Source organism: Duganella margarita (assembly GCF_009857535.1).
Taxonomy (GTDB): Bacteria; Pseudomonadota; Gammaproteobacteria; order Burkholderiales; family Burkholderiaceae_D; genus Rugamonas; species Rugamonas margarita.
Genome location: NZ_WWCS01000003.1, coordinates 227,344 through 285,014 on the forward strand (window position 1 = coordinate 227,344; position 57,671 = coordinate 285,014).

Consider the following 57,671-nt stretch of genomic DNA (forward strand, 5'->3'; position numbering starts at 1 on the left):
AAACTCTGGGTGTTCTGAGTCCTCAGCGGAGTGCATAGCCCTCGTCTATAATGCCTTTTTGGTTCTGGCAAAATTCAAGATGACGAAGGCTACACTCTGGATGGTCGACGCGGATGCGGTGGCGGAGGCCGATTTGCAGCGCTGGCGCGGCTGGCTGTCGGCGGACGAGATGGCGCGTCATCAGCGTTTCGTGCGCGCGCAGCGGCAGCGCCAGTTCATCGTCGGCCGTGTGCTGTTGCGGATGATGCTGGCGCGCCTGCTGGGCGTGACGCCGCAGGAGATCCGGCTCGACGAGCAGGTGGGCAAGGCCCCGCGCCTGGCAGCGCCGGTAGTCAAGGGTGTGGCGCCGGGCTTCAGCATTTCGCACAGCGGCCGCTGGGTGGCGTGTGCGGTCAGTGCTCAAACCGCGCTGGGACTGGATATCGAGGTGAAGGATGCAGCGCGCGACCTGAACGCGCTGGCGGCGCAGGCGTTCGATAGCGGCGAGATGCTGCAGTGGGAGCGTCTGCAAGGCTTGCCAGACGATGAGCCTGTCGAAGGCTTTTACCGTTTGTGGAGCGAGAAGGAAGCCCGCTTCAAGCTGGGCGTAGCAGCCGGCGGACACTGTGTCGTGCTGCCGCATGCCGAATTGTCGGTGGTGCTGTGCAGCGAGCAGCCGCTGGACAAGCCGCCGCCGATAGAACTCGTTACGCTTGAATAAAAAAAGCCGGCGCATTGCCGGCTTTTTGTTTCAGCGTTAGAGCTTAGAAAGCGTAACGCACACCAACCGATACCAGGTTGGCTTTGATGCTGGCGTCGCCGTCTTTGGCGACTTTGCCGAAGTACTCGTACTCCGCGACGAAGCTGACGTTCTTGTTCAGTACATACGCTGCGCCAGCGCTGATGTATGGCGAGGTTTGGTTGTCGGACGCGCTGTCCGAGTAGCCTGGCGCCGATGCCGACACTTTGACGTGGTTGTAGGCGACGCCCAGTTTGCCGATCAGCGCGAACTGTTCGTTCAGTGGCAGGGTGCCCACGGCAGCCACGTACAGCGATTGCGGTTTCGATGCGATGCGCGCGCCGTAGCCGGTTTTTTCTACTTCACGCAGGTCGGCGAAGCCGATTTCGGCGCCGATGTTCTGGGTGTAGTTGTAGCCGCCGTACACCTTGTACGCGGTTTTGTGTTCTTTGATCGACAGGCCGTCGAGGTCTACTTTCTGCTCGGCGCGACCGACGTTGCCGCCGACGTAGTAGTTGCCTTCAGCGTGAGCGGCCAGTGGAGCAGCCAGTGCTGCGATCAGTGCGAACAAGATATTCTTTTTCATTTGCTATTCCCTAAAGTGTGGCTAGAAAAGCAAAACGGAACAACCTGCGTGCTGCGGTTGTTCCGTTTCGCTGGGGCAACATTATATAGAAGAATACTCAATCATGCAAATGTCATTCAAGTAGCGTTAGTCCAGGCTCCAGACGTATTGCATTTTAGTCCACAGTTGCTGGGGCACGCCGTCCACGGTGCCGGGCTTGAATTTGCACAGGCTCAGGCCGGCCTGGGCGGCACGGTCGAGGTCGCGGAAGCCGCTGGTTTTCTCGATACGCGAGTCGGCTACTTTGCCGTCGACACCGATCAGGAAGGCTAGCAGGACGGTGCCGGTGTCGCCGTTGCGCAGCGCGTTTTTCGGGTAATCCGGCTTGGTGCAGGCTTGCGCGTCCACCACGGCGGCCGTCACCACCGGCGCCGCTTTGGCCGCCGTCGGCTTGACGCCGGTGTCGGCGGTTCCGCCCATCGGCGGCTGGGCCGGTGGCTGATCCGGCATGGAGCGGGCCGTGACGTTGGGCGGTGACTGTACCGGGATGTCGAACGGGATCTCCGGCACGAAGATATCGGGGCGCGTCATTTTAGGCAGTTCCACCTGCGGATCAAGCGGCTTTGGCTTGGGCGGATCAAGGGTGGGCACCAGATCGACCACCGACGCTGACGGCTTGAATATCGTCAGCTTGGAACCGTGCAGGAACACAGCCAACAGCGCGACGTGCAGCAGAACGACGGTGCTCATGCCGGTCAGGTTCTTCTTTTGGTCCATGGTTACTCCTTGGTGGTGGGTGGAATTGCTATGTGTTGGAAGTATACTATTCCATGATATAGCAAAATAAAAGAGATTTTTGCGCAATGACGTTGTGATATGCTTCGCACAAGGCATGCTTTGGAGTAGAAAATGAAAAAAATACGCGTGATGCTGGCGGACGATCATCCCATCGTGATGACTGGTTTCGCCATGTCGCTGCAAGGGCAGGGGTTGGACGTGGTGGCGCAGGCGCGCACGCCGGCCGAGGCGCTGGCGCAGTACCAGGAATTGAAGCCGGACGTGATCGTGCTGGACATCCGTTTCGGCGAACAGTTGACCGGGCTCGATGTGGCCAGGCAGATTCTGGCGCAGACGCCGTCCGCCGCCATCGTCTTCCTCAGCCAGTTCGACCAGGATAGCCTGATCAAGGAAACCTACCGCCTCGGCGGCCGCGCCTTCATGACCAAGGATTGCGATCCGGCCGATCTGGCGGCGGCGGTGAAACGCGCGCATGACGGCGAGTTGTACTTCCTGCCGCATATCGCCGAGCGGCTGGCCAACCTGTCGGTGCGCGGCGACGCGTCGCCGCAGTCGCAGCTGGACGAGCGCGCGCTGGAGATTTTCACGCTGATGGCGGAAGGTCTGACCAACGCGGAGATCGCCGAGAAGCTGGACGTCTCCACCAAGACCATCAGCAATATCAGCCAGGCGGTGAAGGAGAAGCTGGGCGTGCATCGTCCGGCCTATATCACGCGGCTGGCGGTCAAGCATGGGCTGATTGAGCCTTGAGGCGCTGGCATTGGCGCCACTGGAGCGTGCGCACGCGCCTGATGGCGATGACCGCCCTGCCGCTGGCCTATCTGTTCTGTACCTTTGTCTGGTACGCGTATCAATCGCGCTTGTCGGAGGTGCGCGAGGAGCTGGCGGAGCGCGGGCCGCTGGTGGCCAAGGTGCTGGCCGACAGCAGTGAATTTAGTCTGGTGTCGCGCCGCTATGATGACCTGAAGCTGACCATTAACGGCCTGCTGCGCGCGGACCCCAGCATCCAGCGCATCGAGGTGCTGGATGCGCAGCGGCGAGGGTTGGTGCAGGCGGTTGCGCGCGCGGGCAGCGCTTCGCCGCACGAGCTGCGCTACGACGAGGCGCCGATTCTCAAGCGCCTGATGTGGGTGTCCATGCTGGCTCCCGACGGCACGCCGTATCAGAAGGACCGTCCCGCCGCCAGCGGCATGACGGTGGAGACCATGGGCTATGTGCGGGTGACGATGTCGCCGTCGGCGTTGCTGCTCAAGCAGACGCGCAGGTTCTATGTGGAGCTGATGGTCGGCTGTCTCGGCCTGCTGGCCTGCGTGCTGCTGGCGTGGCAGCTGGCCAAGGGACTGGATGCGTCGCTGCAGGCGTCGATGCGCGCGCTGCGCGAGGCGGATGACGAGAAGCGGCGCTTGATCCGCAAGGTTAATACTGCGGTGGAAGATGAACGTCAGAGCATCGCGCTGGAAATCCATGATGAACTCAACGCCACGCTGATCGCGGTGCGGCTGGAGGCGCAGCGGATTGCCGCCATCAGTCCGGAGGGCGAGGCGCGCGAGAAGGCGCAGTCCATCATCAAGCTGGCGCTGGGTTTGTACAACAGCGGCCGCGCGCTGGTGCGCCGTTTGCGGCCGGAAGTGCTGGACATGCTCGGGCTGGACGGCGCGGTGGAGGAGATGATGCGCCACTACGACAGCGCGCGCAGCGGTTGTCGTTTCGATTTACAGGCGCAGGGTGACTTCTCGAAGATGGAAGCCGGAGTTGCTATCTCCGCGTACCGGATCGTGCAGGAGGCGCTGTCCAACATCGTCAAGCATGCGCGGGCTACGCAGGCGTCGGTGCAGCTGGCGCTGGAAGACGGCGAGTTGCACATGCAAATCAGCGACAACGGCGCCGGCTTCGATCCGGCCGAGGCCTCATCCGGCATCGGCATGGTGGGAATGCGCGAGCGCGTGTACGCCCTCAATGGCCGCATTGCCATCGATACCTGCCTCGGCGCCGGTACGCGTATCACCATTGCAATGCCAATTCGATAAATTTTTCTCTTTGAATGTAAACGATTCTCATTTAATATTCTTATTTGGGAATGGTTCTCATTCAATAAAAAAGGGGAAATAGGGAAATGCGCATCAAGGTGATGGTGGTGGCGCTGGCCGGAGTCATGGCTGGCTGGGCAGTGCAGGCGGAAGAGGTGGAGACGATGGAACCGGTCGAGCAGGTGGTGATCACCGGCGACAAGCTGAAACGCACGGAAATCGACAGCAGCGCCAGCGTCGGCGCGCGCAACCGCCGCCAGATCGCTGAATCCGGCATGTCGTCGCTGGACGAGGTGGCCGCGCAGATGGCCAACGTCGGCACCGCCGAAAACCTGTCGATCCGCGGCGTGCAGGCTTATGGTCCGACCGGCGGTGGCGGCAAAACCATCACGCTGGTGGTGGACGGCGTGCCGCAGGACGGCTTTGGCCAGGACATCGCCAATCTGAGCGTATGGGACGCCGACCGCGTGGAAGTGCTGCGCGGGCCGCAGTCCACCAACCAGGGCCGCAACTCGCTGGCCGGCGCGGTGGTGCTGAAAACGCGCGACCCGCAGGATGCGCGTGATTTCAGCTACCGCGTCAGCGCCGGCAACCAGCATGCGCACCGTGAGGCGATCGCCGGCGGCGGCGCCATCGTGGAAGATGTGCTGGCCGGACGCGTCTCGGTGGAGCAGCACAAGCGCGACGGTGACGTCTACAACCCCACCCGCGACGACCGCCGCTCCAATCACGACGATGGCTACACGCTGCGCGGCAAGCTGCGCATCACGCCGTGGGGCGACAACTACCAGGCGCTGGTGACGCTGGTGGACGACAAGCAGGAGCGCGGCTACGGCAATGTGGAAGCGGTCAAGGTGCCGGCGTCGGCGCGCGAGAATTTCTCCAATGAGCCGCGCGACACGGTCAACCGCACGCGCTCGGCCGCGCTGGAGCAGACCTTCCGCGCGCTGGGCGCCGACATCACATTGCTGACGACGTATTCGCACAACCGCTACAGCCGCATCCAGGATTACGATGGCACCGAGCTGCGGCAAGGCTATCGCGATGGCGTCAACATCGACCGCCAGTGGGTGCAGGAGGCGCGCGCCAATTTCGACACGCTGGTGGCCGGCAACAAGCTGAAAGGCGTGGTCGGCCTGTACTATTCGCAGCAGTACTACGACGGCGACGACCTGTTCACGGTGCCGGTGTCGTATGTGCTGGGACTGACCGGCCAGTGCCGCGTGCAGGCCGCCTGTGAGGCCCAGTACGGCGCCGATTTCATCAACCGGCGCCAGATGCAGAACAACGCCAGCAAAACGCGCGCGGCGTACGGCGAGGCGGACTACGTGGTCGGCAAGCTGACGCTGACGGCGGGCATGCGCTTCGACGGCGAGCGCCAGAAGCGCATCCTGCAGTCCGAGACCAACGGCACCTCGGCGCTGGCCAAGCAGGTGTTCACGCAACTGATCCGCGGCGGCGTGTTCGCGCCGGACAATGTGCAGGACCTTGGCACCGATAACTCGGTGTGGCTGCCAAAGCTGGGGCTGCGTTATGCGCTGGCGCCGGAGTGGGTGGCGGGCCTGACGGCGCAGCGCGGCTACCGTACCGGTGGTGTCGACTACAGTTACCAGCGCGGTTCGCACGCCTACGGGCCGGAATACACCAAGAACTATGAAGCGTCGCTCAAGGGAGTGCTGGAAAGCGGCCTGATGGTGTCGCTCAACGCCTACCGGGTCAACTGGACCGACCAGCAGGTTGACGTCGGCCGCAATTCGCTCGACACCTATCTGGTCAACGCCGGCAGCTCGCGCCTGCAAGGGGTGGAAGCGGAAGTGCGGGGCAAGGTCGCGCCAACCCTGGAGTTGTTCGGCGCGCTGGGCCTGGCCCGCACCAAATTCCTCGACTTCGTGTCACCGACCGGCGATTACACCGGACATCAGTTTGGGCGTTCGCCGCGCCAGACGCAGTCGGTCGGCTTCAGCTGGACGCCGGGGCGCTGGATGCTCAACATGAACCTGCAGCACGCCGACGGCACCTACATGGATGCCGCCAACATCGACCGCAACGACGGCCACACCACGCTGGGTGGCAAGGCCACCTATGAGCTCAGCAAGGGCGTCACGCTGTTCGCCTACGGCAGCAATCTGACCAACCAGACCTACATCACCGCCAACAAGCTGGTGTCCGTGACCGGCCGCTACAACGTGGCGCTGGGCGCTGCACGCCAGTTCGGCTTCGGTGTGCAGGGCACGCTGTAACGCGGAGGGATGGCATGAACTGGATCTGTATCGGCGTGGCGGCATTGGCTGCGTTGTCTCTTTACCTGGCGTCGCCGCACCAGGCCTTGTGGCTGGCGGCGTTGCGGCGGCAGGCTTTCCTGCGCTGGCTGTCGGTGCCGCTGCTGGTGGCTTCCATCGCCACGGCGACTGAAACCTACGGCGCCTGGTGCGGCGTGTGCATGGCGCTGGCGGGCTTTATGACCACGCTGGTGGTGCTGCCTTACTTGGACGCGTGGCGTCGGAAGGGAGCGCGCCATGTGGGGTAAATCGACTGCCGCCGTTTTTCTTGGCCTGCCGCTGTCAGTGCTGGCGGTTGGCTTTGCGGCGCTGCTCAGCAGCGACCAGGCCACCACCACGCTGCCTTGGCTGTTGTTGTTCTTTGTCGTGTGGATCGCCGTGATGACGTGCACCTTCCTGTTCAAGACCGGGCTGCGCGCCTGGCTGTGGATGAGCGGGCTGACCGTGGCCGGCTACGCCGCACTGCATTTTCTCAAGGCCAGTGGCCTGATCAGGATCGCCGCATGAAGGCCGCGACTTTACGCACCTATATTTCGGTGCACACCTGGGTGGGGATTGTGGCGGGCTTCTTCCTGTTCATCGCCTTTTATGCGGGATCGGTGACGCTGTTCCATGAAGAGCTGCATGCGTGGGAGACGCCGCTAGCGCAAGCCGCCGCGCCCCAGCGCGATCCGCAGGCGCTGATCGACGCGGTGCTGCAAGCGCACCCGAAAGCAAAGGATATGTTCTTCCTGCGCCTGCCGTCGAAGACCGCGCCAGAGATGGTGCTGGAATTCGACCAGCGCCACTTCCGCTTCGATGCCAGCGGCAAGCTGGAAGAGTTCCACGAACGTTCGCAACTGGTGGACTTCATCTACCGCCTGCATTACACGGCGGGCTTGCCGAACAGCTGGGGCATCTATGTGCTGGGCGTGGTGTGCATCCTGTACGGGCTGGCGCTGGCCAGTGGGGTGATCATCTACGCACCCAGCTTCGTCAAGGACTTGTTCGCGCTGCGGATCGGAAAGAACATCAAGCGTATGTGGCAGGACGCGCACAACGCGATTGGCATTCTGTCGCTGCCGTTCCACCTGATGTATGCGTGGAGCAGTGCGGTGCTGGCGCTGGGGATCATCCTGCTGGCGCCATTCCAGTACATGGTCTTCGACGGCAAGCTGCTGCAGCTGGTCGGGCAGGACATCAATGCCGCCGCGCCGCCGAAAGCATCCGGCACGGCGGCGCCGCTGATGCCGGCCGCGCAGCTGTTGGCCGAAGTGCAGCGCGCCGCGCCGGGCATCGAGATCGAAACCATGGTCTATCGCCAGGCCGGCGACGCCAATGCGCAGTTGCAGGCGTATGGGCCGATGCATCAGAGAACCGTGGCCAGCATCGGCGCGGTGGTGCTGAACGCCAGCAGCGGTAAGGTGCAGCGCGCGATGATGCCGGAGAATTTCAGCCCCGGCACGCGCTTCCTGCGCAGTTTGCAATCGCTGCACTTCGCCAGCTTTGGCGATATGGCGGTGCGGTGGATGTATTTCATACTCGGCCTGGCAGGAGCGTTCCTGTTCTACAGCGGCAACTTGCTGTGGATCGAAGCGCGCCGCAAGCGGCAGAAACTGGTGCAGCCGCGCAGCGGCAAGCTGATGGCGCAAGCCACGCTCGGAGTATGCCTGGGCTGCGTGGCCGGCGTGTCGGCCGTATTCCTGGCGAATAAACTGGGACCGGCAGGGCAGTTGCCGCTGTGGGAGGCCCGCAGCTATTACGCGGTGTTCTTCGGCTGCGTGTTGTGGGCCTTCGCCCGTCCGCCGGCGCGCGCCGCGCATGAACTGTTAATGCTGTGCGCCGCGCTGACGCTGGCGGTGCCGCTGGCGCACTGGTGGAACACCGGCCTTGATCCGCTGCTGGCGCTGTTGCAGGGCGACGGCATCGTGACCGGCGTCGCCGTCATTGCGCTGCTGCTGGCGACGCTCTACTGGAAAATGGCCCGCGCCGCCTTGCAGCGCGGCCGCCACGGCGATCCGCACAGCGTCTGGTCGCTGCGTGCACCGGAGCAGGTGGAGCCACGGGTGCAGCAGGCAGCGTAAATTGGCGTATAGTGAATCCATGGCTTTACCGATGTGAGGTTCGTCATGGAAACACTTGATCAGATGCTTATAGCGTACTCATCCGGAAAGCGCAGCCGCCGTGAGCTTGAGCAGGCCACTGGATTGTGGTTTGGCGACATATTGTCCGAACTCGCCCGGCTGGGCTTGCCGCTGCCTCGGGTTGACACACGTGCGCATTTTAACGAGGCGCAGCGGCAGCTATTCACGAAGGTGTTCGCATGAACATCGCGCTCATCGTGACGGATGCTGGGCCGTTGATCACGCTCGCCGTGGCGGATGCGCTGGACACGCTGAAATTGCTTCAAGCGCGTATCGTGATTCCCGATATGGTGCATTTTGAAGTGACGCGCTACGCCCACAAGCCTGGCGCGCAGACAGTTATCGCGTGGCTGCAGGCCAATCGGCAGGTAGTGGAGATAGCCACGACCGAGGAGTTTGCCGAATTCTCCGAACTGCTGTCCATCAACCCAGCCGCACGCACCCGCAATCGTGGGGAACATGCTGCTGCCGAGGTATTGGCCAACGCGCTGGAAGAGGGCATTGACGTCGGCTTGTTGCTGTTTGAAGATTCCGATATCCGTAAAGCCAATTTTCTGGTGCGGTTGCCGGACAATGTGCTCATACTTTCGACCTCCACTTTTCTGCATGGTTTGCAACGACGCAATCTGATCCAGGATGCTGACGCTATTCTCAACCGGGCCACCACGGTGCGGGGTGCAACAGCGCTCGCTGAGGCAGCATTTGCTACCAAGGGCGCAGAAGCGGCGTTGAACGCGTGGACCAATTGATCCGTCGCACTATAGTTGCTTTTCCGCATGCCGAGCGGCGGCGGCATGCGGTTATAATCCGTTCAATCTTTCCGGAAACTTCATATTGAACGGACCCGCCCTCGTATGAGCCAGCCCAATCAGTTTTCCCTGCTCAAGCAACGCCGTTTCGCGCCGTTTTTCTGGACCCAGTTCCTTGGCGCGTTCAACGACAATTTGTTCAAGACCGCGCTGGTGGTCATCATCACCTTCGATGCGCTCAGTTGGACCACGATGGAACCGTCGCTGATCACCAACCTGATCCCAGGCCTGTTCATCCTGCCGTATGTGCTGTTCTCGGCCACCGCTGGACAGTTGGCCGACAAGTTCGAGAAGGCCGGCCTGACGCGCTTCGTCAAGTGGCTGGAAGTCGGCATCATGTGCGTGGCCGCTCTCGGCTGGGTGACGCATCATCTGTGGCTGCTGATCGCGGCGGTGGTGGGCATGGGCGTGCATTCGACGCTGTTCGGCCCCGTCAAATATGCCTACCTGCCGCAGCAGCTCAAGCCGGAGGAACTGATCGGCGGTAACGGCGTCACCGAGATGGGCACCTTCGTCGGCATCCTGATGGGCGAGGTGCTGGGTGCGGTGCTGGTGGTCCAGCAGCCGCATGGCCTGCTGTATGAAGCGGCCGCCACGATACTGGTGGCGGCACTTGGCCTGGCTGCGGCCTACCGCATCCCGCATTCGCCAGCGCCGGCGCCGGACCTCAAGGTCAGCTGGAACTTCGTTAGCGAGTCGGTCCGCAATATCAATTTCTCGCGCAAGAACCGCACGGTGTTCCTGTCCATGCTGGGCAACTCGTGGTTCTGGTTTTATGGCGCGCTGATCCTGGCGCAGTTCCCGGTGTACGCCAAGGATTACCTGCACGGCGACCACGGCGCCTTCGTGCTGCTGCTGACGATTTTCTCGCTGGGCGTCGGCAGCGGCTCGCTGCTGTGCGAACGGCTGTCCGGCCGCAAGGTGGAGATCGGGCTGGTGCCGTTCGGCTCCATCGGCCTGACGGTTTTCGGCGTCGACCTGTATTTCGCCAGCCTGGCCTTCAGCGGCGCGGCGGCGGCAATCCCGGCCGGTGCGCATCTGGACGCGTTGGCGCTGCTGGCGCAGCACGGCATGTGGCGCATCCTGTTCGACGTGCTGATGATCGGCATGTTCGGCGGCTTCTTCATCGTGCCGCTGTTTGCGCTGATCCAGCTGCGCTGCGATCCGCAGCACATCTCGCGCACCATCGCCGGCATGAACATCCTCAACGCGCTGTTCATGGTGGCGGCGGCTGGCCTGGCGATTGTGCTGCTGGGCCAGGGCCTGACCATCCCGCAGCTGTTCCTCGTGACGGCGCTGCTGAACGCCGTGGTGGCGATCTATATCTTCTCGCTGGTGCCGGAATTCCTGATGCGCTTCCTGGCCTGGCTGCTGATTCACACCGTGCACCGCGTGCGCACCGTGGACGTCGAGCGGATTCCGGCTGAAGGCGCGGCGGTGCTGGTGTGTAATCACGTCAGCTATGTCGATGCTATTGTCATCGGCGCTACCGCGCCACGGCCGATCCGCTTCGTCATGGACCACCGCATCTTCAAGCTGCCTCTGCTGGGCTGGATCTTCCGCACGGCGCGCGCGATTCCGATTGCGCCGGCCAAGGAAGATCCGTGGCTGATGGAGAAGGCCTATATCGATATCGCGCAGGCGCTGCATGAAGGGGAGCTGGTGTGCATCTTCCCCGAAGGGCAACTGACCCGCACCGGTGACATCAACGACTTCAAGGGCGGCATTGCCAAGATCATCGACCGCACCAAGGTGCCGGTGATCCCAATGGCGCTGCGCGGCCTGTGGACCCATCTGCTGACCCGCAACCGCGAGAATGTATTCGGCCGCGCCTTCCGCATCGGCCTGCGTTCACGCCTGGAGCTGGTGGTGGGCGAGCCGGTAGCGCCGCAGGATGTCACGCCGGAAGACCTCAAACAGCGCGTGGCTGCCTTGCGCGGCGACTGGAAATAAGTATGGAAAGCACCTTCACCGCCTCCGTCCCGCGCCTTCAGACCGAGCGACTGATGCTGCGCGAATATCGGCGCGAGGATTTTGAATTATTCGCCGACCATCTGGCGAATGCGGAAAGCTCGGCGTTCCTGGGCTCGGCCGACCGTGCAACGGCGTGGCGCATCTTCGCTTCCCATGCCGGACTGTGGCTGCTGCACGGCGCCGGCTGGTGGTCGGTGGAGGACCGGCGCTCTGGCCAACTGGTTGGCTGCGTCGGCGCTTTTTTCCGTGAGCAGGCAACGGTGATGGAACTGGGCTGGAATACCTACCGCCCGTTCTGGGGCAAGGGCATGGCGAACGAGGCCGCTGCGGCGGTTTTGCAGTACGCATTCGAGGTGCGCGGCGAACCGAAAGTGCGGGCGCTCATCACCACGGGCAATGAATCATCGCGCCGCGTAGCCGAGCGCCTTGGCATGGTCTACGAAATGGAGACCGAACTGCAGGGCAGGGCGATCAACAGCTACGTGCTTGAGCGCCGCTGAGCCGGAACGATGCTAATCGCTTTCTGCCATGAGGTGAAAGATCACATATGCGGCAGCCACATGCCCAGCGTGGCGACCACGACTCCCACGCCGGTAACAGCAGTGGATAGCAGCAGCATCCCCGCCGTACCGATGCGCGCGGCCGTGCGCGCATGATGACGCCCGCGCAGATAGACTTCAAGCACCGCCAAGGGTAGAAGATATTGGGCGAAAGCCAAGAAGCTCAGAACAGGACCGGTGAACGAGTCGGGGTCAAAGCCGGCAGGGCCGCCGTTGACGGCGATCCAGCACATCAGGCCGACCCGGAAGTACCACACCCCGCTCACGCACAGATACAGCCGCAACGCCCAGCGCCGATGCGCGGCGAAATCCCCGGCAACTGCATTACGTAAGGTCTGGGCGGCGCATAGCAATATCAGCAAGCCATTGATACTGGTGCCCAGGTGCTGCGCGAGGTCGCCCACGGCGCCGCGAAACCATAACATGTAGATGCCGCTGAAGCTGGCCAACACGGCGCCCGCCAAATACACACGCCCATTCCAGCGATGAAACGCCGGTGCCCGCGCGCGTAGCGCCGGCACCAGCTGCAAGGCGCCGCCCAGCATGATGATGGTCGCCACCAGCAGATGGGCAGCGACGATGTGGTTGCCGATCGGTTCACCTGCGACGTAGCCGTGCGTCATGACGGTATTCCAGTCTGCTGGTTTGCCATGCAATGCGGCGCCGCCGTATAACACCGCGACATATGCGCCGAACATCAACTGACCAGCGCAGGTGACGACAAACCACAGCCGCGCGCCCCAGTTAACAAAGGAAAAGGACAGCTCCGCTTTATTCATGTTTTGCTCCAGATTGGTGGTGGACGCGCCACGATAGCCAGCAGCGCCGACGGTCGGCAAGGCAGTGTTCTTGACGGTGCGACGAACGACGGTTTGCAGGGGTTGAACGGCGGTGCAAATACGGTTATTGTTGGGCGATGTCCTTTGCTCAACCTTCTATCCGGGCTCTCCGCCCCCTGCTGCCGACACGGCGGCAGACATTAATCGTCGGCGCGACAGTGCTGCTGTTGTCTTGGCTGTTGCATAAGGCTTCGGGCACGCCGTTCTACGCAGTTTTCGGCCGCATCGGCTTTATCGGCGCCTGCCTGCTGATGGCTTATTCGGCGGCGGCGCCGCTGCGGCCGTCCTGGATGTCGCAGCAGTCGGCCCGCCTTCTGGCGATCATCATTGTGGCGCCACTGGCTTCGATGGCCACAGCGGTGATCACGCAAGGTCCGCATGTGTTCAGCTACCTGCAAAGTGTGGAGATGTTGACCGGCCACATTCTGATGGTGGTGCTGGCCCTGGTTTTCGGCCTGGTGATGGCGATGCTGGCGATGCGAGGCGAACGCAAGGAACGTGAACGTGCAGACCAGTTGCAAGTGGCGTTAGAAAAGAACCGCTTGGAACGCGAACTGCTGGACGCTCGCCTGCGTCTGCTGCAGGCGCAGATCGAACCGCACTTTTTGTTTAACACGCTGGCCAATGTGGAGGCGCTGGTGGCGTCCGGTTCGCCGAATGCCGGTCTGGTACTGCGCCAGCTGATCGCCTATCTTAGGGCCGCCATGCCGCAATTGAACGACGCCGACGCCACCTTGGGCACCGAGTTGCAACGCGTTCGCGCTTACCTGGAATTGATGCATATGCGGATGCCGGACCGGCTGCAGTTCACGGTGCCCGAACTGCCTGCGTTGGCGGATCTGCGCTTTCCTGCTATGGCGCTGCTGACGCTGGTGGAGAATGCTGTGCGCCACGGTATCGACCCGAGCATGGCGGGCGGGCGCATTGAGGTCGGCGGCCAGTCCGTTGCTGGCAAGGTCATGCTTTGGGTGGCCGATACCGGCGTCGGCATCGCCGAAACTGCGCAACCTGGAACCGGCCTCTCCAATTTACGTGTACGGCTACAGGCATTCTACGGATCCGGCACCCGCCTGGACCTGCATGAACAAGCGCCACACGGCGTGCGGGTTGAACTCCACTTTACTCCCATGGATACCAAATGACAGTCACCACTGCCATGATCGTCGACGACGAACCGTTGTTGCGCGAGCGACTGCGCAGCCACCTGGCACACATCTGGCCGGAGCTGCAACTGATCAGCGACGCGCGCAACGGTCTGGAAGCGCTGGAGCTGTTTGCGCAGCATAGCCCTGACATCGTCTTCCTCGACATCCATATGCCGGGCCTGAATGGCATCGAGACAGCGCGGGCGATGGGGCGTCGCGCCCACGTGGTGTTCGTTACCGCCTACGAGCAGTACGCGGTGCAGGCCTTCGAGCAGGGGGCGCTCGATTATCTGGTGAAACCGGTCGACAGCGCGCGTCTGGCCGATACGGTAGAGCGGCTGCGCACGCGCAAAACCGCCGCAGATGCATTGGACACGGTGCTGGACCAACTGGCGGCGCGCTTTGCGCAGACTACGCAGCCTCGCCCTTGGATGCAGTGGATTAAGGCCTCGGTGGGGACCAGCGTCCGGCTGATTTCGGTGGAGCAGGTGCATTTCCTGCGAGCGGAAGAAAAATACACCTTGGTCGTCTGGGAGGAGGGGGAGGCGCTGATCCGCAAGAGCATCCGTGAATTGAGCAGCGAACTGGACCCGGCGTGGTTTGTACAGATCCATCGCTCGGTCATCGTCAACCTGCGCAGTGTGCGCGAGGTAGTGCGTGGCGTGAACGAAACGGCCGAACTGCACTTGCGCGGACACGCCGAAGTACTGCCGGTCAGCCGCAACTATCTGCACCATTTCCGCCAGATGTAGAACTGCAATCCTGGCTTTGAGCACGCGGCTTGTATCTCATTGCGGTGTCGATAATGCCATCTGGATAAAATGTCCATGTCATAGTGGTTAGAAAATGTAACTTACCACAGGTTACAAATTCCACTTTTGCCTTTACAAGTTTTCTTTAGACTGCCATGCGGCGCCTTACAAGGGCGTCACATACCAATCAGGGGAAAACTAAAAATGCAAAAACATACCTACAGCGCATTGGCGCTGGCGGCTGCGCTGGCGCTGAGTGCCTGCGGCGGCGGCTTCGACAATACTTACACGCCGCCACCACCGGCGCCGCCGCCAACGCCGGTGGCGTCGGTCATCAACGTTGATTTCACCCAGGGCATCGATGGCTGGACGCCGGGCGTGGCCGATTACGTCGATGGCGACGAGCCGAGCGAAACCGGCTATGGCTGGTCCAAGCTCCCCGCGCCGCTGGAAGGCAAGGGCTACTTCCTGACTTCCCACAACAACAGCGACGATGTGCTGACCTATGCCAAGCACCAGGTCGGCGGCTTTGTACCGGGCGCGAAATACAATCTGACCTTTTCGATGACCTATGCCACCGATGCGTCCACCCAGTGCTTCGGCGTGGGCGGCTCGCGCGGACTGGGCATCTTCATGGTGGCGGCGGCCAGCGGCGACGAGCCGAAAACGGTCAAGCAGGCCAATGGCGCCTACCGTCTGAACCTGGACCGCGGCAATAACGGCGAATCCGGCACCCAGGGCAAGACGCTGGGCGTGCTAGGCTCCGAGGATCTGGAGTGCGGCGCCGGCGTGTGGGTGAAGCAGACCCGGTCGTCGACCGACGCCATCCCGGTCACCGCCGACAAGGACGGCAAGCTGTGGATCGTACTGGGCACCGACTCGGGCTTTGAGGCCACCAACGCCTGGTTCCTGCTGGGCGCCACCGTCAACGTCAAGCCGCAGTAATCAAGCCAAGATCATCAGCGCAAGCTAAGATCATCAGCGCGCCGCCTGCACCTGTTCGCGGTTGTGGCGGGCGCCGGCCAGGCGCACGATCTGCTCCAGTTCCACCGGCTTGACCAGATGATGGTCGAAGCCGGCTTCGGCGGTGCGGCGGCGGGCGTCGCTCTGGCCCCAGCCGGTCAGGGCCAGCAGCAGGATGCGCTCGGCGCCGGGCCGCTGGCGAATGGCGCGCGCGGTTTCGTAGCCGTCCATGCCGGGCATGCCGAGGTCCATGATGATCATGTCCGGCGCCAGCGTCTCTACAGCGGCGATGGCGGCCGGGCCGTCGTACACGGCGCGCACGTCGAAGCCGTCGATTTCCAGCAGCGCGGCCAGCGAGTCAGCGGCGTCCTGGTTGTCGTCCACCACCAGTACCTGCATCTTGCGGCCGTCGTGGCCGGCGTGCTGCGCCAGCGGCACCGGGTGGCGCGCGCCGTCGCTGTCGAGCACCGGCAGGCGGATCACGAATTCGCTGCCCTGGCCGAGGCCGGCGCTATGGGCGTCCACCGTGCCGCCATGCATTTCGGCGAATTCGCGCGCCAGGCTCAGGCCGATCCCCAGCCCGCTGGAAAACTGGCCGCTGACGGTATTGCTTTGCTCGAACATGCGGAAGATGCGCGGGATGGTGTCGGCGTCGAGGCCAATGCCATTGTCGCGGATGGTGACCTGCAACGCGCCATCGTCGGCGCTGGCGACCGCCTTTACCAGCACATGGCCGCCCTGCGGCGTGAACTTGACGGCGTTGGACAGGATGTTGGCGTAGATTTGCACCACGCGCGCGTAGTCGACATTGAGCATGATTTCGCTGGGCGGCAGCTGCCAGGCGATGTGGATGCGCTTGGCGTCGGCGGCCTGCTGGCACAGCTCGGCCACGTGGCTCATTACCGACGACAGCGATACCAGCTGCGGTTGCAGCTTGATCTTGCCGCTGGTGATGCGCGACACGTCCAGCAGGTCGTCGACCAGGCGCGTCAGCAGGCGCACCTGGCGTTCCACCATGTCGCGGATGCGCGCCACCGGCGCGGCCTCCGGATACAGATGCGTCAGCAGCGACACCGAGGTGCGGATCGGCGCCAGCGGATTGCGCAGCTCGTGCCCGAGGCTGGCGAGGAATTCGTCCTTGCGGCGCGCCGCTTCGCGCACCTGGTACTGCTTGTTGCGCGCGCGCAGCGTCGAATGCAGCGCGGTGATCAGCGTCAGCGTGCGCACCGGCCGCTCCATCAGGCTCAGGTTGCCCAAGCCGGTGATGGCGCGCCGCACCACCGCCGAATCGGCGCCGTTGTGCGTCAGCAGGATGATCGGCAGGTCGGACCAGTCGGGCTGGCGCGCGACGCAGCTCTGCAGCAGCTGCAGCGCGCCGGGCGCCAGTGCTTCTTCCACCGTCAGCACGGCGCCGGCGCCGCGTTCCAGCTCCTCTTCCAGCTGCGCCAGGTTGGCGCACACCTGGCTGTCGATGGCGGCCAGCGCCAGCACCTTGGCCGCCAGCGGCGCGTCCTGACCGGTGGGGGCGTAAATCAGGATGCGCGTTTCCATGGTGTTCAGAGCGCCGGCGGCTGGATGGCGGCCGGGCCGTGATAGGTCGGTACCCCGGTCAGCACGCCGTGGAAGTCCTTCAGCACCGGCCCCACATGCAGGCCGGTGGGACCGATCTCAAAGCGGCGCAGTGTGCGCTCGTGCGTGCTGCCGCGTTTCTTGAAGACCGAGATGGCCTGGCGCACTTCGCCTTCGGCCTCGAAATAGCGCAGCATGATGATGTTGTCGGCCAGGTAGCTGGCGTCAACGGCGGATGTCATGCCGGGGCCCATCACGCCCGACTGTACGCCGACCAGCAGGCTGACCACGCCGCGCTGGCCGAGGTAGGTCAGCAGTTCGTGCAGATGGATGATCAGGAAGCGTTCGTCCGGCACCGCGTTGAGGTAGCCGTTCAGGCTGTCGATGACGACGATGCGCGCGCCGCGTTCCACCTCTTGCATGACGGCGCTGGCAAATTCGCCCGGCGACAGTTCGGCCGGATCGATCTGCTGCACCGACAGCAAGCCGGTGTCGATGGCGCCGCTCAGGTTGAAGCCGAGGTTGGCGCAGCGGTTCAACATATTGTTGCGCGCTTCCTCGAACAGGAACATGGCGCACTTCTCGCCGCGCTGGGTGGCGGCATGCACGAATTGCGCCGCCAGCGACGACTTGCCGGTGCCGGATGGGCCGGACAGCAGGGTGCTCATGCCTTCCTCCAGCCCGCCGCCGAGCAGCGCGTCCAGCGACGGCAGGCCGCTGGACAGCTGCTTGCGGCTGCTGGATTCGCGCGTGGCGGCCGCCACCAGGCGCGGATAGACATACAGCCCGCCCTTGATGATCTTGTAGTCATGCGAACCGCCACGAAAGGCCACGCCGCGGTATTTGACCACCCGCAGCCGGCGCCGTTCGGCGCCGTAGGTCTGGTCGGCCAGTTCCAGCGTCATGACGCCGTGCGCCACGCTGCGCACCTGGAGGTCGGTGGACAGGGCGGTGCGGTCGTCGAGGAAGATGGTGGTGCAGTTGCGACTGCTGAGGTACTGCTTGAGCGCCAGCACCTGCCGCCGGTAGCGCAGCGGGCTTTCCGCCAGCAGCTGCAGTTCTGATAGCGAGTCGAGCACCACGCGGCGCGGCTGGTAGCGGTCGATGGCGCCCAGGATGCGCTGGGTGGTGTTGCCCAGTTCAATTTCGGACGGGTGGAAGATGGTGTACTGCTGGTCCGGGTCGAGCGCTTTTTCGTCGGGGATGATTTCTTCGATGTGGATGCCGTCCATGGTCCAGCCGTGCGACTGCGCCACGCTGCGCAGTTCCACCTTGGTTTCGGCCAGCGTGATGTACAGCGTGGCCTCGCCGTTGCGCACGCCTTCATTGAGGAATTGCAGCGCCAGCGTGGTCTTGCCGGTGCCGGGTTCACCTTCGACCAGATACAGCCGGTCCTTGGTCAGGCCGCCGGTGAGGACAGCGTCCAGTCCCGGCACGCCGGTAGGGAGAAAATCGGTGCTCAGGCTGTTTTGTTTTTCCATCGGTCGCGGTCCAGGCAATATATGTTGTCCGGCCGATGCTACAGGAAAGCACTAACGACGGGCGCGCTGCTGAATTCCCTGCTGCTTGTGGCGGTACATGGCGCGGTCGGCGCGGCCCAGCAGCATTTCGATGTCCTGCGGATCGTCCGGGTGATGCACCGCGATGCCCAGGCTGGCGCTGAGGGTGACACTGGTGGTCTTCAGCGTGAACGGCTGGCGCAGCGCCGGCAGCAGCTTGTCGGCCGCTTCCTGGGCGGCGGCGTCGCTGCCCAGCATCTCCAGGATGACGATGAACTCGTCGCCGGCCAGGCGGCCGACGGTGTCGGTCTTGCGCACCGCGCCGCGCACGCGCTGGGCGAACTGGCGCAGCAGCTCGTCGCCTTCCTCGTGGCCGTAGCGGTCGTTGACCTGCTTGAAGCGGTCGAGGTCGAGGAAGAACACGGCGCAGGCCTGGCCCGAGCGGTTGGCCCGTTGCAGCGCTTCCGGCAGCGTCTTCATCAGTGCGCGCCGGTTCGGCAGGCCGGTCAGGGTGTCGCGCAGCGCCAGTTCCTCCATCGACGCAAACAGCTGCTTGCGCTCGCTGATATCGTGCAGGAAGGCGATGAACAGGTGGCCGCTGCTGCGCGGCACGTAGGCCAGCGACACTTCCACCGGCAGTTCCTGGCCGGCGCGGTTGTGCAGGGTCAGTTCGACCCGGCGGCTCAGCACCGTGGTGGCGCCGTCGGCGCTGTCGGCCAGCTGGCGCATGTCGCGCTCGTAGGCGCGGCGCAGCGGCAGCGGCAGCATCATGGCCGCCAGCGGCTGGCCGATCACTTCCGAGCGCTTCCAGCCCAGCAGCTTTTCCGCCTGCAGGTTCCAGTCGCGCACCACGCCGCCCGGATCGAGCGCGATGAAGGCGTCGTGGGCGTTGTCGAGAATGGCGCGCAGTTCGGCGGCGCGCTCCTGCAGCAACTGCTGCGTGCTTTGCTCCTGCCCCAGCGCGCGCTCCAGCTGCAAGGCCTTGCGGGCGATTTCGCGGGTGCGCTCGGCCACTGTCGATTCCAGCCTTTCATTCAGGCCGCGCAGGGCGTCGAGGTGGTGTTGTTCGTTGCGCAGCATTTCAGCCAGCGCGCGCGACAACACCTGCGCCTCGTGGAAGGTGTCGACCGGCTGGATCGCCGGCAGCGTCGGCACGGCGTCGGGCGTCGCCAGCCGCGCCTCGATGGTGTGACTCAGTTCGTTCAGCGGCCGGGTCAGGCGGCGCGTGACGATGGCGGCGGCCAGCGCCATGGCGGCGCCGAGGATGGCGCCCAGCAGCAGGATCTGGCGTTCCAGCGCGCGGGCGCCGGACAGCGCCTGTTCCTCCGGCTGGCGCGCCAGGATCGCCCAGCTGAGCGTGGCCGCATCGTCGGCACTGCCGCTGCGGGCGTAGCCGGTCAGGTAGCTGCGGCCGTCGGCCCAGCTTTCCTTGAGCGCCCCGGACGCGCCGCTGCGCGCCATGGTCAGGCTGTCGCTATAAATTTGCTGGCCCTCGCTGCCCGGCGGGCCGAGCATGACGGTGCCGTCGCCGCGCACCACGAACAGCTCGGCTGCGTACTGCTGATCGGCGGCCGGCGCCAGCATGGTCTGCGCCAGGCGCCGCATCCAGCCCCAGCTCAGGCGCACGCACAGCACGCCGCTGTAGTTGCCGTCGGCGTCCATCAGCGGGCCGGCGGCGTCGATGAAGCGCCACGGTTCGGCGCCGGCCGGCAGCTTCTGGCCGGCTGGCGCGGCGGAGGCGGCCTCGCCGGCATACAGCGCGCGCCGGCCCTGCCTGAACCACGGGCGGCCGCTGACGTCGGCGCCTTCCAGTTCGCCCTGGGTGCCGGCCACGACCTTGCCTTGCGGGTTGACCAGGCCGATCCACGCATAGTCGGGGAAGGTCTTTTGCAGGCTTTCCAGCGCCTGGCGCACCTCGGCCGGCGTACGTGCGGCGCGCACGCTTGGCAGCGAACCGAGCAATTGGACATCGCCGGTGGCGCGCCGCACTGCGCCATTCAGCGCGTCGCGCATTTGCCACGACAATTGTTGCAAACGCTGCTGCGCCTCGCGGCGGGCGTAATTCAGCGCGAAATGGTCGACCAGAATCAGCAGCGACAGCACCGTCAGCAGCACCGTGGCGCTGACGCCCACCGTCACCAGCGTGGTGAGCCGGGGGCGGGTGGTAGGGGACGGTTTTGAAATATGCACGAGCGTACTAAATGATGACTTAAAGAAATTAACTGATTGTAGCATTGCAACGTGATGGCACCGGGAGCGTGCGCCGAATTTCATCGGCTTAAGCCACGCTTAAATCTTTCGGTATCGCCCCGCACTGCACAATATAGTTGCTTGACTTAATTAGAATGATCGTTCATTCTATAGGCTGTGCTTAATTTTTATACAGAAAGCTCATCACATGGAAGCCCTTTTCTGCAAAAAAACAATGCTGCGCACCGCCGGTGCCGCAGCCATCGTCTCCGCACTGGCCGTCTTGGCCGGTTGCTCCAAGTCCACCTCCGAAGCACCTCACCAGCAGCAGGTGGCGGAAGTGGGCGTTTTCAAAGTGGCGCAAGCGCCGCTGCAAATCACGACCGAACTGCCGGGCCGCACCAGCGCTTATCAAGTTGCTGAAGTGCGCCCGCAGGTCAGCGGTCTGATTCAGAAACGCCTGTTTGTCGAAGGCGCCGACGTCAAAGCCGGTGTCCCGCTATACCAGATCGATCCGGCCACTTACCAGGCCGCGTACAACTCCGCCAAGGCCACGCTGGCCAAGGCCAAGGCCAACCTGCTGACGGCGCAGCCGAAAGTGGGTCGCTATAAAGAGCTGGTGGCGATCGAAGGCGTCAGCAAGCAGGAATACGACGACGCCGTCGCCGCTTTCGAGCAGGCCAAGGCCGACGTGGAGTCGGCCAACGCCGCCGTGGAACAAGCCAAGATCAATGTGAACTACACCCACGTCGATGCACCGATCAGCGGCCGCATCGGCCGTTCGACCGTGACGCCGGGCGCGCTGGTGACCGCCGGCCAGACCACCGCGCTGACCACGGTGCAGCAGCTGGACCCGATCTACGTCGACGTCACCCAGTCGAGCGAAGACATGCTGCGCCTGAAGCGTGACGTTGCCAACGGCAGCCTGCGCAAGGACGGCCAGGCCAAAGTCACGCTGGTGCTGTCGGACGGCACCAAGTACGCCGAAGAGGGCAAGTTGCAGTTCTCCGATGTCACGGTCGATACCGGCACCGGCAACGTCACGCTGCGCGCGCTGTTCCCGAATCCCAAGCATGATCTGCTGCCTGGCATGTTTGTGCGCGCCATCGTCGATTCCGGCGTCAACGAGCACGCCATCGCCGTGCCGCAGCAGGGCGTGACCCGCAACGCCAAGGGCGAAGCGACCGCGCTGGTGCTGAACAAGGAAGGCAAGGTCGAACAACGCGTGCTGACCACCGGCGGCACCGTGGGCGACAAGTGGCTGGTCAAATCGGGCCTGAACGAAGGCGACCTGCTGATCGTTGAAGGCGTGCAGAAAGTCAAACCAGGTGCGCCGGCCAACGCCGCCAAGCCTGCCGCCGCCGCCCCTGCTGCGGCAGTCGCCGCCGGCGGCGCCGTCCCTGCCAACGCCAAGAGCGCGCAATAAGGAGTTAGTCTATGTCTCGTTTCTTTATTGATCGCCCGATTTTTGCATGGGTGGTCGCGATCGTGATTATGCTGGGTGGCATAATCTCGATTCTCGGCCTGCCGATCGCACAGTATCCAAGCATTGCGCCGCCATCGATTTCGATCAGCGGCACCTACCCAGGCGCCTCGGCCAAGACCGTGGAAAACGCCGTCACCCAGATCATCGAGCAAAAGATGAAGGGTATCGACGGCCTGCGTTATATGTCGTCGTCGTCCGATTCGGCCGGTGGCGTGACGCTGACGCTGACCTTCAAGAGCGGCACCAATCCTGACATCGCGCAGGTGCAGGTGCAGAACAAGCTGCAGCTGGCCACGCCGCTGCTGCCTGCCGCCGTGCAGCAGCAAGGCCTGGTGGTAGCGAAAGCCACCAAGAACTTCCTGATGGTGCTCGGCTTCGTGTCCGAAGACGGCTCGATGAAGCAGGCCGACATCGGCGACTACGTCACCGCCAGCGTGATCGACCCGGTCTCGCGGGTGGAAGGCGTGGGCGATGTGACCAACTTTGGTTCGCAGTACGCCATGCGCATCTGGCTGGACGCCGCCAAGCTGCAAAGCTATCAGCTGACGCCGGCCGATGTCAGCGCCGCGATCAGCGCGCAGAACACCGAAGTCTCGGCCGGCCAGCTGGGCGGCCTGCCGGCCGTCGCCGGCCAGCAGCTGAACGCCACCGTGACCGCGCAAAGCCGTTTGCAAACGGCCGAGCAGTTCGGCGAGATCCTGCTGAAGACCAGCACCAGCGGCGCCACCGTGCACCTGCGCGACGTGGCCCGCATGGAGCTGGGCAGCGAGACCTACAACATCCTGGCGCGCTACAACGGCAAGCCGGCATCCGGCATGGCGATCAAGTTGGCCACCGGCGCCAACGCGCTGGACACCGCCAATGCGGTCAAGGCCAAGATCAAGTCGATGGAAGGCCAGTTCCCGAAAGGCCTGAAAGCCGTCGTGGCATTCGACACCACGCCATTCGTCAAGCTGTCGATTGAAGAAGTGGTGAAAACCCTGCTCGAAGCGATCGTGCTGGTGTTCCTGGTGATGTACCTGTTCCTGCAAAACTTCCGCGCCACGCTGATTCCGACCATGGCGGTGCCGGTGGTGCTGCTGGGTACCTTCGCGATCCTGTCGGCGCTGGGCTATTCGATCAACACGCTGACCATGTTTGCGGTGGTGCTGGCGATCGGCCTGCTGGTCGATGATGCGATCGTGGTGGTGGAAAACGTCGAGCGCGTGATGACGGACGAGGGCTTGTCGCCGCTGGAAGCGACGCGCAAGTCGATGACCCAGATCAGCGGGGCGCTGGTGGGTATTGCCATGGTGCTGTCGGCGGTGTTTGTGCCGATGGCCTTCTTCAGCGGTTCGACCGGTGTGATTTACCGCCAGTTCTCGGTGACCATCGTGTCGGCGATGGTGCTGTCGGTGCTGGTGGCGATGATCTTCACGCCAGCGCTGTGCGCCACCATCCTGAAACCGGTGGAAAAAGGCCATGCCATGACCAACAAGGGTTTCTTCGGTTGGTTCAACCGGACCTTTGAGCGTGGCACCAATAAGTACCAGGGCATCGTCGGTTCGATCCTGAATCGCGGCGGCCGGTCGCTGGTGCTGTATGCAGTGCTGCTGGTGGTGCTGGCCTTCGTGTTCATGCGCCTGCCGACTTCCTTCCTGCCGGAAGAAGATCAGGGCGTGCTGTTCTCGCAGATCCAGCTGCCTACCGGCGCCACCCAGCAACGCACGCTGAAAGTGATCGAAAAAGTCGAGAACCACTTCCTGACCAACGAGAAGGACAACGTCGCTTCCGTGTTCGCGGTGGCTGGCTTCAGCTTCAGCGGCAATGGCCAGAACACCGGTATCGCCTTCGTACGGATGAAGGACTGGGCGGATCGTCCAGGCGTCGCCAACCGCGTCAGTTCGATTGTCGGCCGCGCCATGGGTTCGTTCGCGCAGATCAAGGACGCGATGGTGTTCGCCTTCGCCCCGCCAGCGGTGCTGGAACTGGGTAATGCCAGCGGCTTCGACTTGCAGCTGCAGGATATCGGCGGCGTCGGTCACGATGCGCTGATGGCGGCGCGTAACCAGATGCTGGGCATGGCCTCGCAGAGCAAGCTGCTGGTGGGCGTGCGTCCCAACGGCCAGGAAGATACACCGCAGTACAAGATCACTGTCGACCAGCAGAAAGCCATTGCGCTGGGCCTGACCGTGTCCGATGTGAACTCGGTGCTGAGCACTGCCTGGGGTAGCGCCTACGTCAACGACTTCGTCGACCGCGGCCGCGTGAAGAAGGTCTACCTGCAAGGCGCCGCCGAGGCGCGCATGACGCCGGAAGATCTGAACAAGTGGTTCGTGCGCAATGCCAGCGGCCAGATGGTGCCTTTCTCGTCGTTCTCGTCGGGCGAATGGATTTACGCGTCGCCGCGCCTGGAGCGCTACAACGGCCTGCCGTCGACCGAGATCCTGGGGGCGCCAGCGCCGGGTCAGAGCTCGGGTACCGCCATGGCGGAAATCGAAAAGCTGGCGGCGCAACTGCCGCCGGGTATCGGCTTCGAGTGGACCGGCCTGTCGACCGAAGAACGCGATTCCGGCTCGCAGACCACGCAGCTGTACGCCATCTCGGTGCTGATCGTGTTCCTGTGCCTGGCCGCGCTGTATGAAAGCTGGTCGATCCCGTTCTCGGTGCTGCTGGTGGTGCCGCTGGGTGTGATCGGCGCGGTGGTGGCGACCTATGTGTTCAAGCTGTCCAACGACGTCTACTTCCAGGTCGGCCTGCTGACCGTGGTCGGTCTGGCGGCGAAGAATGCGATTCTGATCGTGGAGTTTGCGAAGGAACTGCAGGACGCCGGCGAGGATCTGAAGAAGGCCACGCTGCATGCGGTCAAAATGCGTCTGCGTCCGATCCTGATGACCTCCATTGCATTCGGCCTGGGCGTGTTCCCGCTGGCGATCAGCAGCGGCGCCGGTTCCGGCAGCCAGAATGCGATCGGCATCGGCGTGCTGGGCGGGATGCTGACGGCGACCTTCCTGGGGATCTTCTTCGTGCCGCTGTTCTTTGTGCTGGTGCGTGGCTACTTCGCTCCGAAGAAGCCGGCCGCTCCCGCTCCTGCTGTTGAGGTGCACTAATATGATGAAAAAATCTTTATTCACGATGGCGGCGCTGGCTGCATTGGCCACCACCATGGCCGGCTGCAGCCTGGCGCCGGTGTATGAACGCCCGGCGCAACCGGTGGCGCCAGCCTTCCCGCACGGCGACGCCTACCAAGGCGTGCCGCAGGCGGCGGCCGATGCCAAGCCGGTGTCGCAAATCCTGTGGCGCGAATACTTCGCCGATCCCAAGCTGCGCAAGGTGATCGAGCTGGCGCTGGCCAACAACCGCGACCTGCGCGTGTCGGTGCTCAACATCGAGAAGGCCAAGGCGCAGTACAACATCGACACCGCGGCGCTGCTGCCGAAACTGTCGGCCAATGTCAGCCAGAGCGCCACGCGCACGCCGTCCAACATGACCGGCACCGGCCAGTCGATCGTCAACCGCCAGTACAACGGCGGCCTGGTGATGTCCTCGTATGAGCTGGACTTCTTCGGCAAGGTGCGCAACCAGTCCGAGGCTGGCCTGCAAAGCTACCTGGGCACCGAGGAAGCGCGCCGCACGCAGCAGATCACGCTGGTGTCGGAAGTGGCGAATGCCTATCTGACACTGATCGCCGATCAGCAGCGTTTGAAGCTGGCGCAGGAAACCCTGAAAAGCCAGCAGACCAGCTATGACCTGAGCCGCAAGCGCTTCGCCTCGGGCGTGGTGGCCGGCACCGATATGTACGACGCCCAGACCAGCGTGGAAACCGCGCGCAACGACGCCGCGGTCTACACGGCGCAGGTGGCGCTGGACCAGAACGCGCTGGCGCTGCTGGTCGGCAGCACCGTGCCGGACGACCTGCTGCCCACCGGCGAGCTGGAAGAGGTGACGCAGCTGGCGGCGATTCCGGCCGGCCTGCCGTCGGACCTGCTGCAGTCGCGTCCGGACGTGCAGGAAGCGGAGCGCTCGCTGCGCGCCGCCAATGCCAATATCGGCGTGGCGCGCGCCGCCTTCTTCCCGAGCATTTCGCTGACGGCGTCGGGCGGCAGTGCCAGCAGCACCTTGTCCGGTCTGTTCAAGGCCGGCTCGTCGACGTGGAGCTTCGCGCCGCAGATCAACCTGCCGATCTTCGATGGTGGCGTCAACCGCGCCAACCTGAATATCGCCAAGGCTGACCGCGACATCTCGGTGGCGCAGTACGAGAAGTCGATCCAGACCGCGTTCCGCGAAGTGGCCGACGCCCTGGCCACGCGCGGCACGCTGGATCAGCGCCTGGCGTCGTCGCAGGCGCTGGTTGAGGCCTCGCAGAAGAGCTACACCATCAACGAGGCGCGCTATCGCCAGGGGGCGGATACCTACCTGAACGCGCTGGTGTCGCAACGCGCGCTGTACACGGCGCAGCAAGGATTGATCACCACGCGCCTTGCAAAAAACAGCAACGCCGTCACCTTGTATAAGGTGCTGGGCGGCGGCTGGCAGCCCGAGTTGCCACCGCAGCGCTGATGCTGCACGGTGGACGCCGCACTGGCGTCCACCGGTTTGATCTTTTCATATTACCCAAGGACCGCTTCATGAAATCCCACGTCAAGCGACGCACTGACCCGGAACGGGCGCAGAGTCGCCGTAACCAGGTTTTGCAGGCCGCTGCCGTGTGCTTCGCGCGCAGCGGCTTCCATGGCGCCAGCATGTCCGAGATTTCGAAAGAAGCCGGCATGAGCGCGGGCCACATCTACAACTACTTCGACAACAAGGAAGCCATCATCATGGCCTTTGTCGACCTGGAGTCGGAGCATGTGGCGGCGCAGTTGCGCGAATTGAGCGGCAAGGACGATCCGCTGCAATCGATGATCGACGAGGCGCCGCGCCACATCGACGAGAACCTCGACCCGCAGTACTTCCAGCTGCCGCTGGAGATGTTTGCCGAAGCGGCGCGCAATCCCAAGATCGCCGACGCCATGCGCGCCTCCGACGTGGTGGCGATGGCCGAGTTCCGGCCCATCATCAAGCGCGAGCGCGAACGGCGCGGTCTGCCGGTGGACGATGCGCTGCTCGACGGCCGCATCAACACCATGGTGTCGCTGTTCCACGGCCTGCCGATCCGCGCCTTGCACCGTCCGGACATGGACCGCAACTCCCTTGTGGAAGGGTACCGGGTCGCCATGAAGGCGCTGCTGCTGAGCTGATTTGTCTCTTAATGTATCCTTCCGCTGCACGCGGTGGGCCGCTGTTGTACCATGCGTGATGTCCCTCTACAGCCTACAGGAGCATCATGACTGCCTACGTAATTCCCGCCCATGACATCGTCGGCCTGCCGGTCGCCGGCACTTCCGATCTGTTCCCGGTGCGCCGCGTCTACTGCGTCGGCCGCAACTACGCCGGCCACGCGCGCGAAATGGGTTCCGACCCGACCCGCGAACCGCCATTCTTCTTCTCCAAGCCGGGCGACGCCCAGGCCGTAGTGCCGGCCGCGCCGAACCGCGTGCTGGAACTGCCGTATCCGCCGCTGACCAACAACCTGCACTACGAGTGCGAACTGGTGGTCGCGCTGGGCAAGGGCGGCGCCAATATCTCGGTGGAAGACGCGGCTTCGCACATCTTCGGCTACGCGGTCGGCTTCGACATGACGCGGCGCGACCTGCAATTCAAGATGCGCGATGTCGGCCGTCCGTGGGAAATCGGCAAGGCGTTCGACTACTCGGCGCCGATCGGCCTGATCACCCGCGCCGAAGATGCGGGCGACATCAACCACGCCGCGATCCAGCTGGATGTGGATGGCGTGACCAAGCAGTCGTCGCATATTTCGGAGCTGATCTGGTCGATCAGCGAAACCATCGCCAACCTGTCGACCTATTTCACGCTCGCGCCGGGCGACCTGATCTTCAGCGGCACGCCGGAAGGTGTGGGCGCGGTGGTACGCGGTAACGTCCTGGAAGGCAAGGTTGCCGGCCTGTCGCCGATTACCGTCAAATTGGTATAAACCGTTTATAGCAGCGCGTCGATGGCACTCAGCGCCGTCAACGCGTTGGCCGCCAGCCCCACATCCTGCGGGCTGGCGACCTCTGGTTCGCGCGGGTTTATCCGTATCATGCGGCCGTTGTGATGGCGGATGACGGACTGGCCGAAGTGACGTACCGATGGAATCGCCACCCCGGCGCCCACTTCAATCACCAGCGGCTTGCTGGCTTTGTGCAGCAGTGCGTGCAGACGCGCTTCCTGAGCGCTGGCACGCGACTCTATCCAGCCGCCGTCACCAAACATCAGAATATTCGGCCGCGCCAATGCACCGCAGTGCGGGCAGGTTGGCGCCAGGTTCAATAGCTGGCAGTTGACCGTATCCACCTGCGGCGTGTAGCCGTCCGCCGGCCAGATACGGCCGCCGCAGGGCGTCAGGCATTGCAGATGTTGGATGGAGCCGTGGCATTCAAGGATGCGCTGCGGATCGAAGCCGGCCTTCTGGAAATGGCCGTCGACATTGCTGGTGAAAACGGCGGCGCCATGCTGCATGCGTTCGCCCCAGCGTTTCAGCAGACCGAAGCCGGAGTGTGGCTGCGTGTCGCGGTAGAGATTGAGCCGGTGGCCGTAAAAACCCCAGGCCAGCGCCGGATCTTCATGAAACGTGGCGGGCGAGGCGATGCTGGCAAAAGCCATGCGTGCGCGGCCGAGGGCAGGGTAGGCCTGCCAGAAACCGTCATTGCCGCGAAAATCCGGCAAGCCCGAATCGACGCCCATGCCGGCGCCGGCCGCTACGATCAGCAGGTCGGCTTGTTGGATGAGGGCGGCGGCGTGTTCGAGATCGGCGATATCCATGATGCCATCTTAGCTGCGCTCGGCAAACATGACAAATACTTAAACCCGCTGCTATAATAAGCTGTTCGTCGGGGCGTAGCGCAGCCTGGTAGCGTACGTGCATGGGGTGCACGGGGTCGGAGGTTCGAATCCTCTCGCCCCGACCAACAAAATCAATGACTTAGGCCAGCCTCGATGCTGGCCTTTTTCTTGCCCCTAAAATTAGGTTCTTCACGGATTTGTGTGAGATAGGCCGTTAAAACGCAGAAAGCGGTAAAGACGAGATAGACTTGTTGTGCGACCAACAGTTCAACCCTCGACTTACCACTTTCATGCACGATAATAATCTCCACCTCCCGTTCTGGGAAGGCTTCTCCATTTGGAATTTTGATTGCCGGGCCGATGGTGTCTGGATATCGCTGATCCCGTCATCTGAAAAGCCGCTGCGTTGTTCCGGTTGTGCCGCCGTTTGCCAGCAGATACATGGCAGGTATTGGCGAACCGTGCGCGACATGACGATGTTGGGCGAACCTGTTTGGCTACAAGTGCAATTGAGGCGTCTGCGTTGCGCGCGTTGTGGCAGTTGTTCCGAGCACGTGAGCTGGCTGGCACGGCATGCTCGCGTCACACGGCGCTTGGCCCAATTTGTCGCTTTATGGTGCGAGCGCCTGCCGGTGAGCCATGTGTGCAAGCTCACCGGTCTGCACTGGGAAACAGTGCGGCGGATTGAGCGTGAGCGGCTAGAGGGGCAATTGGCGGCTTTACCGGAGGCGCAGCCGACCCGATTGGCGATGGATGAATTTGCCCTGTTTAAAGGGCATCGCTATGCGACAGTGATTCTTGACGCCGATACGCGCCAAGTGCTTTGGGTTGGGGAAGGTCGCAGCCGTGAGGCTATTCGCCCCTTCTTCGCCTGGCTCGGTCCGCAGCGCTGCCGCCAGATAGAAGCGGTGGCTATGGACATGAATACGGCCTTCGATCTGGAAGTGCGCCAGCATTGCCCGCAGGCGCGGGTAGTGTATGACCTGTTCCACGTTGTCGCCAAGTACGGTCGGGAAGTCATTGATCGGGTAAGGGTAGACGAGGCGAATCGTCTACGGCACGACCGGCCCCAGCGGCAGGTCGTGAAACGATCACGCTGGCTGCTGCTGCGGAATAAGGAAAATGTCCCCGCCGACAAGCTGCCAAAACTGGAGGAGCTGCTGGCCGCCAACCAGGCACTGATGACAACCTACGTCATGAAAGACAGTTTGAAGGAATTATGGCGGCCAACTGAGCCTTGGCAATGGCGCCGGGCCTGGAACAACTGGCTCAACATGGCTCGGGATAGCGCAATTGAGCCGCTGTGCCGATTCGGCAAGCGCCTGCAACCTTACTGGCGCGGCATCCTTGCAAGGATGCGCTGGCCGATGCACACCGGCCAACTTGAGGGCATTAATAACCGAATCAAGGTGATGAAACGGATGGCTTACGGCTACCGTGACAGTGCATTTTTCTTCCTCAAGATCAAAGCGGCATTTCCCGGTAATCCGTGAAGAACCTAAAATTACCCCAACATTTACTCAGCAAATTCGGGCGTGGCAGCCCGTTAATTGCATTAACAAGTAGGTGCTTTCAGGGCCGGTTGCCCAGTCGTGGGCTCTGGCCTTGAGTGCTGGCAAGGCTGACTTGAGGTCGCGTATAGGCGTATCGAACTCCTCGAAAGTGCGTTGTACCTGATGCACCCCTCACGCATGAAGCCAGGCGCCGCGCCGCCACACCGCTTATCGGCGCAATGCATCAATCAGTTGTTTGGCCTCACCTAGCAGGATACCGATGCACTCGTCCCCGGTCGGGAAGCTGCGCCCTCCAGTGGTCAGCACTTGTATTCGCGGATCTACCCAGTGATCCGGATTTTCGCCCGGCAGCAACTCTGCCTCGGCGATGGCTGTGTACCGCGAGGGATGGTTGACCTTGCTGGCGATGTGGCTGCACCGAATGGTGATCTCCCAGCCTCGGTACGGCTCTTGGATGATAAGGGGCATGGCCGGCCTCTGCATTGTGTTGTGAATATTATTACGTATTTTGTCGGTTTGCATGATAGCCATTTGCTATCAAATCGAAAGGGCTTGCTATGAAGCGTTCACCGATGAAGCGCGTACGGGCACGGCGTGCGGGTGGACGGAGGCACAAGGGCTTGACACGCTGCCTCCGCATCAGTTGCTTCACCGATAAGCCAGGCTCGCAGGAAGTTTCACCACGATGGTCGTACCTTCGCCGCGCTTGCTGTGGATCGCCAGCTTGCCGCCGATGCGGGCGGCGCGCTCGTGCATGCCGGTCAGGCCCCAGTGGCGGTCGCGGTGTCCGGCCTGGCGCACCGCGTCATCGAGACCCTTGCCATGGTCGCGCACTTCCATGGTGAAGCTGGTGGCGCTGTAGGTCAGCTGCACCAGCACCTGCGCGCTGCCGGAATGGCGCAGCGCGTTGGTGACGGCTTCTCTGCCGATGGCAAACAGTTCGTCCCCGACCTCGACCTGCAATGCGCGTTGGGTACCCGACTCATGGAGCGAGAACTCCACGCCGTACTGGGTCGCTGCTGCGGCGCCGGCTTCTTTTAGCACCGGCGCCAGGGCGCTGCCACCGCCGTAATGCACGCGCAGGCCCATCAACTGGTCGCGGCCCTCGTCGGCCACGGTGTCGGCGGCGTCGAGTGCGGCATCGATCTGCTGCTGTACCGCAGCGTTCTTCGGCAGCACCGCCTTGATGCTGTGGAAGCGCAGGATCAAGCTCTGCACGCTTTGCAGGAAGGTGTCGTGCAGCGTGCGGGCGATGCGTTCGCGTTCCTCCAGGCGGGTGCGCATGCGCTCGACGGCGCGCGCGGTCAGATAGGCTAGCCGTCGCAGGTACAGCAGGTAGACGCCGCCCGCCAGCAGGGCCGCGCACAGCAGTTTGAACCAGAGCGTCTGGTAAAACGCCGGCGCGATATGAAAGCTCAGGCTGGCAGGCGCAACGCTCCACAAGCCGTCTTCGTTGGCCGCCATCACCTCGAAACGGTAGTCGCCCGGGCCGAGGTTGGTGTAGAACGCCTGGCGCAGGGCGCCGGCGTCCTGCCAGTCATGGTCCTGTCCGATCAGCCGGGTACGGAAGCGTGCCCGCTCAGGGATCGACAGCACGGCGGCGGTGAAGTCGATGCGCAGATTGTGGGTGCCCTGCGGCAGGCCGAGGCCGTTGACGGCGGGGTAATGCCGGTTGTTGACGCTGAACGCGGTGATCAGCGGCGTCGGCCTGACCGGATTGCGGGAAATGTGGCGCGGATCGATCCAGCCAACGCTGCTGGAGGTGGCGTACCACAGGCGGCCGTCACCGGCTTCAATCAGGCTGTCGGAAGCCACCGACGCGGTCGCGCCTTCATGGCCGTCCAGGTATCCGAAGCGCTCGGTAGTGACCCGGTCCAGGTCGCCGGCTAACGCACTGGCCACGTCGGCGGCGCCGATCCGGACCAGGCCGTCGGGTCCATGCAGCCACAGTTCACCCTGTGCCGTCTGCACGATGCCGGACACGCCGCTGAACGGCGCTCCATTGCTGTCATACAGCGGGATGAAGCGGCCATTGCGCCAGTGCGCCAGCCCCAGCTCGCCACCGATCCACAGCGTGCCCTGGCCGCTGAACATGGTCGTCACGCTGCCGAGCGTCAGGCCGTCGGCAGGGCCGAATTGCCGCAGTTTGCCGTGGTCCAGCATGGTGATGGCGTTGTTGGTGTAGCCGAACCAGATCCTGCCCTGAGCATCGCGGTGCACCGAGAGGGCGGTGCGTTCGGTCAGCGCGGCATGGCCGCCGCCGGCCCGCCAGACGCCGTCCTTGAAGGTGTGGACGCCGCGCCGCAGGATGGATAACCATAGCTGGCCATCGTCCCCCATCGCCATCGCCTGCACCGGCTGTTGTATCAGGTGCGGCGCCAGCGGCCATCGGCGCAGCTTGCCATCACGGCGGCTCCACACCTCATGCGGGTTGCCAAACCACAGTGTGCCGTCAGTGGCGCGCGTGCTGGCGGTGGCGGACGGCATGGGGCTGGCGATGCGCCGGCCATCCCCCGCGATGGCGAAGGTCGGCGGCGATAGCGCCTGCCGCGACGAGTGGCTGTTGATCCAGACTTCGCCGTCGGGGCCGGCCGTGAGGACGAAGTCGGTGCTGCCTTCGGGCATTGCCTGCACCGACAGATGGTTTTCCCGTATCCGGTCGATGCCGTTTTCCGTCATGAACCAGAGATTGCCCTCGCGGTCGTCGAACGGCGGCGTGAAGATGCGCGCGGCGCTGAACTGGTAGGGCGCCAGGAATTGCTGCTTCAGTACCAAGTCGGGGGTGTACAGCCGCATGCCGTCGCCGGGGCCGATCCACCAGCCATTGCGGCGATCCCGGTGGATGCTGTAGGGCAGGCCGCCGCTGGCCGGCAGCCGCAGTGGCGACGAGGTTTCGGTGACGGGGTTGAACATCCTCGGCGTTTCGCCGAATTTCATCACGATCACCCTGCCATCGACATGGACCTGGCTGGCCAGCATGCTGCCCGCCGCGTCGACTTTGCGGAAGCGATGCGTGCCAGGCACGCCGCGAAACAAGCCAGCGGGGTGGGTGATCAACAGACCGCCGTCGTGCAGGAGGTTGATGGAGGGGCGCTCGCCGGCCGGCAGGCCATCATCCGGCAGCACCTGGCGCCAGCGCGCGCCGTCCAGCCAGTAAATCCCGGCATGGCTCGACATCCACAGCGTGCCGTCGGCGGTCTGGATGAATTCCAGGATGCGGCTGGCCGGCACGCCTTGCGCCACGCCGTAGTGCCGCACCGTGCCGTGCTCGAACACGCTGATGCCGCCGGCGTTATAGCCGACCCACAGCGCATCGCCGAACAGGGCCAGCGCCTGCACATTGGGCGACAGCAGCTTGTTGCCGCTGATCTCGTCGATACGCTCGAAGCGCACACCGTCGAAGCGGAACAGGCCGTTGGATGCACCAAACCACAGCATGCCGTTGCGGTCCTGCAGCATGGTGCCGGCGTCGGACGGCGCGCCGTCCCGCGCTGTCCAGGCGGTATGCGACAAGTTGGATTGCCAGAACGGTAGCCCTTCAATGGCTGACGCGCAGGACTCGAAGGCGGCCGTCGCCAGCAGCGCACAGACACAGACCCGCAGCCGGGCCCACCGATGTGAAGCAACAAGCATCCTGTAATCGCATTAAATGTCGGAAACGCAACAGCCTACAGCATCAAGTTTTTTTGTTCAATGCCAGATAATGCAAGTCAGATTTGGTCGGTGACTTCTGGTTTGTCCGGCGATGTCGAGCTCGCGCTCCGCCGCATGCCCTGGCGTCATGGACATAATGCGCTGCCCGGTTGAAAACCCAGTGCTTCCGCCTTGGCGATGGTAATCGCCTGCGGCAGCGGGAAGCTGAGGCCCGTCAAAGGAAACAGCGGCTGGTAGTTCACCTTGCCGCAGTCGGCACCGTCCGGCGCGCACACACGCACCCGCACGAAGCGGATGCAACTGGCGCCGTAGGGGTTGGCCGCGCACTGGATGCGGGCCCGCGCCGGACAGGCCGGCAGGCTGGCGGCCGGCATCTCCGTCATGCTCATGCTGCCGCTGGCGGCGCGCGTCAGCGACAGATAATCGATGCGGATATGCGCATCGGTCACCGGCTCCCCCATCAGCAGTGTTCCGGCCGTATCGCGCAGCACGGCTGCCTGGCGGATGTGCGCCATCACCGCCGGATCGCTGAAGTCGCTGACGGCGGCGGCAGCGGCGGCGCGGCGCGTGGCCTCCTGCAGCGTGTGCAGCAGGTACAGCGCGCGCGCCATTTCGATGATGAAGAACAGCGCGCTGAAGAACACCACCGCGCACAGGGCGAATTCGGCGGCGGTGGCGCCGCGCTGGCGGTCAGTTGCCCACATAGCGCATGTTTTGCGTGGCCGAGATGGTCTGGTCGACCAGTTCCGGCGCATAACCGTAGAAGTTGTTGTGCACTTTGATCTGCACGCCCACGGCGACCATCGACGGCACGCTCAGGCCGCCGCACTCGAGGCCGTCGCAGCTGACCGTCACCAGCAGCTTGTACGGCGTCAGCACACTCAGTTCCTGCTGCACGATCGCCTTGGTCACGGCCACTTCATACACCGCCGCGTCGCTGTTCTGCATGTTGAGCATGCTGACACCGGACAGGTAGCGCGCCGCGTCGTGCGTGGCTTTCTGCGCCACTTCATAGTTGTACAGCAGGCGGCCGTAGAACAGCAGCGTGGCCGCCACCGGGAACAGAAAGGCCAGCGTCAACGCCAGCTCCAGCGCCACCGCGCCGCGTTGCCTGCGCGCCCGCATCATGGCTGCAACTCCACCGCGCCGCTTAACGTCGACAGCGGCAGCGCGCCGGCGAATTCCGCGTTCAGACTGGTGCTGGTGGCCGGCACCGTCATGAAGAAGCGCCCCACGCCCAGCACGCTGGCGCTGGTGATCGCGCCGGCCGCCACCGGGCAGGCCAGCAGCGCCACGTTGAGCACGCGCCGGTTGGTCACGCCCGGCTGGTGGTCGACGCCCGGCGCGAGGAAGGTGGCGCCGGTCAGCTGCAGATATGGCGTCGAGGTGGCCGGCGACGACGCCGGATAGCCGCTGGACGATGGCGGGTCCGGCGTGTAGAGCTTGCTCCAGGAGGTGGTGGCGAAGCCGCTGTAGCCGCCGGCCGGCTCCACCGGCTGCGCGCTGTAGGCGCTGTAGGGGACGGCGTGGGCATACGCCCACAGCGGCCCGTACAGCGCCGCTTTGTTGCTGGCGTCGCCGGGCAACGGATCGGCGCGGGTCCACAGCTTGCCGCCGCTGGTCCAGCTGGCGGCGCTTTGCGTGATGGCGGCCGGCGCCATCCAGCTCAGGGTGGCTTTGTCGTAGGGCATGATGTTGCTGTCCGGCGGCGCGCCTTCCGCCGTGCAGGCGTGGTCGGCGTAGTCGTCGAAGCGCGAGTTCAGGTGGTGGTACAGGGCGGCCAGCGGAAAGCCGCGCTGCAGCGTCAGCGTGCCGCCGCCGATGGTCGGCAGCGGCACCTGGCCGGCGCACACGAAAGGGCCGACCACGTCGGTGGCGAAGTGGCTCGCCAGGCCGGTGACGCCGGGCGGGGCCAGCGGATCGATCAGGAAATGCTCCGGCGTGACGCCGCTGGCATTGAGGTTCATCAGGTCATAGGCGACGCCGCGCCGGAAGCCGTATTCCACCAGTTCGTTGTAGCTGGCGTTGCCGGGCACATTGGCGCGCGACGCCGCGGGCGTGGTCGACTGCGCGCAGATCGCCAGCGGCGTCAGCGCCGTCGACACGCGGCCGGCCACCGCGCGCGCCGCCGTGCCGGCGCTGTGCGGGCCGTTGTCGGCGGCGCGGATGAACAAGGTCGACACCAGGCCGATATCGGCCTTGAGCTTGCTCGTATCGACCTTGGCGACCATGATGCTGGCCGGTGCGGCTTGTGCGGCCGCTTCGTCGAGCCAGCTGGCGTCCGGCGTGGCGGCCGTGGCGGCGAAGCGCAGCGCGTCGCTGTTCCACGTGACCAGCCGGCGGCTGTACTGGTAGCGGTAGGTGGCGGCGACGTCGGCGGCGGCCGTCACTGCATTGGCAACGCCGCCGGCAGTGCCGTTCAGTTCGCGCGCGGCGGCCAGCGCGGCGGCGTCGGCCAGCGCCTGCAGTTCGGCCTTGCGGTTGTACAGCATGGCCAGGTCCAGCGCCATGCCCACCATGGCCACCATGCCGAGCGCCATGACGCAGCAAATGATGGCGATCACGCCCCGCTGGCGGGGCCGGCTGGTGGCACACATGCGCTTCTCCCGACGTTGTACTGCTAGATTTTATCCAGCAGGAAATATTCGCAATTGATGCGGCGCAAGGCGGCGCGGTTCGGCTTTCCGTTGACACTCAAAATCATTGGATGCTATATTTGTCGCGGGATTGGGAACGTTTCCAATTTTGTTTGGCGCATTGTTCGTCTCTTCGCCCCGCGAAGTTGCCGGCGCCTCGGGCGGCGCCGGCTTTTTTGCCGCCGGAACACGGTAGTATGAGATCTGTACAAAAAAATACACGGAGACGGAATGACCAAGCAAAGTAGGGGCGCGACGCGCATTGCATGGGTGTTGCTGGCCATGCTGGCTTGCGCCGCCGGCAGGTCCAACGCGGCGGCCGCCGCGCCGAAGGCCGAAGTCATGCACTGGTGGACCTCCAGCAGCGAGTCGGCCGCCGTGCGCAAGTTTGCCGACGCCTACCGCGCCGCCGGCGGCGTCTGGGGCGACACCGCGATCGCCGGCGCCGACCAGGCCAAGGCAGTGGCGATCAACCGCATCGTCGGCGGCAATCCGCCCACGGCGGCGCAATTCAACACCACCAAACAATTCCGCGACCTGATCGACCAGGGCTCGCTCAACAACGTCGACGACATCGCCGTCCGCGACCGCTGGGACCAGCTGATGCCGCAGCCGATCCTGGACGTCATCAAGGTCAAGGGCCACTTCTACGCGGTGCCGGTGGACATTCATATGTCGACCTGGATCTGGTATTCGAAAGCCGCATTCAAAAAGGCCGGCATTGCAAAAGAGCCGGCCACGCCGGACGAGCTGTTCGCCGCGCTGGACAAGCTGAAGGCCGCCGGCCTGGTCGGCCTGGCGCACGGCGGCCAGCCGTGGCAGGAGAACATCCTGTTCCAGGCCATGCTGGCCAATGTCGGCGGCCGCGAACTGTACCTGCAGGTGCTGCGCGACCGCTCGCCCAAGGCCATCAATTCCGACGCCTTCAAGAAAGTGCTGCTGGCCTTCAAGCGCCTGCAGGGCTATGTCGACGCCGGTTCGCCCAACCGCAACTGGAACGACGCCACCGCGATGCTCATCAGCGGCAAGGCCGGGGTGCAGATCATGGGCGACTGGGCCAAGGGCGAATTCGCCGCCGCGCGCCAGACCGCCGGCAAGGACTTCGGCTGCATTCCCGGCCTGGGCGCCAACGTGCCGTACCTGATCCAGGGCGACGCCTTCGTCTTCCCCAAGACCAGCAATCCGGAAGCGGTGCGGGCGCAAAAGCTGCTGGCCGCCACCATGCTGACGCCGGGCGCGCAGCTGGAGTTCAACAAGATCAAGGGCGCGCTGCCGATTCTCAGCAATGTCGACACGTCGGGCATGGACGTGTGCGCGCAGGCCGGCATGGCGATCCTGAAAGACAAGACGCGCGCGGTCGGCATGATCGAGGTGTTTCTGACGCCGGACCAGAACGGCGCCTTGCAGGATGTGCTGACCACCTACTGGAATACGCGCATGCCGGTGGAGAAGGCGCAGAAGGGAATTGTCTCGGCATTGCAGGATTGATCAGAGGCATAGCCTGCTTGTCATGCATGAGGGTGTGGGTTATCCTTGCCGCCGCATAGACTCAAGGGATAAGGGAAATTCGTGGCGACCATCAAGGACGTAGCCCGGCTGGCGGGTGTGGGGTTGGGCACCGCCTCGCGGGTTATCAGCGGCAAGGGCTCGGTATCGCAATCCACGCAGGACAAGGTGCGCAAGGCCATCGAAGAACTGGAATTCCGGCCGTCGCACGCCGCGCGTTCGCTGTTGTCGGGCTCCTCGCAAATGATCGGCGTGTACATCCCGTATCTGGCGGGGACGTTCTATACGCCCATTTTGCAGTCGATTTACACAGCTTTACGTGAGGCGGGTTTGAACATGGTGGTGGCGTTCGGCGTCGGTGACGGCGATGCGCGCAACCAGGCCATCGACGGCCTGAATTTCTTGATTGAGCGCGGCAGCGATGGCCTGATCGTCATGAGCACCGCGATGGAAGAGGAAGACTTTGCGGCGCTGGGGCCGTTCCAGTCGCGGGTGGTGGTGATCAACCAGGACTTGCCGGGCATGGCGCCGCAGTGCTTCACGGTCGATCACGACGCCGGCGGACGGTTGGCGGCGCGCACCTTGCTGGCACAGGGCCACCGCAAGATCGCCGTGATCGCCGGCCGCGCGGCGGCGGCCGATAACCAGCAGCGTATCGCCGGCTTCATGGCGGAGCTGGAGGCGGTGGGCATCGACACCAGCAAGGTGTGGATGGCCGACGGCGAGTTTACGCCGGAAGGCGGCTTTGCCCGCGCCGATGAATTGCTGAAGTCTGGCGCGGAATTTACGGCGGTGTTTTGCGCCAATGATGAAATGGCGGTGGGGGCCTTGTCGCTGTTCCAGAAGCAGGGCGTCAAGGTGCCGGAGCAGGTGTCGGTGCTGAGCTACGATGATACGCATAGCGCGGAGTTCACCGCGCCGCAGCTGACCAGCGTGCATATCCCGTGGAGCGAGATGACCATGAACGGGTTGAATTATCTGCTGAACCACTGCTATGGCCTGAAACGGCCGGTCACGCGGGAATATCAGCTGCACGTGGCAGAACGGGCTTCGCTGGCGGCGCTGAAGCAGTAAAACGGCGTAAATAAAAGGAGCATGCGCTAGCCGCTTGCTCTTTTTTTACAGTATATTGGAAACGATTCCATATCGAATGGAACAGGGGGAGACAAGATGCTGATAAAACGATTACTTAAAACAGCCGGATTGGCGGCGTGGCTGCTGGCCGGCGCGGTGCATGGGCAGACGCCGGCGCACACCACTGCGCTGCCGATGCTGCACACGGAAGGCACCAAATGGCTGGCGGCCGACGGTACGCAGCCGGCGCTGCGCGGCATCAATCTGGGCAATTACCTGATCCAGGAATTCTGGATGATGGGGCAGGAGACCAAGGCGGTCGACGACCAGTGCAAGCTGGAGGCGGTGCTCGACAAGCGCTTCGGCTACGAGGAGCGCCAGCGCCTGTACACGCTGTTCCGCGACAACTGGATCAAGCAGCGCGACTGGGACATGCTGCCCAGGATGAATCTGAACCTGGTGCGCCTGCCGTTCATCTACAGCGTGGTGGAGGACGAGAAGAACCCGCGCCACCTGCGCGCCGACGCCTGGAAGTATCTGGACAACGCCATCGACCAGGCCGAGAAACGCGGCATGTATGTGATCCTCGACCTGCATGGCGCCGTCGGCAGCCAGGGCTGGGAGCACCACAGCGGTTGCGCGGGCCAGAACAAATACTGGGACACGCCGGAATACCAGGAGCGCACCATCTGGCTGTGGCAGCAGATCGCCGCGCGCTACAAGGACCGCGGCGCGGTGGCCGGCTACAGCATCCTGAACGAACCATGGGGCACCACGCCGGAGAACCTGGCGGTGGTGATGGGCACCTTGTACAAGGCGATTCGCGAGGTCGATCAGAACCATGTGATCATCCTGCCCGGCCATAACAAGGGCATCGACGCCTACGGCAAACCGTCCGAACATGGCATGACCAACGTCGCCTTCGAGATGCATCCGTATCCCGGCCACTTCGGCTGGGGCAAGCCGGGACTGGCCGTGCACAGAGACTGGCTGCAATGCACGGGCGAAGGTGACAACGTTTGCAAATGGAAGACCAAGCTCGATGCGCTGGACACCGCGTTTTTCGTCGGCGAGTTCCAGCCGTGGGCCTTCATGGGCGCCGAGAACGGCGGCCAGGTCATGCGGGTTACTTACGACACCTACGTCGCCAATGGCTGGGCCAGCACTGCGTGGGCCTACAAGCGCCTGTCCAACCAGGGCGGGCAGGGCACAGGCACCTGGGGACTCGTAGCCAACGCGCCCGGCGCCCGCATTCCCCAACTCGATTTCAACAAGGCGTCACTGGCCGAGATTGAAAACCTGTTCCGCCTGTTTGGCAGCGTGCCGTATCAACCGCAGCAAACCGCCATCAAATGGATGAACGCTCCTGTTCCACCTACACCTTTCGCTAAAAAATAATATGACCATGATTAAGCGCACCGACTTTGCCAGCGACTTCCTGTGGGGCGTCTCCACATCGGCCTATCAGATCGAGGGCGCCGCCGCCGTCGATGGCCGCGTGCCGTCGATCTGGGACACCTTCAGCGAGACGCCGGGCAAAATCCGCGACGGCTCCACCGGCGCTGTGGCGTGCGACCACTATCACCGCTGGGAAGAGGATCTCGATCTGGCGCAAGCCATGGGCCTCAATTCTTATCGCTTTTCGATTGCGTGGACGCGCATCTTCAACGGCGTTGACGCGGAGCCGAATGCCAAGGGACTGGCGTTCTATTCCAAACTGGTGGACGGCATGCTGGCGCGTGGCCTGCAGCCCTGGTGCACGCTGTATCACTGGGACTTGCCGCAGTACCTGCAAGACCAGGGCGGCTGGAACAACCGCGCCACCATCGACGCCTATCTGCACTACGTCGATGTGGTCACCAGGCATCTGGGCAGCCGCATCAAGCACTGGATCACGCACAACGAGCCATGGTGCACGGCCATGCACGGCAACTGGGATGGCATGCACGCGCCGGGCAACAAGAGCCTGCCGCTGGCGCTGCAGGTCTGCCACAACGTGCTGGTGTCGCATGGCCGCGCCGTGCCGCTGATCCGCGCCAACGCGCCGGGCGCGCAAATCGGCATCGCTTTGAGCCTGCATCCGATCAAGGCCGGCAGCGACAGCCCGGTTGACTTGGCGGCGGTATCGCGTCACGACGCGCTGCGCAATCGCTGGTTCCTCGATGTGCTGTATGGCCGCGGCTATCCGGCAGAGGCGCTGGCGCTGGTGGGCGCGGACGCGCCGGTAGTGGAAGCGGGCGATCTGGACGCCATCGCCGTGCCGTGCGATTTCCTCGGCGTGAATTACTACTTCCCGGAAGTGGTGGTCGATGCGCCGGACGAATATCCGCTGCGCACCCGCATCATCCATCCGGAAGGCCGCCAACGCACCGACTTTGGCTGGGAAGTTTCGCCGGAAGGCTTGATCTCGCTGCTGGAACGCGTTGCGCGCGATTACCCGACCGGGGACTTGTACGTGACCGAAAACGGTTCGTCCTACGACGATCACCTGAACGAAGACGGCACCGTGACCGACACCGCCCGCCGCGATTACCTGATCCGTCACCTGACCGCGATGCGCGATGCGATCACTGCCGGCGGCAACATCAAAGGCTATTTCGCCTGGAGCCTGCTGGATAACTTTGAATGGGCGGAAGGCTATCTGCGTCGCTTCGGCCTGACCTACATCGACTACCCGACGCAGCGCCGCATCGTCAAACAAAGCGGCGAATGGTACAGCGCCTTCGTGCGCGGCAGCTGACCGTCGTTCCCGCGCACGCGGGAAACCATACGCAGCATAGATTCCCGCGTGCGCGGGAATGACCACGTTAATCATGGAGACAAATACAATGAAATCGCATAACCACATTCTGCGTCGCGCCGTGCTGGCGGCAACGCTGGCCCTGGGGGCCAATGTCATCGCCGCACCGGCCGCCAAGCCGCTGGCCGACTGGCCGCACGTGACCAGCGCCGTCAAGCAGGACGCCCGCATGGAAGCGCGCATCAAGGAGATCGTCGCCGGCATGACGCTGGCGCAGAAGATCGGCCAGATGACGCAGCCGGAAATCAAATTCAGCACGCCGGAAGACATCCGTAAATACTACATCGGCTCCGTGCTGAATGGCGGCGGCAGCTGGCCGCAAGGGAACAAGCACGCCAGCGCTGCCGACTGGGTCAAGCTGGCCGACGCCTATTATGACGCGTCGATGAGCACCGACATGAAGGTGCAGATCCCGGTGATCTGGGGTATCGACGCCATGCACGGCAACTCGAATATGTACGGCGCCACGCTGTTCCCGCATAACATCGGCCTGGGCGCCGCGCACGATCCGAAGCTGGTGGAAGCGATGGCGAAGACCGTCGCCAAGGCCGTGCGCGCCACCGGCATCGACTGGGTGTTCGCGCCAACGCTGGCCGTGGTGCGCGATGACCGCTGGGGACGCACGTACGAGAGCTTCTCGGAAGATCCTGCCATCGTCAAATCGTATGCTGGCGTGTACGTCAAGGGCCTGCAAGGCGATCTGAAATCCGATAACACCGTGGTGGCGACGGCCAAGCACTTCGTCGGCGATGGCGGCACGGCGGAAGGCAAGGACCGTGGCGTCAACCAGTCCACCATGTCGGAGATGATCAACATCCACGCGCAGGGCTACTACCCGGCGCTGGCGGCCGGCGTGCAGACGGTGATGGCGTCCTTCAACAGCTGGAACGATGTCAAGGGCGGCGCCGACCACGGCAAGATGCACGGCAGCCGCGAGCTGCTGACCGTGGCGCTGAAAGAGAAGATGGGCTTCGACGGTCTGGTGGTCAGCGACTGGAACGCCATCACCGAAGTGCCAGGCTGCGCGGAAGACAGCTGCGCCGCATCGATCAACGCCGGCGTCGACATGGTGATGGTGCCGGAAAAGTGGAAGACCTTCATCGCCAACACCATCGCGCAAGTGGAGAAGGGCGAAATTCCGATGTCGCGCATTGACGATGCGGTGACCCGCATCCTGCGCGTGAAGCTGCGCGCCGGTCTGTTCGACGGCAAGAAGCCTTCGCAGAACATCTACGCCGGCAAGCAGGAAGCGCTGCAGGACCGCGCGCTGGCGCGCCAGGCGGTGCGTGAGTCGCTGGTGCTGCTGAAGAATAATGGCGGCGTGCTGCCGCTGGCACGCGGCAAGAAGATCCTCGTGGTCGGCAAGAGCGCTGACAACATGGCCAACCAGTCCGGCGGCTGGTCGCTGACCTGGCAGGGCACCGATAACAAGAACAGCGACTATCCCGTCAGCGACACCATCCTGACCGGGATCAAGGAAGCGGCGGGCGAGGCCAATGTCATCTTCAGCGAAACTGCTGCAGACGTCGATGTCAGCAAGTTCGATGCGGTGATCGCGGTGATCGGCGAGACGCCGTACGCCGAGGGCGATGGCGACATCGGCCCCGCCGGCACGCTGCGTTTGTCAGGCCGTCATCCTGAAGACCTGGCGGTGCTGCAAGCCGTAGCAGGCAAGGGCAAGCCGGTGGTGACGCTGCTGGTGACCGGCCGTCCGCTGTACACCAACGACATCATCAACCTGTCGGACAGCGTGGTGGCCGCGTGGCTGCCGGGCACCGAGGGCAAGGGCGTGTCGGATGTGCTGTTCCGCAAAGCGAACGGCAAGGTCAATGCGGACTTCCGCGGCAAGCTGTCGTTCTCGTGGCCGAAGTCGGCCTGCCAGTCGCCGCTGAACGTTGGCGACGCCAATTACGATCCGTTGTTCAAATACGGCTATGGCCTGAGCTACGCCAGCAAGGCCACCGTGGCGAAGCTGGACACCAGCTATCCGGAAGGCGGCTGCGGCAAGTCGCTGGCGGTGCCGGTGTACAATCCGACCGACCGTTCGACCTATGCGCTGTATGTCAGCAGCGGCGGCCAGCGGGTGGCCTTGGGTGCGGACCTGAACGCGGTGTTCAACCTGCCGACCGTAAAAGTGGAGACGGCGCAGATCAACACCCAGCAGGACGCCAAGCGCCTGACCTGGAGCGGTCCGGCCAAGCTGGAAGCGCAGGCGAACAAGGCGATCAAGCTGCCAGCCTACGCCAGCACCGACGGCGCGCTGCAATTTGATACTATCGTGTCGGCTGCGCCGCAGGGCAAGGTCAACATCGGCATCGAAACGGCGGAACTGGACGCCAGCGCTGTATTCCAGCAGCTGGCGGGCAAGGGCAAGCAGACGGTGAAAATCCCGCTGGCCTGCTTTAGCGCCAAAGGCTTACCGCTGGCGGCATTCAGTACGCCGTTCAGCGTGGCCGCCGATGGGCCGTTTGCTGCGACCTTCGCCAACATCCAGATCGTTGGCGGCGCCGCCAAGGACAAGGATGCGCTGGCGTGCGGCGCATTCAAATAAATAAAACAAGGAGAAAGTAAAAGTATGGAACACTATTCGCAAGCTGCCCCGGTGGCATCCGGGCAGCCGAAGGGGGAGCACCAGACGGGCAGCTATACCGGCCCGCTGGTCATCGTCACCATCCTGTTTTTCATGTGGGGCCTGCTGACGTCCCTGAATGACGTGCTGATTCCGCACCTGAAGGCGGTGTACACGCTGACCTATGTGCAGGCGATGCTGGTGCAGTTCTGCTTCTTCGGCGCGTACTTCATCGTGTCGCTGCCGGCGGGGATGCTGATCAAGAAGATCGGCTATCAGAACGGCGCCGTGGCCGGCCTGACGATTGCCGCTGCCGGTTGCGCGCTCTTTTATCCGGCGGCCACCAGTGGCTACACGCTGTTCCTGATCGCCTTCTTCGTGCTGGCGGGCGGCATCACCATCTTGCAGGTGGCGGCCAACCCCTACGTGGCGGTGCTGGGCGACGCGCGCACCGCGTCCAGCCGTCTGACGCTGACGCAGGCCTTCAACTCGCTGGGCACCACCGTGGCGCCATTCCTGGGCGGGATGCTGATCCTGGCCGGCGGCGTTCTCAGTTCGTCCGACCTGGCGAAGTTCAGCGCCGACCAGCTGGCGACCTACAACGCGGCGCAGGCTACGGCCGTGCAGGGGCCATATCTGGCGCTGGCCGCTGCGCTGCTGCTGCTGGCGATCCTGTTCGCGCTGGCGCGCCTGCCGAAGATTGCCGATGCAGAAGCGGCGCCGGGCGAAGCGCAAGGCACGTTTGCCGATGTGCTCAAGCACCGTCACCTGGCGCTGGGCGCCGTGGCGATCTTCCTGTACGTGGGCGGTGAAGTCAGTATCGGCAGCTTCCTGATCAACTTCCTCGGCGAGCCGCACGTGGCCGGCCTGACGGCGGCCGAAGCGTCGCACTACGTCGGTTACTACTGGATGGGCGCAATGATCGGCCGCTTCATCGGCTTCGTCGTGATGCAGAAGGTCAGCCCGGGCAAGGCGCTGGCGTTCAACGCGGCGGCGGTGATTGTGCTGGTGCTGACGGCGATCTTCAGCCATGGCGATGTGGCCAAGTGGTCGATCGTGGCGGTGGGCCTGTTCAACTCCATCATGTTCCCGACCATCTTCTCGATGGCGCTGAACAAACTGGGTCCGCTGACCGGCCAGGGTTCGGGCGTGTTGTGCATGGCGATTGTGGGCGGCGCGCTGGTGCCGTTCGCGCAGGGCTTGCTGGCCGATCACCTCAGTTTGCAGGTGTCGTTCTTCGTGCCGGCCGCGTGCTACCTGTTCATCCTGTATTTCGGCCTGAAGTACGCCAATATGTACAACGAAAAATAGGCTTTTCTTGTTCGATGCCGTTGCGATTTAGGTAAGCACTACTAATCGCGGCGGTTTTTGATCGCGCGCATGTGCCCCGGTTGTTTTGATTGCCTAGACTCGACTCATTACAACTGAGGGAGTGTGCATCATGACTAAAGCGTATTTGATCGGCGGCGGCATCGGTTCCTTGGCCGCTGCGGCCTTCATGATTCGCGACGCTGGCGTGGCCGGCAGCGACATCACCATCTTCGAGGCGCTGCCGCTGGCCGGCGGCAGTCTCGATGGCGGCGGCAATCCGGACAGCGGCTACACGCTGCGCGGCGGCCGCATGCTCACCACCGACAACTACGAGTGCACCTGGGATCTGTTCAAGAGCATCCCGTCGCTGGAGCATCCCGGGCAAACGGTCTACGACGAAACCATCGCCTTCAATGAGCTGCACAAGTCGCATTCGCGCGCGCGGCTGGTGGACCGCAACCGCTTCAAGGTCGATGTCACCTCGATGGGCTTTTCCATGCAGGACCGGCTGGAGCTGGTGAAGCTGGAGGAGGCCGACGAAAAAGACCTGGGCGACAGCGCCATCACCGACTGGCTGTCGCCGGAATTCTTCGAGACCAAATTCTGGTATATGTGGGCGACCACGTTTGCCTTCCAGCCGTGGCATAGCGCGGTGGAGTTCAAGCGTTATCTGCGCCGCTTCATGATGGAGTTCTCGCGCATCGAGACGCTCGCGGGGGTCAAGCGCACCGTCTACAACCAGTACGATTCGTTTGTGCGGCCGTTGCAGCACTGGTTGCAGCAGCAGGGCGTGCAGGTGGTGTTCGGCGCAAGGGTCGATGATCTGTCGTTGAGCGAGGACGCCTCGACCGTCACCGCAATTCGCTATGTGCGAGAGGGCGAAGCGCAAACCATTCAAGTGGCGCCGGACGATCTGGTGTTCTTCCAGAATGGTTCGATGACCGATGCGTCCAGCTACGGAACGATGCACGCCGCGCCGCCCAAGCTGGACAAGCGCGATAGCCAGGGCTGGACGTTGTGGGAAAAGCTGGCGCAGGGACGGCCGCAGTTCGGCAATCCGGCGGCCTTCAATTCCAGCATTCCGGAATCGTGGTGGGAGTCGTTCACCGTCACGCTGAAGGATACGGCGTTCTTCGACCGCATGGAGAAGTTCAGCGGCAACGTGGCCGGCACCGGCGGGCTGGTGACGTTCAAGGATTCCAACTGGTTCATGTCGGTGGTGCTGGCGCATCAGCCGCACTTTGCCGGGCAACCGGAGGGCGTGCAGGTGTTCTGGGGTTACGGTCTGCATCCGGACCGCATCGGCAACTTCGTCGCCAAGCCGATGGCCGAATGCAGCGGCGAAGAGATCCTGCGCGAGTTGTGCGGCCATTTGAATTTCGACTACGACGACGTGATGTCGACGGCGAACTGCATCCCTTGCCGCATGCCGTACATCACCAGCATGTTCATGCCACGCCAGTACAGCGATCGTCCGCTGCCGGTGCCGGCGGGTTCGCGCAACCTGGCGTTTGTCAGCCAGTTTGTCGAGGTGGCGGAGGATGTGGTGTTCACCGTCGAATACTCGGTGCGCGCGGCACAGACGGCGGTCTACCAGCTGCTGAACGTGCAGCGCGAAGTCCCGCGCGTCACAGCGCACGACGAGTCGCTGAAAGTGAAGTTTGACGCAGTAATAAAAGCCTTCAAATAGCCGGGAGCGGCCGCGCCATCGGCTGGGTGGCCGATGGCGCGAGAGGCGCGCTTACAGGAAGCGGTCGATGATTTTTTTGCTGTGCTTGTCCAGATCGCGCAGGTCGCGGATCAGGTAGTGGATGCCGTGGATGTCGGAGATCAGCAGCGTGTCGATGGTCAGGCGGCGGATGTCTTCTTCGCCGCGCAGCACGAACTCGGTGTCGCCACGATCGGTCTTCACCGACCAGGTGCACGGCGTGGCGTAGCTGGTCACGCTGTTGATGCGTGCAATCTCCGGCATGAATTCGCGGCCGCTCAATTCCTCGCTCACCAGCGCGCCGATGGCCGGCGGCAGGTCGCTGATCACGTCGATCCACGCCACTTCCTTGCCATCGGTGTTGAGCAGCGAGATGCCGTCGTCCGGCGCCTGCACCGGGAATGCGCGCACCGGCGATACGCCTTCGTGCACCACGCCTTCGGCGGTGGTCAGCACCAGCCGGCCGAAGGGATTGCGGGTCAGTTCAAATGTCGTCGTCATAATCTGTTATTCCTCGCTGGCGCTGTCGTCCAGATCCTTGTCCACATTGCGGGCCTGGGCCTGATACAGGCGGTAGTACGCGCCTTCGCGCGCCATCAGTTCCTCGTGCGGACCATCTTCCACCACCACGCCGCGATCCAGCACCACCAGGCGGTCGGCCTTCTGCAAGGTCGACAGGCGGTGGGCGATGGCGATGGTGGTACGGCCTTGCACCAGGTTGTCCAGCGCCTTCTGGATTTCTTTTTCGGTTTCCGAGTCGACCGAGGCGGTGGCTTCGTCGAGGATCAGGATCTTCGGATCGATCAGCAGCGCGCGCGCAATCGAGATGCGCTGACGCTCGCCGCCCGACAGGCCCTGGCCGCGCTCACCGACCATCGAGTCGTAACCCTGCGGCAGGCGCAAAATGAATTCGTGCGCATGGGCGGCGCGGGCGGCGGAGATGATCTCTTCGCGCGTGGCGCCCGGCTTGCCGTAGGCCAGATTCTCGGCGATGGTGCCGAAGAACAGGAATGGCTCCTGCAGCACCAGGCCGATATTGCGGCGATAGTCCGACACCGCAAACGAGCGGATGTCGACGCCGTCGAGCATGATGGCGCCTTCGGCCACGTCGTAGAAGCGGCAAATCAGGTTGACCAGCGTCGATTTGCCGGAGCCCGAGTGGCCCACCAGACCAACCATCTGGCCAGCCTTGATATCCAGGTTGATGCCGCGGTTGACTGCGCGGTTACCGTAGCGGAAGCCGACTTCGCGCAGCGAGATATTGCCTTCCACCTTATCCAGCCTGACCGGGTTGACCGGTTCCGGCACCGACGACACGTGGTCGAGGATGTCGAAGATACGCTTGGCGGCCGACGCCGATTTCTGCGTCACCGAGACGATGCGGCTCATCGAATCCAGGCGGCCGTAGAAGCGGCTGGCATACGCCACGAACGACGACAGCACACCCACCGTGATATTGCCCTTGGAGACCTGGTAGATACCGAACACCCAGATCACCAGCAGTCCCAGCTCTGTCAGGAACGATACGGTCGGCGAGAACAGCGACCACACCTTGTTCAACTTGTCGTTGACGGCCAGGTTATGTTTGTTGGCGGTGCGGAAGCGGTTCGCTTCGCGTGCTTCCTGCGCGAAGGCTTTCACCACGCGGATGCCGGGAATGGTATCGGCCAGCACGTTGGTCACTTCGCCCCATACGCGGTCGATCTTTTCAAAGCCGGTGCGCAGGCGGTCGCGCACCAGGTGGATCATCCAGGCGATGAACGGCAGCGGCGCCAGCGTGCAGATGGCCAGCCACGGATCGAGGTTGAACAGGATCACGCCGGTCATGATGATCATCAGGCAGTCGGACAGGAAGTCCAGCAGGTGCAGCGACAGGAATACGCAGATGCGGTCACTCTCGGAGCCGATGCGCGACATCAAATCGCCGGTGCGCTTGCCGCTGAAGTATTCCAGCGACAGCTGCAGCAAGTGTTCGTAGGTGGTGGTGCGCAGGTCGGCGCCTATGCGTTCCGAGGCCAGCGCCAGCACATAGGTTTTGCCCCAGCCGAAAATCCACGCCAGGATCGACGCGCCGACCAGGCCGGACATATACATCACCACCAGCATCGGATCGACCGCCTTGCCGTTCTGGTACGGGATCAGCACATTGTCCATCAGCGGAATGGTCAGGTAGGGCGGAATCAAATGCGCGCCGGTGGACAGCAGCATGAACGAGAAGCCCAGCGCCAGTTGCCATTTGTACGGCTTGGCGAAGCGCCACAGGCGGAACAGCGTCCACGTCGACGGCGGCGTGTAGACCACCTTGGTGCAGATCGGGCATTCCTCCTGCTCCGGCTCCATCGGCGCCTTGCAGCTTGGGCAGACGTTTTTGTCGTCGACGATGACCGGCTCGCCGGAGGCGTGGCTGTCGAGGTGGGCCTCAAACTGTTCCACCAGGCGGATCGCCGCCAGGTTCTGGCCCAGCGTGAAGCGCCATGCGGCCAGACGGCCTTGATTATTGACCAACTCCAGATGACCGACGCCGGCATGGTCGTGGTGTTTCAACACCAGATCCGGCGAAAACGCCCACGATTCCCACCCTGCCGCACCTGGCGCGCGGGCCAGAACGCGCTGTGGCGTTACCAACACAACACCCTTGGAAAAACGAAGTTGCTGATCCAAGTCAACCTCCAGGGCACCTGCAACGTTTTCCCCTTGGGAAAGTTGTGCCTGTATCTCGGAACGCCAGCGTTCAGGTAGTTCGCTCTGGCTGGATACGGTGGAAAGTTGTTCTGTCGTCATCGTGTGGCGTACTCCTGAGGGGAAAAGGGCTGTTGTAACGGATTATTTACGGTATTCTGTCAGTGATTAAACATTTGACAGAAAACAATAAAATCAGATGGTTGCGGCGGCGTCAAACTTGACGGCAAGTATACCGCACAGCAGCATGGCAAGGGTACAGGGTTTACAATACGGCGCGGGCTGGCTCAGCCGATAACAAAGTTATAAGAATCAATACATGACTAAGAAGAAAGACATTGAAGTTCAGCGCGTAACCTATTTGCGCGGACCCAACATCTGGACCTATCGCCCGGTCATCGAGGCGTGGCTGGACATTGGCGAGTTGGAGAACTTCCCCTCGAATTTGTTGCCCGGTTTGTATGAGCGCCTGACGGCGATCCTGCCGGGCCTGATCGTCCACCGCTGCGGCGTGGGCGAGCACGGCGGCTTCCTCGAGCGCCTGCGCGACGGCACCTATGCCGGCCACATCCTGGAACACGTGGTGCTGGAACTGCAAAACCTGGCCGGCATGAAAACCGGCTTCGGCAAGACCCGCGAAATCGGCGAGAACACCGGCCTGTATAAAATGGCCTTCCGCACCCGCCAGGAAGAAGTCGGCCGCGCCGCGCTGGCCGCCGGCCGCGACCTGCTGATGGCGATGATCGAAGACCGTCCGTACGACCTGGCCGCCACCGTGGCGCAGCTGACCGATTTGGTCGAGAGCCTGTGCCTGGGGCCGAGCACCGGCAACATCGTCGACGCCGCCGGCGTGCGCAAGATTCCCTTCATTCGTCTGACCGACGGCAACCTGGTGCAGCTGGGCCATGGCGCCGCGCAGCGCCGCATCTGGACCGCGGAAACCGAGCAGACCTCGGCCATCGCCGAAGGCATCGCCAGCGACAAGGACCTGACCAAGACGCTGGTGTCCTCGTGCGGCGTGCCGGTGCCGGAAGGGCAGCTGGTCAAGAGCGCCGAGGAAGCCTGGGAAGCCGCGCAGGACATCGGCCTGCCGGTGGTCCTGAAGCCGTATGACGGCAACCATGGCCGCGGCGTGTCGCTCAACCTGAGTACCGAAGCCGACGTCGCCGCCGCCTATGCGCTGGCGGCCGAGGAAGGCGACAGCAGCAGCGTGATCGTCGAGCGCTTCATCGTCGGCGACGAACATCGCCTGCTGGTGGTGGGCAAGCGCATGGTTGCTGCCGCCGCCGGCGAATCGCTGTGGGTCACCGGCGACGGCAAGGCCAGCGTGCTGCAACTGTGCGACACCCAGATCAACACCGATCCGCGTCGTGGTGATACCGAAGAATTCCCACTGGGCCTGGTCAAGCCGCATCAATCCGGCGAGATCGTGCTAGAGCTGAAACGCCAGGGCATGACGCACGACTCGGTGCCGGCCGAAGGCCAGAAGGTGCTGATCCAGCCGAACGGCAATGTCGCCATCGACGTCACCGACAAGGTGCATCCGCAAGTGGCGGCCATGGCCACGCTGGCGGCGCGCATCGTTGGCCTGGACATCGCCGGCATCGACCTGGTGACCTCGGACATCAGCCGTCCGCTGGAGGAAACCGGCGGCGCCATCATCGAAGTCAACGCCAGCCCTGGCTTGCTGGCGCACCTGAAGCCGGCCGAAGGCGAACCGCGCAACGTCGGCGAGGCGATTGTCGATCACCTGTTTGGCGAGGCCACCGGCCGCATGCCGATCGTCGGCATCACCGGCAAGCATGGCACCACCATGACCGCGCGCCTGGTTGCGTGGCTGCTGCAAATCAGCGGCAAGAAAACCGGCCTGACCTGCGCTGACGGCTTGTTCGTCAACGGCCGCCTGCTGCCGCGCGATGGCTTCAGCGACTGGGAGACCGGCGAGCGCCTGCTGTTGAATAAAAACGTCGAAGCCGGTGTGTTTGAAAACAGCGCGCGCATGATCCTGTCGGAAGGTCTGGCCTACGACAAATGCGCGGTGGGTGTGGTGACCGATGTCAGCGACTTCGCCGACCTGAACGACTTCCACATCGACAGCGAGAACAAACTGTATAACGTGCTGCGCACCCAGGTGGACGTGGTGCTGCCGGACGGCGTGGCGGTGCTGAACGCCGCCGATCCGCAAGTGGTGGAGATGGCCGACTTGTGCGACGGCGAAGTGATTTTCTACGGCGTCGACGAGCACCTGCCCGCCATCGCCGCGCACCGCCAGGATAACCAGCGCGTGGTGTTCGAGCGCAAGGACGGTGTGAATAACAGTATCGTCATGGCGATCGGCCACGAAGAAGTGGGCAGCCTGCCGCTGTCGCCGCTGGTGCCGCCGGAAGCCGTGCTGGCCGCGATTGCCGCCGGCTGGGCGCTGGGCCTGACGCCCGACCTGATCGGCGCCGGCCTGCGCACCTGGGAAGCGTCGCCGAAACGCGGTCACCACTGATACATCATTGAGAGAATAAAAAAGAGCATGGAAGTCATACGCACCCGCGCCCTTCGCGGCCCGAATCTTTGGAGCCACCACACTGCGGTGGAAGTCATCATCTCGTGCCCGCCGGAAGAGCAATCGATTGCGACGCTGCCGAACTTCGTGCAGCGCCTGCACGCGCGCTTCCCGGCCGTCGGCGCACTGCAACCGACCGGCACCTCGGACGCCGTCTCGCTGGCGCGCGTGCTGGAAGTGGCGGCACTGAGCCTGCAGGCGCAAGCCGGCTGCCCGGTCACCTTCAGCCGCACCCACGCCACGCTGGATAAAGGCATCTACCAGACAGTGGTGGAATATACCGAGGAAGCCGTCGGCCGCCGCGCCGTGGAAATGGCGGAAGCGCTGATCAACTCCGTGCTGGCCGATACCGCCTTCGACCTGGAAGCCGCGCTGACCGAACTGCGCGACCTGGATGAAGACGTGCGCCTGGGTCCAAGCACCGGCGCCATCGTCAACGCCGCCGTGGCGCGCGACATTCCTTTCCGCCGCCTGACCGAAGGCTCGATGGTGATGTTTGGCTGGGGCTCGAAACAGCGCCGCATCCAGGCTGCCGAAATGGATACCACCGGCGCCATCGGCGAGACCATCGCGCAGGACAAGGAACTGACCAAGAAGCTGCTGCATGCGGCCGGCGTGCCGGTGCCGATCGGCCGCTCGGTGGAAGATGAAGACGACGCCTGGAAGGCGGCGCAGGAAATTGGCCTGCCGGTAGTGGTCAAGCCCAAGGACGGCAACCAGGGCAAGGGCGTCACGGTCAATATCATGACCCAGGATCACCTGAAGCTGGCCTTCCGCGCCGCCAGGGAGTTCCGCGACGACGTGATGGTCGAACGCTACCTGCCGGGCCACGATTACCGCCTGCTCGTCATCGGCAACAAGCTGATTGCGGCCGCGCGCCGCGATCCGCCGCTGGTGATCGGCGACGGCACGCACACCGTGCGTCAGCTGGTCGACATCGTCAACGCCGATCCGCGTCGCGGCTCGGGCCATTCGACTTCGCTGACCAAGATCCGCTTCGACGACATCGCCATGGCGCGCCTGGCGCTGCAGGATCTGAACGCGGACTCGGTACCGGCCAAGGGCCAGCGCGTCATCCTGCGCAACAACGCCAACCTGTCGACCGGCGGCACCGCCACCGACGTCACCGACGACGTGCATCCGGAAGTGGCGGCGCGCGCGGTGGAAGCGGCGCAAATGATCGGCCTCGATCTGTGCGGCGTGGACGTGGTGTGCGACAACGTGCTGGAACCGATTGAGAATCAACGCGGCGGCGTGGTGGAAGTCAACGCCGCACCGGGCCTGCGCATGCACATCGCGCCATCGTTCGGCAAAGGCCGCGCGGTGGGCGAGGCCATCGTCAACACCATGTTTGCGCCGGGAGAAGATGGCCGCATTCCGGTGGTGGCGGTGACCGGCACCAACGGCAAGACCACCACCGTGCGCCTGATCGCGCACCTGCTGACCGCCAGCGGTTTGCGCACCGGCATGACCAATACCGACGGCGTCTACATCGAAGGGCGCCAGACTGATAGCGGCGATTGCAGCGGCCCGCGCAGCGCACGCAATGTGCTGCTGCATCCGGACGTCGACGCAGCGGTGTTTGAAACCGCGCGTGGCGGCATCCTGCGCGAAGGCCTGGCCTTCGACCGCTGCCAGGTGGCGGTGGTGACCAACATCGGCATGGGCGACCACCTCGGTTTGAACTACATCACCACCGTGGAAGACCTGGCGGTGCTGAAGCGCGTGATCGTGCAGAACGTCTCGGCCAGCGGCTTCGCGGTGCTGAACGCGGTCGACCCTATCGTCGCCGGCATGGCGCTGAACTGCCGCGGCAAAGTGATCTTCTTCGGCGCGGACCGTTCGCATCCGGTGATCGCCACGCATCTGGCGCAAGGCAGCCGCACCGTGTACGTGGAAGACGGTCATCTGGTGGCGGCGGAAGGCCGTGAGCAGAACCGCATTCCACTGTCGGCCGTGCCGATCACCCGCAACGGCGCAATCGGCTTCCAGGTGGAGAACGTGATGGCGTCGGTGGCGGCAGCGTGGGGCGTGGGCATCAGCTGGGACGCGATCCGTCTTGGCCTGAAAACCTTCGCCAACGATTCCGACAATGCGCCGGGCCGCTTCAACGTGTTCGATTACAAGGGCGCGACGCTGATCGCCGACTACGGCCACAATCCGGACGCCATCCTGGCGCTGGTGAAGGCGGTGGAGACCATGCCGGCCAAGCGCCGCGTGGTGGTGATCTCGGGCGCCGGCGACCGCCGCGACCAGGACATCACGCAGCAGACCGAAATCCTCGGCCGCGCGTTCGACGACGTGCTGCTGTACGAAGACGCCTGCCAGCGTGGCCGCGTGGACGGTGAAGTGGTGGCGCTGCTGCGTTCCGGCCTGGTCGGCGCGCCGCGCACCTCGCACATCGAGGAAATCTACGGCGAGTTCAAAGCCATCGACACCGCGCTGGCGCGTTTGCAGGACGGCGATTTGTGCCTGATCCTGATCGACCAGGTGGAAGACGCGCTAGCCCACATCGCCAAGCGCATCAAGGAAGTCTGAGATTTCCAGCTCCGCAAAGACCGGCCTGAGGGCCGGTTTTTTTATTGGGCGTGACATTTCGTGAGATTGCAATCGGGCGCGGCGTTTGTTTTACGGATGAGATAATGTCAATTCGGCAACTTATTATCTTTGGGTATGCAAATCACAGCAATGCTGGAACAGTTGCGCGTATCGCTCGCTGACTTTTCCAGCGCCACCCGCTTGTACGAACTGACCTTGGACGACGCTGACAGCGGCGACCTGGGTGCTGGCGGTTTGCTGGTCGAAGCCTTCGTCGCTGACGACAGCGTGCAGGGCGTGGGCCCGCGCGACGTCATCGTGTTGTCCACCAAGGCGTCGGTCGAACTGGCGGCTTTACTCGGTAAACCGGCGGCGCTGGCTGTCAGCCTGGCTGACGGCACGCGCACGCAGTTCCATGGTGACATCACACAATACAACGGCCAGGGCGAGGGCGGCGTAACGCCGACGCCGGGCGGTGGCGGCAGCGCCAACGACACGGCCTCGCGCTTCCAGCCAGCAGCCGACCACGCGGTCTCGGCGCAAGGCAACGTTGCCGGCGGCAACAGCCCGCTGTGGCACGGCGCCTCCAGTGACAGCGCCGGCCACCGCAACGCCGCCGCCAAGTGGGGCGTGCGCAGCAAGGAATTTGGCGGCAGCGGCTACAACCAACTGCTGTTCGACGACACAGACGCGCAAGGCCGCGTGCAGTTGCGCTCCACCCACGCAGCCAGCGAACTGAGCCTTGGCCACCTGATCCACAGCGCCGACAACTACCGCGGCAGCCTGCGCGGGCAGGGCGCCGAACTGCGCACCGACGCCTACGGCGCAGTGCGCGGCGCCGCAGGTCTGCTGATCACCAGCTACAAACTGAACCACAGCGCCATGGCGCGCGACCCGGTCGGCGACAACGCGGCCGGTATCGCACTGCTCAAGCAGGCCGTCAAGCTGGCCGAAACGTTTAACGACGCGGCCAAAACGCATGAGACGGTAGCGCTGGCCGGCCACCTTGGCGCAGCAAAGGCCAACGCCAGCGTGCTGGACGACAAGGCCCCGCCGTTGCAGGCCATGCTGACGGCGGTCTCCGGCATGGTCGGCAACGGCAGCCTGGACGCCGCGCGGGCCGACGCCGGCGAAAAGAAAACCGAGCCAGACGACAAGCAAGTGCCGCACGTCAGCTCACCGATCATCGCCGTCAGCGGCAAGAGCGGCATTGGCGTCACCGCCGGCGCAGCGATGCAGCTGGCCAACGGCGAGACCATCTCGCTGATGAGCGGGCAGGACAGCCAGTTCATCACCGGCGGCCAACTGCGCGCGCATAGCGGCCAGGCCATTGGCGTGCTGGGCGGCGCCGTGAAGCCAGGCGAGGGCGGCTTGGGCATGCAGCTGATCGCCGCCAAAGACGCCATCGACATCCAGTCGCAGGCCGACGAATTGAAGGTGCAGGCGCGCGACGACATCAACATCGTCAGCGCGAATGCCGAGGTGGACTGGGCCGCCGCCAAGCGCATCAGCCTGTCCACGGCGGGCGGGGCGAATATCACGATTGAGGGCGGGAATATTACGGTGCAGTGCCCCGGTAAGCTGACGATCCATGCGGGCAAGAAAACCTTTACTGCGCCAACGCAGATGGCTTATGCCATGCCAGCAATCCCACACAGCATTTGTGTTGAATGTTTGAAGAAATCGCTGGCCGCCGCGCCGGCATTTACCTCGGTGGAGTAATTGATGTTTATCGATTCGTACCATCGTGAATGGCTGAACCAATTGGATCACCATGCAGAGACGCTCGAAGCAGGTCGGCATTTGTATTTATTAATTGACGGCGTTTTTCTACCCGATTTTTATCGTGAGATTGGGCCGTCTGCTGCGCTGCTTTTTGAAGCTTTGCCAGGTTGCTCGGACGCTGCCCGGAGTGTCTCGCCGATTCTGCTACCCTATGACCAGCAGCCTGGTCAGTTTCATCGTTCG

44 protein-coding genes, 1 tRNA gene and 1 pseudogene (2 of these 46 only partly in view) are annotated in these 57,671 nt (G+C 63.6%); 32 read left to right on the top strand and 14 right to left on the bottom strand.

Annotation, left to right across the window (positions count from 1 at the left end; translation table 11 throughout):
- Nucleotides 1-18, top strand: partial view of an ABC transporter ATP-binding protein gene (locus GTP55_RS05915; protein ID WP_161044020.1) — the final stretch only. The gene continues 1,059 nt to the left of window position 1, outside the view; the window shows 18 of its 1,077 coding nt (coding positions 1,060-1,077); its start codon lies off the left edge, out of view; its stop codon occupies nt 16-18.
- A 61-nt stretch (nt 19-79) separates the two neighbouring features.
- Nucleotides 80-700, top strand: a complete 621-nt coding sequence (locus tag GTP55_RS05920) for a 4'-phosphopantetheinyl transferase family protein (protein ID WP_161044021.1) — start codon at nt 80-82, stop codon at nt 698-700.
- A 43-nt stretch (nt 701-743) separates the two neighbouring features.
- On the opposite strand, the gene GTP55_RS05925 is transcribed toward GTP55_RS05920, so the two are convergent.
- Nucleotides 744-1,304 carry an outer membrane beta-barrel protein gene (locus GTP55_RS05925; RefSeq protein ID WP_161044022.1) on the bottom strand — a complete coding sequence of 187 codons (561 nt, stop codon included), beginning with the start codon at nt 1,302-1,304 and terminating at the stop codon, nt 744-746.
- A 126-nt stretch (nt 1,305-1,430) separates the two neighbouring features.
- Nucleotides 1,431-2,060, bottom strand: a complete 630-nt coding sequence (locus tag GTP55_RS05930; protein WP_161044023.1) for an energy transducer TonB — start codon at nt 2,058-2,060, stop codon at nt 1,431-1,433.
- 132 nt (nt 2,061-2,192) lie between these two features.
- Between GTP55_RS05930 and GTP55_RS05935 the strand changes: the two genes are divergently transcribed.
- The 9 genes from GTP55_RS05935 (at nt 2,193) to GTP55_RS05975 (ending at nt 11,793) form a co-directional block, all read left to right on the top strand.
- A complete protein-coding gene (locus GTP55_RS05935) occupies nt 2,193-2,831 on the top strand; it encodes a response regulator transcription factor (RefSeq protein WP_161044024.1) in 639 nt (212 codons plus the stop codon).
- The gene (locus GTP55_RS05940) at nt 2,828-4,108 is read left to right on the top strand and encodes a sensor histidine kinase (protein ID WP_229257764.1); all 1,281 of its coding nucleotides are present in this window, start codon (nt 2,828-2,830) and stop codon (nt 4,106-4,108) included. The genes GTP55_RS05935 and GTP55_RS05940 overlap by 4 nt, the downstream gene beginning before the upstream one ends.
- Before the next feature lie 86 nt (nt 4,109-4,194).
- A complete protein-coding gene (locus GTP55_RS05945) occupies nt 4,195-6,348 on the top strand; it encodes a TonB-dependent receptor (protein ID WP_161044025.1) in 2,154 nt (717 codons plus the stop codon).
- A gap of 14 nt (nt 6,349-6,362) precedes the next feature.
- Nucleotides 6,363-6,635, top strand: a complete 273-nt coding sequence (locus GTP55_RS05950) for a hypothetical protein (RefSeq protein WP_161044026.1) — start codon at nt 6,363-6,365, stop codon at nt 6,633-6,635.
- Nucleotides 6,625-6,894, top strand: coding sequence for a hypothetical protein (locus GTP55_RS05955; protein WP_161044027.1), 270 nt, complete (start codon nt 6,625-6,627; stop codon nt 6,892-6,894). Before GTP55_RS05950 ends, GTP55_RS05955 begins: the two co-directional genes overlap by 11 nt.
- A complete protein-coding gene (locus GTP55_RS05960) occupies nt 6,891-8,450 on the top strand; it encodes a PepSY-associated TM helix domain-containing protein (RefSeq protein WP_161044028.1) in 1,560 nt (519 codons plus the stop codon). The genes GTP55_RS05955 and GTP55_RS05960 overlap by 4 nt, the downstream gene beginning before the upstream one ends.
- A 239-nt stretch (nt 8,451-8,689) precedes the next feature.
- Nucleotides 8,690-9,259 carry a PIN domain-containing protein gene (locus tag GTP55_RS05965; RefSeq protein ID WP_161044029.1) on the top strand — a complete coding sequence of 190 codons (570 nt, stop codon included), beginning with the start codon at nt 8,690-8,692 and terminating at the stop codon, nt 9,257-9,259.
- A gap of 105 nt (nt 9,260-9,364) precedes the next feature.
- Entirely contained in the window at nt 9,365-11,272 is a 1,908-nt protein-coding gene (locus tag GTP55_RS05970; RefSeq protein WP_161044030.1) for an MFS transporter, read from the top strand.
- A 2-nt stretch (nt 11,273-11,274) separates the two neighbouring features.
- A complete protein-coding gene (locus GTP55_RS05975; RefSeq protein ID WP_161044031.1) occupies nt 11,275-11,793 on the top strand; it encodes a GNAT family N-acetyltransferase in 519 nt (172 codons plus the stop codon).
- A gap of 41 nt (nt 11,794-11,834) precedes the next feature.
- Here GTP55_RS05975 and GTP55_RS05980 read toward each other — a convergent pair whose 3' ends face one another.
- Nucleotides 11,835-12,692, bottom strand: coding sequence for a DUF2306 domain-containing protein (locus tag GTP55_RS05980; RefSeq protein WP_161044032.1), 858 nt, complete (start codon nt 12,690-12,692; stop codon nt 11,835-11,837).
- A 77-nt stretch (nt 12,693-12,769) separates the two neighbouring features.
- Here GTP55_RS05980 and GTP55_RS05985 point away from each other — a divergent pair, with 77 nt between their 5' ends.
- The 3 genes from GTP55_RS05985 to GTP55_RS05995 all read left to right on the top strand — a co-directional run bounded on the left by GTP55_RS05985 (nt 12,770) and on the right by GTP55_RS05995 (nt 15,534).
- Nucleotides 12,770-13,834 (top strand): sensor histidine kinase, encoded by a 1,065-nt coding sequence (locus tag GTP55_RS05985; protein WP_202423586.1) that lies wholly within the window; start codon nt 12,770-12,772, stop codon nt 13,832-13,834.
- Nucleotides 13,831-14,589, top strand: a complete 759-nt coding sequence (locus tag GTP55_RS05990; protein WP_161044033.1) for a LytR/AlgR family response regulator transcription factor — start codon at nt 13,831-13,833, stop codon at nt 14,587-14,589. Before GTP55_RS05985 ends, GTP55_RS05990 begins: the two co-directional genes overlap by 4 nt.
- A 204-nt stretch (nt 14,590-14,793) precedes the next feature.
- Nucleotides 14,794-15,534, top strand: coding sequence for a hypothetical protein (locus GTP55_RS05995; protein WP_202423588.1), 741 nt, complete (start codon nt 14,794-14,796; stop codon nt 15,532-15,534).
- Nucleotides 15,535-15,567: 33 nt separating this feature from the next.
- On the opposite strand, the gene GTP55_RS06000 is transcribed toward GTP55_RS05995, so the two are convergent.
- The 3 genes from GTP55_RS06000 to GTP55_RS06010 are packed head-to-tail and all read right to left on the bottom strand — an operon-like array spanning nt 15,568 to nt 20,810.
- On the bottom strand, nt 15,568-17,103 hold the full coding sequence (locus GTP55_RS06000) for a hybrid sensor histidine kinase/response regulator (protein WP_161044034.1): 1,536 nt from the start codon (nt 17,101-17,103) through the stop codon (nt 15,568-15,570).
- Between the two features lie 5 nt (nt 17,104-17,108).
- Nucleotides 17,109-18,602: an ATPase domain-containing protein gene (locus GTP55_RS06005; protein ID WP_161044035.1), complete on the bottom strand. Its 1,494-nt coding sequence runs from the start codon at nt 18,600-18,602 to the stop codon at nt 17,109-17,111.
- Between the two features lie 51 nt (nt 18,603-18,653).
- On the bottom strand, nt 18,654-20,810 hold the full coding sequence (locus GTP55_RS06010) for a diguanylate cyclase domain-containing protein (RefSeq protein ID WP_371868294.1): 2,157 nt from the start codon (nt 20,808-20,810) through the stop codon (nt 18,654-18,656).
- 208 nt (nt 20,811-21,018) lie between these two features.
- Between GTP55_RS06010 and GTP55_RS06015 the strand changes: the two genes are divergently transcribed.
- The 5 genes from GTP55_RS06015 to GTP55_RS06035 all read left to right on the top strand — a co-directional run bounded on the left by GTP55_RS06015 (nt 21,019) and on the right by GTP55_RS06035 (nt 28,309).
- On the top strand, nt 21,019-22,236 hold the full coding sequence (locus GTP55_RS06015) for an efflux RND transporter periplasmic adaptor subunit (RefSeq protein ID WP_161044037.1): 1,218 nt from the start codon (nt 21,019-21,021) through the stop codon (nt 22,234-22,236).
- Between the two features lie 11 nt (nt 22,237-22,247).
- Nucleotides 22,248-25,385, top strand: coding sequence for an efflux RND transporter permease subunit (locus tag GTP55_RS06020; RefSeq protein ID WP_161044038.1), 3,138 nt, complete (start codon nt 22,248-22,250; stop codon nt 25,383-25,385).
- A gap of 4 nt (nt 25,386-25,389) precedes the next feature.
- Nucleotides 25,390-26,835: an AdeC/AdeK/OprM family multidrug efflux complex outer membrane factor gene (gene adeC, locus GTP55_RS06025; protein ID WP_161044257.1), complete on the top strand. Its 1,446-nt coding sequence runs from the start codon at nt 25,390-25,392 to the stop codon at nt 26,833-26,835.
- 68 nt (nt 26,836-26,903) lie between these two features.
- Nucleotides 26,904-27,515, top strand: coding sequence for a TetR/AcrR family transcriptional regulator (locus GTP55_RS06030; RefSeq protein ID WP_110849146.1), 612 nt, complete (start codon nt 26,904-26,906; stop codon nt 27,513-27,515).
- A gap of 86 nt (nt 27,516-27,601) precedes the next feature.
- Nucleotides 27,602-28,309 (top strand): fumarylacetoacetate hydrolase family protein, encoded by a 708-nt coding sequence (locus GTP55_RS06035; protein WP_110849145.1) that lies wholly within the window; start codon nt 27,602-27,604, stop codon nt 28,307-28,309.
- Between the two features lie 5 nt (nt 28,310-28,314).
- Here GTP55_RS06035 and GTP55_RS06040 read toward each other — a convergent pair whose 3' ends face one another.
- Nucleotides 28,315-29,139 (bottom strand): SIR2 family NAD-dependent protein deacylase, encoded by an 825-nt coding sequence (locus GTP55_RS06040; RefSeq protein ID WP_161044039.1) that lies wholly within the window; start codon nt 29,137-29,139, stop codon nt 28,315-28,317.
- 69 nt (nt 29,140-29,208) lie between these two features.
- Here GTP55_RS06040 and GTP55_RS06045 point away from each other — a divergent pair.
- Together GTP55_RS06045 and GTP55_RS06050 are read left to right on the top strand one after the other, a co-directional pair.
- Nucleotides 29,209-29,285 (top strand) — tRNA-Pro (locus tag GTP55_RS06045).
- 165 nt (nt 29,286-29,450) lie between these two features.
- Entirely contained in the window at nt 29,451-30,653 is a 1,203-nt protein-coding gene (locus tag GTP55_RS06050) for an ISL3 family transposase (RefSeq protein ID WP_161044258.1), read from the top strand.
- A gap of 228 nt (nt 30,654-30,881) precedes the next feature.
- On the opposite strand, the gene GTP55_RS06055 is transcribed toward GTP55_RS06050, so the two are convergent.
- The 5 genes from GTP55_RS06055 to GTP55_RS06075 form a co-directional block, all read right to left on the bottom strand.
- Nucleotides 30,882-31,196, bottom strand: a complete 315-nt coding sequence (locus GTP55_RS06055; RefSeq protein ID WP_161044040.1) for a hypothetical protein — start codon at nt 31,194-31,196, stop codon at nt 30,882-30,884.
- A 126-nt stretch (nt 31,197-31,322) separates the two neighbouring features.
- The gene (locus GTP55_RS06060; protein WP_161044041.1) at nt 31,323-34,187 is read right to left on the bottom strand and encodes a sensor histidine kinase; all 2,865 of its coding nucleotides are present in this window, start codon (nt 34,185-34,187) and stop codon (nt 31,323-31,325) included.
- A 266-nt stretch (nt 34,188-34,453) separates the two neighbouring features.
- A complete protein-coding gene (locus GTP55_RS06065) occupies nt 34,454-35,032 on the bottom strand; it encodes a TadE/TadG family type IV pilus assembly protein (RefSeq protein WP_161044042.1) in 579 nt (192 codons plus the stop codon).
- On the bottom strand, nt 35,019-35,456 hold the full coding sequence (locus GTP55_RS06070; RefSeq protein ID WP_161044043.1) for a TadE/TadG family type IV pilus assembly protein: 438 nt from the start codon (nt 35,454-35,456) through the stop codon (nt 35,019-35,021). The genes GTP55_RS06065 and GTP55_RS06070 overlap by 14 nt, the downstream gene beginning before the upstream one ends.
- Nucleotides 35,453-36,925 (bottom strand): pilus assembly protein TadG-related protein, encoded by a 1,473-nt coding sequence (locus tag GTP55_RS06075; protein ID WP_161044044.1) that lies wholly within the window; start codon nt 36,923-36,925, stop codon nt 35,453-35,455. Before GTP55_RS06075 ends, GTP55_RS06070 begins: the two co-directional genes overlap by 4 nt.
- Before the next feature lie 270 nt (nt 36,926-37,195).
- On the opposite strand from GTP55_RS06075, the gene GTP55_RS06080 reads away from it, so the two are divergent.
- The 7 genes from GTP55_RS06080 to GTP55_RS06110 all read left to right on the top strand — a co-directional run bounded on the left by GTP55_RS06080 (nt 37,196) and on the right by GTP55_RS06110 (nt 47,914).
- A complete protein-coding gene (locus tag GTP55_RS06080; RefSeq protein ID WP_161044045.1) occupies nt 37,196-38,452 on the top strand; it encodes an ABC transporter substrate-binding protein in 1,257 nt (418 codons plus the stop codon).
- Nucleotides 38,453-38,533: 81 nt separating this feature from the next.
- Nucleotides 38,534-39,544: a LacI family DNA-binding transcriptional regulator gene (locus GTP55_RS06085; RefSeq protein ID WP_161044046.1), complete on the top strand. Its 1,011-nt coding sequence runs from the start codon at nt 38,534-38,536 to the stop codon at nt 39,542-39,544.
- 96 nt (nt 39,545-39,640) lie between these two features.
- Nucleotides 39,641-40,942: a glycoside hydrolase family 5 protein gene (locus GTP55_RS06090; protein WP_161044047.1), complete on the top strand. Its 1,302-nt coding sequence runs from the start codon at nt 39,641-39,643 to the stop codon at nt 40,940-40,942.
- Between the two features lies 1 nt (nt 40,943).
- A complete protein-coding gene (locus tag GTP55_RS06095; RefSeq protein WP_161044048.1) occupies nt 40,944-42,284 on the top strand; it encodes a GH1 family beta-glucosidase in 1,341 nt (446 codons plus the stop codon).
- 88 nt (nt 42,285-42,372) lie between these two features.
- Nucleotides 42,373-44,895 (top strand): glycoside hydrolase family 3 protein, encoded by a 2,523-nt coding sequence (locus tag GTP55_RS06100; RefSeq protein ID WP_161044049.1) that lies wholly within the window; start codon nt 42,373-42,375, stop codon nt 44,893-44,895.
- A gap of 24 nt (nt 44,896-44,919) precedes the next feature.
- A complete protein-coding gene (locus GTP55_RS06105; RefSeq protein WP_161044050.1) occupies nt 44,920-46,224 on the top strand; it encodes a sugar MFS transporter in 1,305 nt (434 codons plus the stop codon).
- A gap of 130 nt (nt 46,225-46,354) precedes the next feature.
- Complete coding sequence (locus GTP55_RS06110) at nt 46,355-47,914, top strand: oleate hydratase (protein WP_161044051.1); 1,560 nt, start codon at nt 46,355-46,357, stop codon at nt 47,912-47,914.
- Nucleotides 47,915-47,965: 51 nt separating this feature from the next.
- On the opposite strand, the gene GTP55_RS06115 is transcribed toward GTP55_RS06110, so the two are convergent.
- Together GTP55_RS06115 and GTP55_RS06120 are read right to left on the bottom strand one after the other, a co-directional pair.
- Nucleotides 47,966-48,433 (bottom strand): cyanophycin metabolism-associated DUF1854 family protein, encoded by a 468-nt coding sequence (locus tag GTP55_RS06115; protein WP_161044052.1) that lies wholly within the window; start codon nt 48,431-48,433, stop codon nt 47,966-47,968.
- 6 nt (nt 48,434-48,439) lie between these two features.
- Nucleotides 48,440-50,713: a cyanophycin metabolism-associated ABC transporter gene (locus GTP55_RS06120; protein ID WP_161044053.1), complete on the bottom strand. Its 2,274-nt coding sequence runs from the start codon at nt 50,711-50,713 to the stop codon at nt 48,440-48,442.
- A gap of 217 nt (nt 50,714-50,930) precedes the next feature.
- Here GTP55_RS06120 and GTP55_RS06125 point away from each other — a divergent pair, with 217 nt between their 5' ends.
- The 4 genes and pseudogenes from GTP55_RS06125 to GTP55_RS06140 all read left to right on the top strand — a co-directional run.
- Entirely contained in the window at nt 50,931-53,105 is a 2,175-nt protein-coding gene (locus GTP55_RS06125; protein ID WP_161044054.1) for a cyanophycin synthetase, read from the top strand.
- Between the two features lie 27 nt (nt 53,106-53,132).
- Complete coding sequence (gene cphA / locus GTP55_RS06130; protein WP_161044055.1) at nt 53,133-55,703, top strand: cyanophycin synthetase; 2,571 nt, start codon at nt 53,133-53,135, stop codon at nt 55,701-55,703.
- A 432-nt stretch (nt 55,704-56,135) separates the two neighbouring features.
- Nucleotides 56,136-57,425 (top strand): annotated as a pseudogene (locus GTP55_RS06135) (DUF2345 domain-containing protein); the annotation flags it as partial.
- A 3-nt stretch (nt 57,426-57,428) separates the two neighbouring features.
- A protein-coding gene (locus GTP55_RS06140; RefSeq protein ID WP_161044057.1) for a DUF4123 domain-containing protein crosses the window boundary here: on the top strand, nt 57,429-57,671 show its 5' end (the start). The gene runs 552 nt beyond the window's last position; only the first 243 of its 795 coding nucleotides appear in the window; it begins with the start codon at nt 57,429-57,431; its stop codon lies beyond the right edge, outside the window.

Excerpts from the sequence above, each read along its gene's own strand:
- GTP55_RS06075 (WP_161044044.1), bottom strand. The coding sequence starts at position 36,925 with ATGTGTGCCACCAGCCGGCCCCGCCAGCGGGGCGTGATCGCCATCATT.
- GTP55_RS05930 (WP_161044023.1), bottom strand. The coding sequence starts at position 2,060 with ATGGACCAAAAGAAGAACCTGACCGGCATGAGCACCGTCGTTCTGCTG.
- GTP55_RS05970 (WP_161044030.1), top strand. The coding sequence starts at position 9,365 with ATGAGCCAGCCCAATCAGTTTTCCCTGCTCAAGCAACGCCGTTTCGCG.
- GTP55_RS06120 (WP_161044053.1), bottom strand. The coding sequence starts at position 50,713 with ATGACGACAGAACAACTTTCCACCGTATCCAGCCAGAGCGAACTACCT.
- GTP55_RS06110 (WP_161044051.1), top strand. The coding sequence starts at position 46,355 with ATGACTAAAGCGTATTTGATCGGCGGCGGCATCGGTTCCTTGGCCGCT.
- GTP55_RS06105 (WP_161044050.1), top strand. The coding sequence starts at position 44,920 with ATGGAACACTATTCGCAAGCTGCCCCGGTGGCATCCGGGCAGCCGAAG.
- GTP55_RS06000 (WP_161044034.1), bottom strand. The coding sequence starts at position 17,103 with ATGGAAACGCGCATCCTGATTTACGCCCCCACCGGTCAGGACGCGCCG.
- GTP55_RS06100 (WP_161044049.1), top strand. The coding sequence starts at position 42,373 with ATGAAATCGCATAACCACATTCTGCGTCGCGCCGTGCTGGCGGCAACG.
- GTP55_RS05975 (WP_161044031.1), top strand. The coding sequence starts at position 11,275 with ATGGAAAGCACCTTCACCGCCTCCGTCCCGCGCCTTCAGACCGAGCGA.
- GTP55_RS05935 (WP_161044024.1), top strand. The coding sequence starts at position 2,193 with ATGAAAAAAATACGCGTGATGCTGGCGGACGATCATCCCATCGTGATG.
- GTP55_RS06030 (WP_110849146.1), top strand. The coding sequence starts at position 26,904 with ATGAAATCCCACGTCAAGCGACGCACTGACCCGGAACGGGCGCAGAGT.
- GTP55_RS06005 (WP_161044035.1), bottom strand. The coding sequence starts at position 18,602 with ATGGAAAAACAAAACAGCCTGAGCACCGATTTTCTCCCTACCGGCGTG.
- GTP55_RS06040 (WP_161044039.1), bottom strand. The coding sequence starts at position 29,139 with ATGGATATCGCCGATCTCGAACACGCCGCCGCCCTCATCCAACAAGCC.
- GTP55_RS05950 (WP_161044026.1), top strand. The coding sequence starts at position 6,363 with ATGAACTGGATCTGTATCGGCGTGGCGGCATTGGCTGCGTTGTCTCTT.
- GTP55_RS06035 (WP_110849145.1), top strand. The coding sequence starts at position 27,602 with ATGACTGCCTACGTAATTCCCGCCCATGACATCGTCGGCCTGCCGGTC.
- GTP55_RS06115 (WP_161044052.1), bottom strand. The coding sequence starts at position 48,433 with ATGACGACGACATTTGAACTGACCCGCAATCCCTTCGGCCGGCTGGTG.
- GTP55_RS06065 (WP_161044042.1), bottom strand. The coding sequence starts at position 35,032 with ATGTGGGCAACTGACCGCCAGCGCGGCGCCACCGCCGCCGAATTCGCC.
- GTP55_RS06090 (WP_161044047.1), top strand. The coding sequence starts at position 39,641 with ATGCTGATAAAACGATTACTTAAAACAGCCGGATTGGCGGCGTGGCTG.
- GTP55_RS06055 (WP_161044040.1), bottom strand. The coding sequence starts at position 31,196 with ATGCAAACCGACAAAATACGTAATAATATTCACAACACAATGCAGAGG.
- GTP55_RS06050 (WP_161044258.1), top strand. The coding sequence starts at position 29,451 with ATGCACGATAATAATCTCCACCTCCCGTTCTGGGAAGGCTTCTCCATT.
- cphA (WP_161044055.1), top strand. The coding sequence starts at position 53,133 with ATGGAAGTCATACGCACCCGCGCCCTTCGCGGCCCGAATCTTTGGAGC.
- GTP55_RS05925 (WP_161044022.1), bottom strand. The coding sequence starts at position 1,304 with ATGAAAAAGAATATCTTGTTCGCACTGATCGCAGCACTGGCTGCTCCA.
- GTP55_RS06080 (WP_161044045.1), top strand. The coding sequence starts at position 37,196 with ATGACCAAGCAAAGTAGGGGCGCGACGCGCATTGCATGGGTGTTGCTG.
- GTP55_RS06125 (WP_161044054.1), top strand. The coding sequence starts at position 50,931 with ATGACTAAGAAGAAAGACATTGAAGTTCAGCGCGTAACCTATTTGCGC.
- GTP55_RS05955 (WP_161044027.1), top strand. The coding sequence starts at position 6,625 with ATGTGGGGTAAATCGACTGCCGCCGTTTTTCTTGGCCTGCCGCTGTCA.
- GTP55_RS06070 (WP_161044043.1), bottom strand. The coding sequence starts at position 35,456 with ATGATGCGGGCGCGCAGGCAACGCGGCGCGGTGGCGCTGGAGCTGGCG.
- GTP55_RS05945 (WP_161044025.1), top strand. The coding sequence starts at position 4,195 with ATGCGCATCAAGGTGATGGTGGTGGCGCTGGCCGGAGTCATGGCTGGC.
- GTP55_RS05985 (WP_202423586.1), top strand. The coding sequence starts at position 12,770 with ATGTCCTTTGCTCAACCTTCTATCCGGGCTCTCCGCCCCCTGCTGCCG.
- GTP55_RS05920 (WP_161044021.1), top strand. The coding sequence starts at position 80 with ATGACGAAGGCTACACTCTGGATGGTCGACGCGGATGCGGTGGCGGAG.
- GTP55_RS06095 (WP_161044048.1), top strand. The coding sequence starts at position 40,944 with ATGACCATGATTAAGCGCACCGACTTTGCCAGCGACTTCCTGTGGGGC.
- GTP55_RS06020 (WP_161044038.1), top strand. The coding sequence starts at position 22,248 with ATGTCTCGTTTCTTTATTGATCGCCCGATTTTTGCATGGGTGGTCGCG.
- GTP55_RS05960 (WP_161044028.1), top strand. The coding sequence starts at position 6,891 with ATGAAGGCCGCGACTTTACGCACCTATATTTCGGTGCACACCTGGGTG.
- GTP55_RS05965 (WP_161044029.1), top strand. The coding sequence starts at position 8,690 with ATGAACATCGCGCTCATCGTGACGGATGCTGGGCCGTTGATCACGCTC.
- GTP55_RS05990 (WP_161044033.1), top strand. The coding sequence starts at position 13,831 with ATGACAGTCACCACTGCCATGATCGTCGACGACGAACCGTTGTTGCGC.
- GTP55_RS05995 (WP_202423588.1), top strand. The coding sequence starts at position 14,794 with ATGCAAAAACATACCTACAGCGCATTGGCGCTGGCGGCTGCGCTGGCG.
- GTP55_RS06015 (WP_161044037.1), top strand. The coding sequence starts at position 21,019 with ATGGAAGCCCTTTTCTGCAAAAAAACAATGCTGCGCACCGCCGGTGCC.
- adeC (WP_161044257.1), top strand. The coding sequence starts at position 25,390 with ATGAAAAAATCTTTATTCACGATGGCGGCGCTGGCTGCATTGGCCACC.